The 57,671-nt window shown below is 59.4% G+C and carries 41 protein-coding genes, 1 pseudogene and 1 riboswitch (2 of these 43 cut by a window edge); of the genes and pseudogenes, 22 read left to right on the top strand and 20 right to left on the bottom strand.

Annotation, left to right across the window (positions count from 1 at the left end; translation table 11 throughout):
* Positions 1-159, bottom strand: partial view of an enoyl-CoA hydratase/isomerase family protein gene (locus tag MWH26_RS15670; RefSeq protein ID WP_247975012.1) — the 5' portion only. The gene continues 627 nt to the left of window position 1, outside the view; 159 of the gene's 786 nt are visible here — the first part of the coding sequence; the start codon lies at positions 157-159; the stop codon falls past the left edge of the window.
* A 253-nt stretch (positions 160-412) separates the two neighbouring features.
* Between MWH26_RS15670 and mscL the strand changes: the two genes are divergently transcribed.
* A complete protein-coding gene (mscL, locus tag MWH26_RS15665; protein ID WP_247975011.1) occupies positions 413-877 on the top strand; it encodes a large conductance mechanosensitive channel protein MscL in 465 nt (154 codons plus the stop codon).
* A 313-nt stretch (positions 878-1,190) separates the two neighbouring features.
* Positions 1,191-1,646: a hypothetical protein gene (locus tag MWH26_RS15660; RefSeq protein ID WP_247975010.1), complete on the top strand. Its 456-nt coding sequence runs from the start codon at positions 1,191-1,193 to the stop codon at positions 1,644-1,646.
* 750 nt (positions 1,647-2,396) lie between these two features.
* On the opposite strand, the gene infB is transcribed toward MWH26_RS15660, so the two are convergent.
* The 4 genes from infB to MWH26_RS15640 all read right to left on the bottom strand — a co-directional run bounded on the left by infB (position 2,397) and on the right by MWH26_RS15640 (position 11,149).
* Positions 2,397-5,537, bottom strand: a complete 3,141-nt coding sequence (infB, locus tag MWH26_RS15655; RefSeq protein WP_247975009.1) for a translation initiation factor IF-2 — start codon at positions 5,535-5,537, stop codon at positions 2,397-2,399.
* A gap of 126 nt (positions 5,538-5,663) precedes the next feature.
* Positions 5,664-6,956 (bottom strand): transcription termination factor NusA, encoded by a 1,293-nt coding sequence (gene nusA / locus MWH26_RS15650; RefSeq protein ID WP_188555910.1) that lies wholly within the window; start codon positions 6,954-6,956, stop codon positions 5,664-5,666.
* Between the two features lie 123 nt (positions 6,957-7,079).
* Positions 7,080-7,553 carry a ribosome maturation factor RimP gene (rimP, locus tag MWH26_RS15645; RefSeq protein WP_188555911.1) on the bottom strand — a complete coding sequence of 158 codons (474 nt, stop codon included), beginning with the start codon at positions 7,551-7,553 and terminating at the stop codon, positions 7,080-7,082.
* A gap of 116 nt (positions 7,554-7,669) precedes the next feature.
* On the bottom strand, positions 7,670-11,149 hold the full coding sequence (locus MWH26_RS15640) for a DUF7948 domain-containing protein (protein WP_247975008.1): 3,480 nt from the start codon (positions 11,147-11,149) through the stop codon (positions 7,670-7,672).
* A gap of 92 nt (positions 11,150-11,241) precedes the next feature.
* Here MWH26_RS15640 and MWH26_RS15635 point away from each other — a divergent pair, with 92 nt between their 5' ends.
* From MWH26_RS15635 to MWH26_RS15625, 3 genes are all read left to right on the top strand, one after another.
* On the top strand, positions 11,242-12,402 hold the full coding sequence (locus MWH26_RS15635) for an endonuclease/exonuclease/phosphatase family protein (protein ID WP_247975007.1): 1,161 nt from the start codon (positions 11,242-11,244) through the stop codon (positions 12,400-12,402).
* 246 nt (positions 12,403-12,648) lie between these two features.
* The gene (gene cysS, locus MWH26_RS15630; protein WP_247975006.1) at positions 12,649-14,208 is read left to right on the top strand and encodes a cysteine--tRNA ligase; all 1,560 of its coding nucleotides are present in this window, start codon (positions 12,649-12,651) and stop codon (positions 14,206-14,208) included.
* 192 nt (positions 14,209-14,400) lie between these two features.
* The gene (locus tag MWH26_RS15625) at positions 14,401-15,420 is read left to right on the top strand and encodes a M28 family peptidase (RefSeq protein WP_247975005.1); all 1,020 of its coding nucleotides are present in this window, start codon (positions 14,401-14,403) and stop codon (positions 15,418-15,420) included.
* A gap of 75 nt (positions 15,421-15,495) precedes the next feature.
* Here the strand turns inward: MWH26_RS15625 and MWH26_RS15620 are convergent, their stop codons facing one another.
* Both MWH26_RS15620 and MWH26_RS15615 read right to left on the bottom strand, forming a co-directional pair.
* A complete protein-coding gene (locus MWH26_RS15620) occupies positions 15,496-16,035 on the bottom strand; it encodes a GNAT family N-acetyltransferase (RefSeq protein WP_247975004.1) in 540 nt (179 codons plus the stop codon).
* Between the two features lie 16 nt (positions 16,036-16,051).
* On the bottom strand, positions 16,052-16,957 hold the full coding sequence (locus MWH26_RS15615; RefSeq protein WP_247975003.1) for a S66 peptidase family protein: 906 nt from the start codon (positions 16,955-16,957) through the stop codon (positions 16,052-16,054).
* A gap of 349 nt (positions 16,958-17,306) precedes the next feature.
* Here MWH26_RS15615 and MWH26_RS15610 point away from each other — a divergent pair, with 349 nt between their 5' ends.
* Positions 17,307-18,518, top strand: a complete 1,212-nt coding sequence (locus tag MWH26_RS15610) for an alpha/beta hydrolase (RefSeq protein ID WP_247975002.1) — start codon at positions 17,307-17,309, stop codon at positions 18,516-18,518.
* A 267-nt stretch (positions 18,519-18,785) separates the two neighbouring features.
* On the opposite strand, the gene MWH26_RS15605 is transcribed toward MWH26_RS15610, so the two are convergent.
* From MWH26_RS15605 to MWH26_RS15590, 4 genes are all read right to left on the bottom strand, one after another.
* Entirely contained in the window at positions 18,786-20,057 is a 1,272-nt protein-coding gene (locus MWH26_RS15605; RefSeq protein ID WP_247975001.1) for a homoserine dehydrogenase, read from the bottom strand.
* Positions 20,047-21,084: a homoserine O-acetyltransferase MetX gene (metX, locus tag MWH26_RS15600; RefSeq protein WP_247975000.1), complete on the bottom strand. Its 1,038-nt coding sequence runs from the start codon at positions 21,082-21,084 to the stop codon at positions 20,047-20,049. The genes MWH26_RS15605 and metX overlap by 11 nt, the downstream gene beginning before the upstream one ends.
* A gap of 320 nt (positions 21,085-21,404) precedes the next feature.
* A complete protein-coding gene (locus tag MWH26_RS15595) occupies positions 21,405-22,793 on the bottom strand; it encodes an O-acetylhomoserine aminocarboxypropyltransferase/cysteine synthase family protein (RefSeq protein WP_247974999.1) in 1,389 nt (462 codons plus the stop codon).
* A gap of 376 nt (positions 22,794-23,169) precedes the next feature.
* A riboswitch (SAM riboswitch) is annotated at positions 23,170-23,281 on the bottom strand.
* A gap of 362 nt (positions 23,282-23,643) precedes the next feature.
* Positions 23,644-23,946: a LysM peptidoglycan-binding domain-containing protein gene (locus tag MWH26_RS15590; protein WP_244697567.1), complete on the bottom strand. Its 303-nt coding sequence runs from the start codon at positions 23,944-23,946 to the stop codon at positions 23,644-23,646.
* A 218-nt stretch (positions 23,947-24,164) separates the two neighbouring features.
* Between MWH26_RS15590 and MWH26_RS15585 the strand changes: the two genes are divergently transcribed.
* The 3 genes from MWH26_RS15585 to MWH26_RS15575 all read left to right on the top strand — a co-directional run bounded on the left by MWH26_RS15585 (position 24,165) and on the right by MWH26_RS15575 (position 30,413).
* Positions 24,165-24,581: a lipocalin family protein gene (locus tag MWH26_RS15585; protein WP_244697565.1), complete on the top strand. Its 417-nt coding sequence runs from the start codon at positions 24,165-24,167 to the stop codon at positions 24,579-24,581.
* Between the two features lie 293 nt (positions 24,582-24,874).
* On the top strand, positions 24,875-27,733 hold the full coding sequence (locus MWH26_RS15580) for a choice-of-anchor Z repeating domain-containing protein (protein ID WP_247974998.1): 2,859 nt from the start codon (positions 24,875-24,877) through the stop codon (positions 27,731-27,733).
* 91 nt (positions 27,734-27,824) lie between these two features.
* Positions 27,825-30,413 carry an erythromycin esterase family protein gene (locus MWH26_RS15575; RefSeq protein WP_247974997.1) on the top strand — a complete coding sequence of 863 codons (2,589 nt, stop codon included), beginning with the start codon at positions 27,825-27,827 and terminating at the stop codon, positions 30,411-30,413.
* Here the strand turns inward: MWH26_RS15575 and MWH26_RS15570 are convergent.
* Positions 30,400-31,485, bottom strand: coding sequence for a lysylphosphatidylglycerol synthase transmembrane domain-containing protein (locus tag MWH26_RS15570; RefSeq protein WP_244697555.1), 1,086 nt, complete (start codon positions 31,483-31,485; stop codon positions 30,400-30,402). The two genes, MWH26_RS15575 and MWH26_RS15570, sit on opposite strands and share 14 nt — an antisense overlap.
* 250 nt (positions 31,486-31,735) lie before the next feature.
* Here MWH26_RS15570 and dxs point away from each other — a divergent pair.
* Together dxs and MWH26_RS15560 are read left to right on the top strand one after the other, a co-directional pair.
* Positions 31,736-33,678: pseudogene (gene dxs / locus MWH26_RS15565) on the top strand (1-deoxy-D-xylulose-5-phosphate synthase).
* Positions 33,679-34,041: 363 nt separating this feature from the next.
* Complete coding sequence (locus MWH26_RS15560) at positions 34,042-34,590, top strand: YceI family protein (protein WP_247974996.1); 549 nt, start codon at positions 34,042-34,044, stop codon at positions 34,588-34,590.
* Between the two features lie 70 nt (positions 34,591-34,660).
* Here MWH26_RS15560 and MWH26_RS15555 read toward each other — a convergent pair whose 3' ends face one another.
* A complete protein-coding gene (locus MWH26_RS15555) occupies positions 34,661-35,650 on the bottom strand; it encodes an SRPBCC family protein (RefSeq protein WP_247974995.1) in 990 nt (329 codons plus the stop codon).
* 92 nt (positions 35,651-35,742) lie between these two features.
* Between MWH26_RS15555 and MWH26_RS15550 the strand changes: the two genes are divergently transcribed.
* Positions 35,743-36,510, top strand: coding sequence for an alpha/beta fold hydrolase (locus MWH26_RS15550; protein ID WP_247974994.1), 768 nt, complete (start codon positions 35,743-35,745; stop codon positions 36,508-36,510).
* 85 nt (positions 36,511-36,595) lie between these two features.
* Positions 36,596-37,366, top strand: coding sequence for an alpha/beta fold hydrolase (locus MWH26_RS15545; RefSeq protein ID WP_247974993.1), 771 nt, complete (start codon positions 36,596-36,598; stop codon positions 37,364-37,366).
* Positions 37,367-37,447: 81 nt separating this feature from the next.
* Here the strand turns inward: MWH26_RS15545 and MWH26_RS15540 are convergent, their stop codons facing one another.
* Positions 37,448-38,446: an aspartate-semialdehyde dehydrogenase gene (locus tag MWH26_RS15540; RefSeq protein ID WP_247974992.1), complete on the bottom strand. Its 999-nt coding sequence runs from the start codon at positions 38,444-38,446 to the stop codon at positions 37,448-37,450.
* 115 nt (positions 38,447-38,561) lie between these two features.
* On the opposite strand from MWH26_RS15540, the gene MWH26_RS15535 reads away from it, so the two are divergent.
* The 3 genes from MWH26_RS15535 to MWH26_RS15525 all read left to right on the top strand — a co-directional run bounded on the left by MWH26_RS15535 (position 38,562) and on the right by MWH26_RS15525 (position 42,388).
* A complete protein-coding gene (locus MWH26_RS15535; RefSeq protein ID WP_247974991.1) occupies positions 38,562-41,171 on the top strand; it encodes a lamin tail domain-containing protein in 2,610 nt (869 codons plus the stop codon).
* Between the two features lie 302 nt (positions 41,172-41,473).
* On the top strand, positions 41,474-41,863 hold the full coding sequence (locus MWH26_RS15530) for an SPW repeat domain-containing protein (protein WP_247974990.1): 390 nt from the start codon (positions 41,474-41,476) through the stop codon (positions 41,861-41,863).
* Positions 41,864-42,013: 150 nt separating this feature from the next.
* Complete coding sequence (locus MWH26_RS15525; protein WP_244697538.1) at positions 42,014-42,388, top strand: SPW repeat domain-containing protein; 375 nt, start codon at positions 42,014-42,016, stop codon at positions 42,386-42,388.
* A 100-nt stretch (positions 42,389-42,488) separates the two neighbouring features.
* Here the strand turns inward: MWH26_RS15525 and MWH26_RS15520 are convergent, their stop codons facing one another.
* The 3 genes from MWH26_RS15520 to MWH26_RS15510 all read right to left on the bottom strand — a co-directional run bounded on the left by MWH26_RS15520 (position 42,489) and on the right by MWH26_RS15510 (position 47,355).
* A complete protein-coding gene (locus MWH26_RS15520) occupies positions 42,489-43,343 on the bottom strand; it encodes a transporter (RefSeq protein WP_247974989.1) in 855 nt (284 codons plus the stop codon).
* A gap of 75 nt (positions 43,344-43,418) precedes the next feature.
* Positions 43,419-45,689, bottom strand: coding sequence for a TonB-dependent receptor (locus tag MWH26_RS15515; RefSeq protein ID WP_247974988.1), 2,271 nt, complete (start codon positions 45,687-45,689; stop codon positions 43,419-43,421).
* A 289-nt stretch (positions 45,690-45,978) separates the two neighbouring features.
* Entirely contained in the window at positions 45,979-47,355 is a 1,377-nt protein-coding gene (locus MWH26_RS15510; RefSeq protein WP_247974987.1) for an Nramp family divalent metal transporter, read from the bottom strand.
* Positions 47,356-47,601: 246 nt separating this feature from the next.
* Between MWH26_RS15510 and MWH26_RS15505 the strand changes: the two genes are divergently transcribed.
* On the top strand, positions 47,602-48,639 hold the full coding sequence (locus MWH26_RS15505) for a cation diffusion facilitator family transporter (RefSeq protein ID WP_244697537.1): 1,038 nt from the start codon (positions 47,602-47,604) through the stop codon (positions 48,637-48,639).
* A 345-nt stretch (positions 48,640-48,984) separates the two neighbouring features.
* Here the strand turns inward: MWH26_RS15505 and MWH26_RS15500 are convergent, their stop codons facing one another.
* Positions 48,985-50,373 carry a PQQ-dependent sugar dehydrogenase gene (locus MWH26_RS15500; RefSeq protein ID WP_247974986.1) on the bottom strand — a complete coding sequence of 463 codons (1,389 nt, stop codon included), beginning with the start codon at positions 50,371-50,373 and terminating at the stop codon, positions 48,985-48,987.
* Between the two features lie 160 nt (positions 50,374-50,533).
* Between MWH26_RS15500 and MWH26_RS15495 the strand changes: the two genes are divergently transcribed.
* Positions 50,534-50,968, top strand: a complete 435-nt coding sequence (locus tag MWH26_RS15495; protein WP_247974985.1) for a GNAT family N-acetyltransferase — start codon at positions 50,534-50,536, stop codon at positions 50,966-50,968.
* A 146-nt stretch (positions 50,969-51,114) separates the two neighbouring features.
* A complete protein-coding gene (locus tag MWH26_RS15490; RefSeq protein ID WP_247974984.1) occupies positions 51,115-51,747 on the top strand; it encodes an HD domain-containing protein in 633 nt (210 codons plus the stop codon).
* Positions 51,748-51,760: 13 nt separating this feature from the next.
* Here the strand turns inward: MWH26_RS15490 and MWH26_RS15485 are convergent, their stop codons facing one another.
* On the bottom strand, positions 51,761-52,339 hold the full coding sequence (locus MWH26_RS15485) for a porin family protein (protein ID WP_247974983.1): 579 nt from the start codon (positions 52,337-52,339) through the stop codon (positions 51,761-51,763).
* 177 nt (positions 52,340-52,516) lie between these two features.
* Between MWH26_RS15485 and MWH26_RS15480 the strand changes: the two genes are divergently transcribed.
* Both MWH26_RS15480 and MWH26_RS15475 read left to right on the top strand, forming a co-directional pair.
* Positions 52,517-54,979: a prolyl oligopeptidase family serine peptidase gene (locus MWH26_RS15480; protein WP_247974982.1), complete on the top strand. Its 2,463-nt coding sequence runs from the start codon at positions 52,517-52,519 to the stop codon at positions 54,977-54,979.
* Between the two features lie 5 nt (positions 54,980-54,984).
* Positions 54,985-56,250 carry a hypothetical protein gene (locus tag MWH26_RS15475; protein ID WP_247974981.1) on the top strand — a complete coding sequence of 422 codons (1,266 nt, stop codon included), beginning with the start codon at positions 54,985-54,987 and terminating at the stop codon, positions 56,248-56,250.
* 147 nt (positions 56,251-56,397) lie between these two features.
* Here the strand turns inward: MWH26_RS15475 and MWH26_RS15470 are convergent, their stop codons facing one another.
* Positions 56,398-57,222: a phosphatase PAP2 family protein gene (locus MWH26_RS15470; protein WP_247974980.1), complete on the bottom strand. Its 825-nt coding sequence runs from the start codon at positions 57,220-57,222 to the stop codon at positions 56,398-56,400.
* Between the two features lie 224 nt (positions 57,223-57,446).
* Between MWH26_RS15470 and metK the strand changes: the two genes are divergently transcribed.
* Positions 57,447-57,671, top strand: the 5' end (the start) of a protein-coding gene (gene metK, locus MWH26_RS15465; protein ID WP_247974979.1) for a methionine adenosyltransferase. It continues 1,038 nt past the right edge of the window; 225 of the gene's 1,263 nt are visible here — the first part of the coding sequence; the start codon lies at positions 57,447-57,449; its stop codon lies beyond the right edge, outside the window.

Here is a 57,671-nt window from a genome sequence, read left to right as displayed (position 1 = left end):
GCCGCGCACGGCGGCATCGTCGAGGGCCTGCTGAGCTGCCGCCCGAATTTCTTCGATGGTAGCAGCATTCAGGGCATTAAGCTTGTCGGGGCGGTTAATGGTAATGATCAGGATGCCGGTTTCGGCTTCGAGGTGGTAGAGTAGGTTGGTGAAAGTCATAGTAAAAGAGGCGAGTGGGCACAATGGACGGGTAAAGATAGGATGAATTACGGCGCGGCTGGACTGCCGCATTGCCCTGCTGGCTACCTCTCGTTAGTGCTCGATACCTGGTTTCGGGCCGTGAAAACCGCAGCTACCAGGAGCCGCTGCAGGGCATGTTTACCAAAAATAACCACGTCAAAGAGTTATATAATTAAAAACATATATTTACCCCAAATGTTGCTTCTCCTTCACTTCCAAATACTTCCATTGTATGAGCTTTGTATCCGAATTCAAAGAATTCATTTCCAAGGGCAATGTCCTTGACTTGGCAGTTGGAGTTATCATCGGCGGGACCTTTGGCAATATTGTAAAGTCGCTCACAGACGACGTGCTCATGCCTTTACTATCCATTCTAACGGGCGGGCTCGATTTCAAGGACTGGTTTCTGGCCCTTGACGGCACGAGCTACAAAACGCTGGAGGAAGCCAAGAAAGTGGGGGCCGCAACCGTTAACTACGGGTTGTTCCTAAATGCTATTATCGTGTTTCTGCTGATGGCCTTTGCCATTTTCTGGTTGGTAAAAATTGCCAATCGTTTCAAACGACCCCAGCAGGTAGTAGTAGCCGACCCAGGACCAACCAAGGAGCAGCAACTTCTCATGGACATCCGAGACGCCCTGCGCAGCCGCCCAGAAGCAGGTGCCCCCGACCAAGGTGTAGGCAGCGTTGGTCGGTAGGTAGCATAGTGCCACCGAGTTGCGGCATGGGAAGTGGACTATACTAACTAGGTTTGCCTTGGTTGTGCGGGTTGCAGCCGAAAGCGTAACCCAGACTTTCCCATTTGGCTCAAGACTTGCTTTAGACTCCGCGGCCACGGTCGAAGAAATGTGTTTGCTTCGGGGGCGAAGCAGACCTAGCTAAACGGCTGATTTGTAAGTTTCAGCTTGCTTTGAACTAACTTTACCACGCACCCGTTGGGCGCAACACCAGGCTGTACTACTGCCATAGCGCAAGCAGTTATTACACCGGTTCCTTCCACCTCACTTGTCCATGAAAAAGCTGTTTTTCGCCTTTATTGTAGCCACCGTTGGGGTAGTAGCAACGCCGGCTGCCAGGGCCCAGAGTACTGCCAGCGCCACTTACTCAGGCCAGACCCAGCGGGGTAGCGAGCAGGGGTTGCGCAAAAAGCGCAAGACCTCAGCTACCGATATTGCCCGCATGCAGCAGCGCATGAGCATGAACCCCGATGAAGCCAAGCGCGACCAGCAGCTGGAGATTCTGGAGGCCCGTTCGGGCATGAGCACTGCTAATACCAGCTTCGGGCGTGCTTCGGGTCCTGCCCGGCAGTTTGAGAAAGGTGCTGGTAGCTTTACTGTGCGCAAGTTCAAGGATAACCGAGTAGGCACAGCCCGTCAGAAGCGAGGACAAACTCGGGCTGCGGGCTTCGTTGACCCCAAAGGCAAACCACTGACGCACAAGAAAAAGAAGCGCTTTCTCTTCTTTTAACATTCAAGAAGTATAAGACAAGAAAAAGCCGTGCTGTAGCTACAGCACGGCTTTTTCTTGTTTAGAGTATAGTAGCAAAACTAGTGGCGTGCCCGGGCCAGTGCCGGCCACCGGATGGAGTAGAAAGCAGAGTATACGGGTACGGTAGCTGGTCGTACCAACGTAGAGTCAGTAGGCTTCGGCAGCATAGCTGAATTACGGCCGGCGGGCGACTCAGAAAACGGCGAGGGCGCTACCCTACCAGGGGCATACGGTACCAATTGACGAGCTATCAGCAGCTGTCCGCAGCAGGTTAGCCCCGCAACTACTGTAGCAAAAAGTAAAATACGCTTCATACGAACGGATTATAACGCTAAACGAAGCCTTCCCAACAAAGACGCAAAAGCTAACCGGGTGGTTGCCAGGCTGAAAAGCCTAGCCCTGGAATTCCTACCTCTAACGGTCGATTCCTACTTTATTTTCCCTATTAACTGGTCTCTCACTCCTAATCCAAACCACTTTCTCACCTCTCAACGCCACTTTCTACCTGCTCTGCTACTCATCACCGTCTACCAAGAATAAAGGCTTAATAGCCTGTGTTTCTGTTGGTTTTGTGTATAAGTCTAATCGAAGGTAGGAAGTGAGTTCTGATTTTTAAAATCAAATAAATTTTGTGAAACTAAGAAGAGGCAGAACAGCAGTGCTCCTTATACAGAAAAAGCCCCAACCTACGCAGGCTGGGGCTTTTTCTGTATACGTAAAACGTCTTCTTTACAGGGTACGCTTCACTTCTTTTTCTTCGAATCCTTCAATGTTGTCTCCTTCGCGGAGGTCATTGTAGCCTTTCAGCGAGATACCGCACTCGTACCCCTGGCGTACTTCCGACACATCGTCTTTGTAGCGCTTGAGGTCTTGGATTTCGCCCGAGTACACCACGATACCGTCGCGGACCAGCCGCACTTTGGTTTTGCGGGTAAAGGTGCCGTCCGTTACCATACAGCCGGCAATAGTGCCCACCTTGGTAATGTTGAACACCTGACGAACTTCGGCGTTGGCTACTACCACCTCCTGCACCGTTGGGGCCAGCATGCCTTCCATGGCATCCTTCACCTCATTGATGGCATTGTAGATAATAGAGTAGAGGCGGATGTCAATCTGCTCCTGCTCAGCCAGCTTACGCGCGCTCTGCGAAGGACGCACCTGGAAGCCAATGATGATGGCGTCGGAGGCCGAAGCCAGCAGTACGTCGGACTCGGAAATGGCACCCACGCCCTTGCTAAGGATGTTCACCGCTACTTCCGGCGTACTCAGCTTGAGCAGGGAGTCGGCCAGTGCTTCCACCGAGCCGTCCACGTCGCCTTTCACCAGCACGTTGAGTTCCTTGAACGAGCCAATTGCCAGACGACGACCGATTTCATCCAGGGTAATGTGCTTCTTGGTGCGCATGGTCTGCTCGCGGGTCAGCTGCTGACGCTGGGTAGCCAGTTCCCGGGCTTCACGCTCGGTTTCCATCACCTGAATCTTGTCACCAGCCTGTGGAGCACCCGTTAGGCCAAGCACCTGAACCGGGGTAGCCGGGCCCGCCTGCTTCATCTTCTTGCCGCGGTGGTCCGTCATGGCCTTTACGCGGCCGTAGTGCGGGCCAGCCAGCACAATGTCGCCTACGTTCATGGTACCGGTTTGTACCAGAATGGTCGTTACGTAACCACGTCCTTTGTCAAGAGAGGCTTCGATAACGGTGCCAATAGCGTTGCGGTCCGGGTTGGCGGTCAACTCCAGAATTTCGGCTTCCAGCAGCACCTTTTCCAGCAGATCATCAATGCCAAGGCCTGTTTTAGCCGATACTTCCTGGGACTGGTATTTGCCACCCCATTCTTCTACCAGCACGTTGATGGCCGACAGTTCTTCCCGCACTTTGTCGGGGTTAGCACCGGGCTTGTCAATCTTGTTCAGCGCAATAACAATCGGTACGCCGGCTGCTTGTGCGTGGTTGATGGCTTCCTTGGTCTGGGGCATCACCGAGTCGTCGGCCGCTACCACAATAATGGCAATGTCCGTCACCTTGGCACCCCGGGCACGCATGGCGGTAAACGCTTCGTGACCCGGCGTATCCAGGAAGGTCACCCGCTTGCCCGACTTGGTCATTACGTCGTAGGCACCGATGTGCTGGGTGATACCGCCCGCTTCGCCTTTGGCTACGCTGGCGTTCCGGATGTAGTCAAGCAAGGAGGTCTTACCGTGGTCAACGTGACCCATGATGGTCACAATAGGGGCCCGCGGCTGCAAGTCTTCCGGTGCGTCTTCAATGTCAATAGTCGTTTCTTCTTCCTCGGCGCTCAGGAATTCTACGTCGTAGCCAAATTCATCCGCAATAACGGTAATGGCTTCGGCGTCGAGGCGCTGGTTAATGGAAACGAACATGCCCATGTTCAGGCACACCTTAATTACTTCATTCACCGACACGTCCATGAATGACGCTAGGTCGTTAGCCGAAATAAACTCGGTTACTTTCAGCGTCTTGGCGTCCAGTTCGTTTTGAGCGCGCAGGGCCTCACGGTCCTCCGCCGCCATGTTCCGCTTATCGCGGCGGTACTTGGCGCGGTTCTGCTGCTGACCACCACGGCCGCCGCTGAGCTTGGCCAGCGTGGCCTTGATCTGTTCCTGAATCTGCTTGTCGTTTTGCTCGGGCGTAAGCGCCGGCGCCGGCTGACGGGTGTTGCTACCCTGACCGCCGGGACGATTACCGCCACCTTGCTGACCAGGACGGGCGTTGCCACCCTGACCACCGGGGCGGTTGCCGCCACCTTGTTGGCCGGGGCCTCCACCAGGGCGGTTACCACCCTGCTGACCGGGGCCACTTGGGGTAGTTTGCTGACCAGGAGCACCAGGGCCTCCCATCGGGATGCGCTGACGTTTCTTCTTGTCGGGACTGATACCGCTCTTGCGCACGTCCGAGGACGCCACAGGACGGGCTCCACGACCACCGCCACCGCGCCGGGAAGAATCTAGGGGTAACTCAATTTTACCGAGAACGGTCAGGCCTTTCAGCTGATCCGCTTTAGCAACGATAGTACCTTCCTCTGTAGCTGCGGCGTCTGGAGCAGCTGGTTGAGCTGCGGCCGCGGCCGGAGTAGCGGGAGTTGTTGCCGGAGCGGGTTGAGGGGCCTCGGGAGCTTTAGGAGCTGGAGCAGCCGCTACAGGAGCAGCCGGTTGGGCTATGGGTGCGGCTGGCTGCGGAGTGGGCTTGGGTGCCTCTGCTACCGGAGCAGCCGGCGCTGGCTTTACCTCCGGCTGAGGCGCAGTTACCGGTGCCTCAGCAGGTTGAGGAGCCTCGGGCGCTTTAGGGGCCGGAACGGCCGCTGCGGGAGCCGGCTCCGGGCCTGGGGCCGGAGTAGGCTGCGCCGCTGGGGCAACTGGGGCGGCTGGCCGGGGCGGCACGGGCCGGCCCTTGGCATCAAGCTCAATTTTACCCAGCACTTTTAGGCCCGGGACTCGGCTTGCCTCCGGAGCGGAGGCAGCTGCTGGCGGCGGAGTGGGGGTAGCGGGTTTGGGAACCTCGGCTGCCGGAGCGGGCTGGGGCGCTGGGGCGGCCGGCTTGGGAGCCGGCGCAGCGGGGGCAGGGGCTGGTTTGGGGGCGGCAGCTTCCGCCGCACGCGCCTGGGCCGCCGAAGCTGCCGCGGCGTCTAGCTCCGTCTGGCGCTTGGCCTGGCTGAGCTTTGCGGCCTCCATCTTATCCTGCGCCGACGACTCAAATGCCTTTTCGAGCAGGGATACCTGCTCCGACGATAGCTTGGTCGTAGGTTTGTTTTCGATGATGTGCCCTTTTCCCGCCAGAAAATCTACAATCGTAGAAAGTCCAACGTTCAGGTCTTTGGCCGCCTGATTCAGCCGTTTGGTTGCTGCTTCCGCCATTCTATGCTCGCGAACGATACTCTTATTCAGTTGCAAAGGTACTATATTAAATCTTGCCGGGCGGGGTCAAAATCAAACCACCCGGCTTGATTATTTAACCCCCTTGCCGTACCGGCCGCCGCGCACTCATTGCGCGCCGCCGGAATTTTGTGCTTCTTCCTCCTGGCTGTCGCTTTCGTTGTCCTCGAACTCGTTGCGGATGACGCGGAAGAGTTCCTCCACGGTTTCCTCTTCCAGCTCCGTCCGACGAACGATGTCTTCCTTGCTGACGGCCAGTACGGCGCGGCCGGTATCGAGGCCGATTTTCTTCAGCTCATCGAGAATCCAGCCTTCAATCTCATCCTGGAACTCGTCCAGGGCGATGTCTTCTTCAAAATCACCGGCATCGCGGAACACGTCGATTTCCATGCCCACCAGCCGGGAGGCCAGCTTGATGTTGGCGCCGCCGCGGCCAATGGCCAGAGATACCTGGTCTGGCTTTAAGAACACCGAAACCCGCCCAGTTTGTTCGTTAATTTTCATCGACGTTAACTTCGCCGGCGACAGGGCCCGGGCAATGTATAGCTCCAGGTTGTCGGTGTAGTTGATGATGTCGATGTTTTCGTTTTCCAGCTCCCGCACGACGGCGTGGATGCGGGAACCCTTCATGCCCACGCAAGCGCCCACGGGGTCAATCCGGTCGTCGTAGCTTTCTACGGCTACTTTGGCCCGCTCGCCCGGCTCGCGCACAATGTTCTTGATGGTGATCAGGCCATCGAAGATTTCGGGCACTTCCTGCTCCATCAGGCGCTCCAGGAAAGCCGGCGCGGCCCGCGAGAGGATGATTTTGGGCGTGCCGTTCAGCACGTCCACGCGGTGTACCACGGCCCGGATGGTGTCGCCCTTGCGGTAGCGGTCCTTCGGGATTTGCTCGCCCTTGGGCAGCACCAGCTCGTTTTCGTCCTTGTCCAGGATGAGGGCTTCGCGGCCCCACACCTGGTACACCTCGCCTACCACTACCTCGCCCACCTGATCTTTGTAGGCCTGGTACAGGTTGTCGCGCTCCAAGTCCTTTACGCGCTGAATCAGCGTCTGGCGGGCCATGAGCACGGCGCGGCGGCCGAAGTCTTCCAGCTTGATTTCCTCGGCTACCGATTCGCCTACCTCATAGTCGGGCTCGATCTTCTGGGCCTCGGCCAGCGGAATTTTGTCCAGGTCCCAGATATCCTCGGAGTTATCGTCCACGATTTCGCGGTTCCGATAAATCTCCAGGTCGCCCTTGTCCACGTTCAGGATGACGTCGAAGTTCGAGTCATCGTCGTACTTCTTGCGAATCATCGTGCGGAACACTTCCTCCAGGATGCTCATCATCGTGGGACGGTCGATGTTCTTCGACCGGGCGAATTCGGCAAACGATTCAATCAGGACGTTGCTGTTCATTTTTATTTGCTTTTAGCTACTAGCTGTTAGCTGTTAGCGTGAGCTCAACAGACGACAACAGCTAAAAGGTGAATATTCAGCCTGAAAGCTAACGGCGAGTAGCCATCAGCTAACAGTTTGTTACTATTTAAAGGAGATAACCACTTTCGCTTCCTGAATGCTGGCGAACGGCACCAAGGCGGCGGGGAGGGTTTTCTTTTTGCTTTTCTCTTTCACTACCTCCGCCAGCTGAATGCCTTCGGCTTCCACGGCTTCGAGGGTGCCGGTTTTCTCGGTGCCGTCGGTGAGCTTGAGGCTGAGGCTGCGGCCCACGTGGCGGGTGTACTGGCGGGCGTCGCGCAGGGGCTGGTCGGCGCCGGGCGAGGTTACTTCCAGGGTGTAGCTGGCGTCTTCGCCGTACTCCTCATCTACGCGGCGGGCAAGGCGGCGGCTGATCTGGGCGCACTCATCAATGCCCACGCCCTGCTCCCCGTCGAGGGTGACGGTCACTTTGGGGCGAATGGCATCCGAGACGGTCAGGTCCACCACGAACAGGCTCCCGTCGGTGGGCAGGCTGTCCTGCAGCATCTCCGACAGGCGGGCACGGTCAAGTTTCATAGGCGAGGCACCGGGTGATAAAAGAAAGAGGGGACTGTCCGTCCCCTCTGTCGTGTTGTAGTTTGCAGGTGCAAAGATAATACAATTTCAAGCTGAAAACAAGGCCTATCTGCTCCTTAGCGCTGAACCGTAACCCAGCCTTTTACGCTCCGGCCGTCGGCGTCTTTCAGGTGGTAGTAATAAGTGCCGTCGGGTAGGTTATCGGCGCGCCAATCGTTGCGGTAGTTGTCGGTTTCGTAGAGCTTGGTGCCCCAGCGGCTGAATACCCGCAAGGTGGCCGGGCGGCAGCTAAAGCGCGGGATAAACGTCTCGTTCTTAGTGTCGTGGTTGGGGGTGATGATGTTAGGGACGAATACGTCGCCGACGATGACCGGAACGAAGCTGGTTTCCACGGTGCAGTTGGCGTAGCGGGCCGTGAGCTTGACGGTGTAAGTGCCAGCCGCCGTGTACAGATGGCTGGGTTTCTCCTCCCGGCTGATGGGGCTACCGTCGCCAAAATCCCACTCGTAGCTGCCGCCGGTTAGCACCGGCTCGAAAGTACACGTAAAGGGCGCCAGACCGGTGTACTGCGGAAAGTTGGTGCACTCCGGTACGCTCAGCGGGAAGTTGACGGTAGGCGAGGGAGCCAGCACTACCTGCCGGGTAGCTGAGGCCGCGCAGCCATTCTCCGTTACGGTGTAGCGCAACGTGAAGATGCCACCGCGCAGCTTGGTATCGGGCGGGGTAAAGCGGCCGTCGGGCGTGACGCCGGGGCCGCTCCAAGTGCCGCCCGCGGGGGTAGCGCCCGTCAGGGTCAGCGTCTGGGTTTCGTAGGCACACAGGGTGAGGTTGGGGCCGGCCGTAGGAGTTGGCAGCGGGTTTACCGTTATTACCCGGCTGGCCGTGCCGCAACCCAGGGAGTCAGAGTAGGAATAAGTGAGAGTGTGGGTGCCAGCGCCCGCCTGCTGCGGGTTAAATACGTTGCCGGCCAAGCCTCTGGTGGAACTCCAGGTGCCCCCGGCAGGGGTAGCCTGCAGGGTAACGGCGGCCCCATCGGCGCACAGCGCAGGTACCGGCGCAATGGCAACAGTCTGGTTCGGCGTTACAATCATGCGCAGGGGGCGGGTGCTTTGGCAGACGCCCGTGGTTGTGACGGTATACTGTAGTACGTTGCGCCCCACCAGAGCTGCCGTGGGCTGAAACTGGTAGGAGCCGTTCGGTAACCGCGTCACGCCGGGGCCGGTCCAGGTGCCGCCGGCTGGCTGCCCGCCCAGTGTTACCGGGCCATTGTTCACGCAGACGTACTGGGTAGGGCCGGGGTCAGCTACGGTAATGCCGAAGTCTATTTTGAAAGCTGCGTTGTTGCAGTTGGTGCTACCGTTTACAGTGGAAAAATAACTGGCGCTGGGCGGTACCGGAAAGCCTTGGGTGCTCCGGCAGCTGGCACACACGGCCTGGTACACCATGCCGCGCTTGTCGAAGCGGGAAGTACCGCCATCCACATGCTCGCCGGAGCCCCCGGTTTCGCCGTAAAACGTGGCGTACTCAATCGTGCGCAAACCTGCCCCGAACTGCACCAGATAGAAGTCGGAGCCATCGGAGGTGCGTTGGATGGCATTGGCCGTTACGGGCAGCTGAGCCATGTAAGAAATGCCGAAGCTGCGGTTGGTGTTACCGCCCCAGCCGCACACGTACACTCGCTCACAGTCATCAACCAGGAACGCCGTAGGCGACAGATCGTGCGCCAGCGGGCGGCCGCTGCCAAAGGCCGTGGAGTAGAGGCCGGTTCTTAGGTCGGGGGTGAGTTTCTGAATAAACTGTTGCCCCCCGGCCACGCCGTACAGGCCACTGGTGAGTGGGTACTGGCCCTGGGTTTGCCCTAGCACGTACACGTTATTACTACCGTCTAGCTGCACGAAATAGGCCAGGTCGTTGGCGCTGGTGCCCAGCAGGGTAGCTGCCTGCAAGGTATTGGCGGTAGTCGGAAAACGGGCCACGAAACCGTTGGTGCCGCCCGGATTGGCGGTCAGAAAGGCGCCGGTGGTGGTCGGAAAATCGGTGCTGGTACTGCTGCCGGCCACGTATACCCGCTGATCGGTGCTGAGCTGGATGGAGCAGGCAGTTTCAACGGCTGAGCCGCCCAGCAGTGTGCTCCAGAGAACGGTGCTTAAGTTGGCGCTGAGCTTGGCAACGACGGCATCTGCGGCGCCTTGACGGGTACTCTGGCCACCGCTGGTTGCCGGAAAGTCGGCGCTTTGCGTGGTAGAAGCCAGGTACACGTTGTTGGCCCCGTCCGTGATGATGTCGCCCCGGAAGGCGTCGCCGTAATTGTTAACGATGCCTGGGTTAAGCGTTAACCCATCGTTGCCACTGCCGCCGAGGTAGGTAGAGGCTACCAGCGCATTGCCCTGGGAATTCAGAATAGAGATAACCAAATCAGAGCCATTGGCATAGCGCGTGACGCCATTAACGCCGCTGCTCAACGGATCAACGGCAACGCCCCCATTGAAGCTACGGTCGTAGGCGGTCTGCGAAACGGGGTAGGTGAGGGAACTGGTGCTGCCCAGAATCACTAGTTGGTCGCTGCCATTCACTACTAGGCTGTGCGGCGCATCGGCCGCTTCTCCGCCTAAATAAGTGGCGTATAAGCGGGCCGCGCTACCCTTTACCGTAGTGTTGTACTTGATGATGGCCATGTCCATGGCGGCCGAAAACGACTGGTCGAAGGCGCCCAGGGAGGTAGGGAAGCCAGGCCCAAATGCCACGCCGCCGGAGTACATGTTGCCTTGCGCATCGTAAGTAGCCGTGAAGCCCCAGTTATCGGCTTTGGAGCCGGTGTAAGACGAGAAAACCACCGTTGGGTCAATGACCAGCGGCTTGCGCGCGTCATAAGCACCCAGGCGGAAGCCCACCACGCCGTTCTGTAGCTCGTAGTGGCAGCTTATCAGGTGGCGCTGGCCGTCGGGGCCTTCCTGCCAGGCCTGCGGCGCCTGTTCTACTACCTCGCCCACGGAGGTATGAATGCGCAGCACGCCTTCGGTCAGCTCAACTCGCTCCGGGCCCTGGTAGCGCAGGCGAATACGGCTCGGCTTGGCTCCGGGCGCCACCATAAAGTCGTATTCCAGGTGCTGATTGGCATTCTCGTAGAGTCGGACTCCAATGCCAGGATACACGTTGGTGTAAGTTGCTTCCCGAAACCCAGGCACCTGGCTGGCCCAGTGGCTCGGGTCGTTGCCGAGGTAGTAGTTGCGCACCTCGCCGGTCGGCTGGCCACCCTGAATAGTAGCGTGGCTGTTACCGCCCTCAAATGTAACGGAGTAGGCATGGCTGCGCAGCCGGGTTGCGGTAGCCTCGGGGGTATGCTCATGGGCAGCCCGGAGGGCGGCCGCGTCGGCAAGGGTGTAGGTAAAGCCCGTGGCGGTTAGGAATAGCCGGCCGGCCGGCAGCTCGGCCATGTAGCGGGCCCGAGCATCCCACTGCCCGCGGTTTTCCACAAACTCCAGACTGGGCTCCGGCACCGGCGAAGCAAACCGGGCCTGCGGGCCGGGAGGAACGGCCGCCTGAACAGCGTGAAGGAAAGCTAATAAGAAGATAATGAGGGTAGTAAATTTGGTCATTGGCAGGAAGTAATCAGGGAAGGAAAGGTACGCAAAGCCGCGCCAAAACCATGCCGCGCCGAGTAGCGCCAGCTTGGGCGGAACTCCTACCTTTGCCCCTGATCCTGTTGTTTGGAAAAAGGTTGCCCGTGCGTCGTTCGTTTGCCTTTGCGTGTACCGTGTTGCTGATGTTGTGGGTGCTGGCAGCCATTGCCTGCGCCCAGGTTCCGGCCTACACCTTCTGGCCGGCCATCTTTGGGGCCCTCACGCTACCCGTAGCCCTGGCGTTTAATCTGCTGGCGGGCCTGTACTGGCTGCTGCGGCGTTGGCCGGTGGCCCTGCTGCCGTTGGGGCTGGCGGTGCTTACCTGGCCTCATTTTCAGCGCGGGCTGGCAGTGCATCCGTTCCGGGTAGCTCCGGCGGCCGCCGCCCAAACCGGCCAGGTAGTGAAGGTGCTGTCGGCCAACGTGCGCATTTTCAACGTGTACCCCCAGCTACGCGACGCCGGCCTAAAGTCCTCCCGGGAAATGGTGCGCTGGGTGGCCGAAAACCCCGCCGATATTCTGTGCCTGCAGGAATTCTACAATGAGCCCGTGGGTACCCGCTCCCGCGACGGTAACGTGTTCCGCACCGTCGATATAATCGGGCGACAAGCCGGGCGGCAGGTGTTTCTCTCCAAAACCTTGACCAATAGCGCCGGCGCCGAGTTCGGCATGGCCATTTTTAGCCGCTTCCCTATTGTTAATAAAGGCACCATCAGCTTCGGCAAACTGACCCAGAACCACGCCATGTGGGCCGACGTCCGGTTGCCTTCTCACGACACGATTCGGGTGTACAGCTTCCATCTGCAGAGCATGAGCATGGAAGAAAAAGACATTGTAGACAGCTACTCCAGCAAGGCCGGCCTCAAGCAAAAAGGACTGGGGCTGCTGCGGCGCTTTAAGCGCGGGGCCGTGGCCCGGCACTGGCAAGTAGACACGCTGGTGCGCCGCTTCGAGCGGTGCCGCTACCCCATGCTGCTCTGCGCCGACCTCAACGACGTGCCCTATAGCTACAGCTACGACCAGCTGGCTGACCATTTCCAGAACGCCTGGGCCAGCTTGGGCAACGGCGTCGGCAGCACCTACAACGGTCGCCTACCCTTCGTGCGCATCGACAATCAGTTTGCCAGCCCGCAGTGGATTGTGGACGACTACTGGGTGCACTACGAAATTCCGTATTCCGACCATTTCCCTAGTACCGCTACCTACCGCCTCGCCGGGAAGCAACCATAGTCAAGAGTTTTATACCAGAAACAGGTCAGTATAAACTACCCAGGGAACTTTATAAACTACCGAGCCGGCACTTTGTACTGTTTGAGCGGCTGTTTGTGCTTAGTTGCGGAAATATTGGGGCTGAAAGCAGCTATTTAATGCGGTTAGCTGTTAGTATGGGCCACCATCAGACGGAGCCTAAGCATACGGGTTACAAAATCTGCGCAATCCTCTTACTCTGCAAAATCTGCGGTTACTTTTGCACTCATGCAGCCACCCCTCTCGCTCTACAACACGCTTACCCGCCGCAAAGCCCCGTTTCAGCCCTTGCACGCACCTTTTGTGGGTGTGTATCTCTGCGGACCAACCGTTTATAGTGAGGCCCACGTAGGCAACGCCCGCGGCCCGGTGGTGTTCGATGTGCTGACGCGCTACCTGCGCTACCTGGGCTACACCGTGCGCTACGTGCGCAACATCACCGATGTAGGCCACCTGGAAGGCGACGCCGACGAGGGCGAGGACAAAATCAGCAAGCGGGCCCGCGCCCAGCAGCTGGAGCCCATGCAAGTGGCCGAGCAGTACACCAACCTTTACCAGGGCCACATGGAGGCCTTGGGCTGCTTGCCGCCCGACATCACGCCCCGGGCCAGTGGCCACATCATCGAGCAAATTGAGATGATTCAGCAGATCATCAACAATGGTTTTGGCTACGAGGTCAACGGCTCGGTGTACTTTGATGTGCCGGCTTATAACGCCGCCGGCCGCGGCTACGGCAAGCTCTCGAACCGGGTGGTAGAGGAGCTGCTGGCTGGCTCCCGCGACAACCTCGCCGGCCAGGACGAAAAGCGCAGCCCCCTAGATTTTGCCCTGTGGAAGCGGGCCGATGAGCGCCACCTCATGCGCTGGCCCTCGCCCTTCGGGGAGGCGCCCGGCGAGGGTTTCCCGGGCTGGCATCTGGAGTGCTCGGCCATGAGCCGCAAGTACCTCGGCGCCGAGTTCGATATTCACGGCGGCGGGCTGGACTTGATGTTCCCCCACCACGAGTGCGAAATTGCCCAGAGCCAGGCCTGCAACCACCCTACCAACGAGGCCCAGGTGTGGATGCACAACAACATGATTACGGTGAACGGGGCCAAAATGAGCAAGTCGCTGGGCAACTTCATTACCATCAGCCAGCTGTTTGAAGGCACCAACAATACGCTTACTCAGGCCTACTCGCCCATGACGGTGCGCTTCTTCCTGCTCCAGGCCCACTACCGCAGCACCGTTGATATTACCGACGAGGGGTTGCAGGCGGCCCGCAAGGGCTACCGCAAGCTCATGAACGGCCTGCGCCTGCTGGAAAAGCTGGTGCTGCCCGCAGGCACCGCACCAGCCACCGACACCGCTGCGGCCGACGCCGAGCTAGGCAAGCTCACTCAGGACTGCTTCGCCGGCCTCAACGACGACCTAAACACGGCCCGCACCATTGCCAGCCTGTTCAACCTGCTACGCAAGCTCAACGGGTACGCCGCCAACCTGCCTACCCTGGCGCAGGTGGGCAATGAAGCGCTAACTGCCGCCGTTACTACCTTCCGGACGCTGGTGCAAGATGTGCTGGGCCTGCGGGACGAGCCCCGCGCCAACGTAGAGGACCTGCTGGGCCTGACCCTAAATTTCTACGCCAACGCCAAGCAAAGCGCCGCCAAAGCCCGCGAGGAAGGCAACGCCGACGAAGCCACCAAGCACTACGGCGAAATTGACCGGATCCGCACGGCCCTCAAAGACCAGGGCATTGTGGTAAAGGATACGAAAGCCGGCGTCGATTGGGCGTATAGCGAAGAGTAAACCGACCCGGTTGAACGTCAGGCAGAAGCGCCGCCGAAGCATCTCGCTCGAATCGTTAGGTAGTAACGCCAACGTCAGTCGAGCAGGATTCCTCGCGGGGCCCGGAATGGCGGCTACCATCACAACATCGGCACGCGAGATGCTTCGGCGGCGCCTCTGCCTGACGTTCTTTCTACTTTGTACTTGTTGTATATGAACCTTCTCTCTCGTCTTGCGCCGGCTTCGCTGGTGGCCCTGCTGCTGCTCACCGCCTGTCCGGCCAAAAAGGACACTGCCGAAACCGAAAACAACGCGGCCAGCCAGCCCGCGCTACCCCAGGCCCCGGCTTTCAACCCCGACTCGGCCTACGCTTACACGGCCAAGCAGGTAGCCTTCGGGCCGCGCGTGCCTAATACCAAAGCCCACGTGCAAACCGGGGACTGGATAATTGGGCAGTTCAAGGCGGCGGGCCTATCAGTAAAAGAGCAGCCGTTTGAGGCCATGGCCTTTGATGGGAAGATGCTGAAGTCGCGCAACATCATTGCTCAGTACATGCCCCAGGCCCCGCGCCGCATTGCCATTTTCACCCACTGGGATACCCGCCCCTTCGCCGACAAAGACAAGGAGCAGAAAAATGCGCCTCTCGATGGGGCTTCCGACGGGGCCAGTGGGGTAGGTATTGCCCTAGAAATGGCCCGCGTATTGTCCCAGCAAAAGGATGCCGCCGCGCCCGGCGTCGGGGTCGATTTTATCTTGTTTGACTCCGAGGACTACGGCTACGATGGTAGCACCCAGGGCGAGAAAAAGAACCTGCTACCTCCGGGCCAGGAAAGCTGGTGCCTGGGCTCCCAGCACTGGGCCAAGAACATGGTGCCCACCAACTACAAGCCCAACTACGGCATACTGCTGGACATGGTGGGTGCCAAAAACGGCCGCTTCAGCCGCGAGGACCTCAGCCGCCAACAGGCCCGCGACGTGGTGGATAAAGTTTGGAATACAGCCGCCCAGCTCGGCTACTCCGACTACTTCTTATTCAGCGACAGTCCGGGCATCACCGACGACCATGTATTCACCAATCAGGCCGGCGTGCGCACCATCGACATCATCGATTTCCTGCCCAACGGGGAGTTTCAGCCCTACCACCACACCACCCAGGACAACATGAGCATCATTGACAAGCGGACGCTCAAGGCCGTGGGCCAAACCCTGCTGACGACCATTTACGCCGAGTAAGAAGCCCGTCTGAATTTCCTGGAAAGCCCTGGCAACATAGTTCGTCAGGGCTTTTTTATGAAGGTCGATTACGTTCTAAACTAAACCTGTTCTAGTAAGCAGCTTGTAGTATACCACGGTAGCGTGCAGCTCCCCATCGGCGCCGCGGGCGAAGGCCGGAATGGCGCCGGCCGCTACGTAGCCCAGCCCATGATACAGTAGTTCCGACCCCGCGCCTTGCAGCGTGTCCAGTACCAGTGTGGTGCGGTGCTGCTGGCGGGCCAGTTCTTCCACGGCCTGCATGAGCTGGCGGCCGATGCCCCGCCGCTGGGCCCAGGTAGGAACCAGCAGCTTGGCTACCTCGGCGCGGTGCGTGGCATTGGCCTTGGTGGCCAGGTGCAGCTGCACCGTACCAACCAGCTCGCCATTCTCCTCTTCCGCAGCCAGCAGCAGAACCCTGCCCGACGACAGCGCAACCCCGATTTCCTGCCAATACTCGCGGGCTTCCTCAGCTGCTAAGGGTGGCAGGAACCCCACGGAAGCGCCCGAATCAACGGCATCCTGGAGCAGCGCAACTAAGCCGTTGAGGTAGGAGGGAAACTCAGCAACTTCTAGAGGTCGGATGTTGATAGGCATGATGGGTAATGGTGGGTTACACGTATTCCAGTCGGGCGCCGGCGGCCTCCACGGTCAGGCGGGCGGTGCGGCCGCAGATGAGAGCCATGTTCTGGGGCTCGTGGCCGACTGGAAAGCCGTGCGCAATAGGAAAGCCGTACTTGCCGGCGTAGTGCTGAATGATTTCGTTGGGCGTCTGGCCGTAGGGCACGGCGTTATCCTGGGGGTTGGTGAAGTGGCCCACCAGCAGGCCGGCCAGGTTCTGGAGCTTGCCCGTGCGGTCCAGGTGCACCAGCATTCGGTCGATGGAATACAAGTACTCGTCAATATCCTCCAGGAACAGAATGCGGCCCGCAGTGGGGCAGTCGGAGGCGGTGCCGGTCAGGGTTTGCAACATGCTCAGGTTGCCGCCTACCAGCTCGCCGGTGGCCGTGCCGAGCTGATTGAGCGGGTGGGCCGGGATGGTATAGCGCGTTTCCTCCCCAAACAGCGCCCGGCGCAAACTTTCCACCGATTCCTGCCCGCCTTCCTGATGGAAAAAAATGGGCATTACCCCATGAATGCTCTGGTGCCCGAGCTTTAGTAGGTGGCAATTAAGCGTCGTAATGTCAGAGAAGCCGGCCACCCATTTCGGGTCATGGGCGAAGCGGGAAAAATCGAGACCATCAATGATGCGCGGGGTGCCGTAGCCGCCCCGGGCGCACAGAATAGCCCGGATGCTGGGGTCGTCGAGTTGCTGCTGAAAATCCTGGCGGCGTACTTCATCCTCGCCCCCAAATTGGTGGTGGCTCACGTTGGTGCTAGCCCCCAACACTACCCGCAGCCCCCAGCTTTCGAGGGTAGCAACCGCCGCCGCCAGCTCCTCATGGGACGCTTTGCGGGCAGGACAAACAATAGCAACCTGGTCGCCGGGGCGAAGTGGAGCGGGAGCGGTAGTAGGCATAGAAGTCGGAAGGTCAGTAGCCGCAAACCTAAGCAAACGGGCCGTAGCGCGAAACGGGAGCTGCGCTCTGCCGTGCGGTTTAGGCCACCTACAGCGGTTTTCAAGTTAGTGCATGGGTAGCGCGGCCGGACCCCTCCCCCGGCCCCTCCCCAGTAGGGAGGGGGCCCAGACGAAGAGCTAGTGGCTAACAACTAACAGCTTCATTAGAACGCACCCCTCCCTATTGGGAGGGGATGGGGGAGGGGTCCACCTACCTGCCAAACGGCTATAAAAACGCAACCTCAACGTGAGGCACCCAGGGTGGGCGAGGTATCTTTGCAGTGGCTTGCGCCGGACGCGGCCCCTGTGTATGCGCTTTTACTTTCTTCTAATTCTCCTGCTGAGTATCGGCTGGCCCGCAGCCCTGCGCGCCCAAATAGCTCCCGATACCACCCACGGCCGCTACCACCGGCCCGTGTTTCGGCAGGTGACGGTACGCCGCAACGTGGAGTTTGCCCAAGTCACTACCCTGCTGGGCATGTCGCAAACCTTATACATGGACGTGTATGAGCCCACCGGCGACACCGTGCGCCGCCGGCCCCTGGTGGTGCTGGCCCACGAGGGTGGCTTCCTGACCGGCACCCGCGACGACGCCGTGATGACGGCCTTGTGCAACCGGCTGGCCCGGTTGGGCTACGTGGCCGCTACCATTGATTACCGGCTGTATTTCTTTCCGTTTGACACCGTGGGCATCGGGCGGGCCGCCATTCGGGCTACTCAGGATATGCGCGCGGCGGTACGGTTTTTTCGGCACGATGCGGCTACTGCGAAGAAGTTTCGGGTGCATCCGGGCTACGTGTTTGTGGGTGGTTCCTCGGCCGGCGGCTTTATGGCTCTGCAAGCGGGCTACCTCAACAAAGCCGCCGAAGTACCGGCCTACCTCGATTTGAAAGCCTTGGGCGGACTGGAAGGCAGCGGCGGCCACGCCGGTTACAGCAGTCGGCCCCGCGGGGTAATTAACCTGTGCGGTGCCCTGGCCCGCGCTACCTGGCTCGAAGCGGGGGATGTACCCCTGTGCAGCGTCCACGGCACCCGCGACGGGCTGGTACCGTATGGGCGCGGCACGGTCGGCTCGGCGCTGCCGCCCCAACTGGTGTACGGCAGCGGGGCGTTACGCCTGCGGGCCAACGCGGTGGGGGTGCCCAACGTGCTGCGTCGGCTGCGCGGGGCGGGCCACGTGCCGTACTCGTTCGAGCCGACGTATATCGATTCGGCCTTTTTTGCCATGCGCGACTTTCTGCGGCCCTTGCTGGGGGTAGGAGCGCCCGGGCCGTTGCTGGCAGCCGCCCTGAATCCGCGCCGGGCGGCGCAGGTTACGGCCCTGCTGCTGCCGCGGCGCATCGGACTACAAGGCCTGCCGACCCCCGATGAAATAACCTGGCGGCCCGATTTGCTGAAATCCACGCCCGACTCAACCCAGCGTCCTGCCGAGCCAGCCCTGCCGTTGCCCGCCGCTGATGCCGCACCTACCCCCACGCCTCCCGCGCCACCACAAGGCAGCACCCCGAAGTCAGAGCGGTAAATAAGTAGGAGAAGCAGGCCCCGATCGAAGCTTAATAACCACTTGTCATTTCGAGCGGGAGCGAGGAACCTGAGTTCACCATGCAACGGCTTACCCCAGATTCCTCGCTGCTCTCGGAATGACAAGCATAAGATTGTAGAGACGCAATATTTTGCGTCTTGGTGCTAGACCGGTTGGCGATGAAAAGCCCCGCATAAACAACATCAAAACGACGAGACGCTAGGTGTCGCGTCTCTTCAGCGCGCTACGTCAGCGAGAGGCTGCGGCTTAGGCTGAAACTTCCTCGGCCAGTTCTGTGCCGACGCTGATGGGACGGAGGCGGCCGGTGCGGACGATGAAGGCGCCGTACTTGCGCAGGGTGTCGCGGTGGCGAATCAGGTTTTCTAGGGCCACGTAGCCCACTACGTATTCGTCCTCGTCAGCTTCTTCCGAAATTTCGCTGAAATCGAGCAAGTCGATGATGCGGTCCTCGTCGGTGCGCAGGTAGATTTCCACTTCCAGGTCGGAGGCGTAGGTAGGGGCCGCGGCGGCTTTGGCGTACTGGTAGGCAAAGCCCTGGCGCAAGGCAGCCAAATCGGCGAGGACGGCCGAGCCGGTGGGGTGCCCGCCCGCGCCGCGTCCGCGCAGGAACTGCTCACCAGCAAAATCGGCCTCAATGACCACGCCGTTAAACTCCTGATCCACGGTGTAGAGTGGCGACTCGGGGCCGATGAGTTGGGGCGTTACGAGCACCGTTACGCGCCCGTCGGGTAGGCGCTGCAGGCCGGCCACTACCTTAATTTTCTGGCTCTGACTGGCGGCAAACGCAACATCCACCGCGCTGATTCCTTCGATGCCGAGGTTGAGCACCTGCTCTGGCTGCAGAAAAGCCCCATAGGCGTGGGCGGCCAGCAGCACGGCCTTGGAGCGCGGATCGAACGCGCCCATGTCGAGGGTAGGGTCGGTTTCGGCAAAGCCCAGGGCCTGCGCTTCGGCCAGGGCCGGGGAGTAGTCGGAGCCGTCCTCGCCCATGCGCGTAAGCACGTAGTTGGAGGAGCCGTTGAGAATGCCCGTGAGGCGGCGCAGCGGCTCGGTGCTGAAGTACGCATCCAGGGTCCGGATAACCGGAATGCTGCCGCACACGGCGGCCTCATATAATAAGGTGCCCTGGCCTTCGCGCTGCAACCGGATGAGCTCAGGCAGGTGGCGGGCCAGCATAGCTTTGTTGGCCGTGACTACCCGGCGGCCCCGGCGCAAGGCCTCGGCTACCAGCTCAAAAGCTGCGTCGGCATCGTCAATTACCTCCACCAGCACGTCCAGGGTATCGTCTGTTAGCACCGCTTGCACGTCGTACTCAAACCGATCGGAGGGTAGGGGCCGCACCTTGCCGGGCGTTTTCACCACAATGCGGGCAATGCTAAAACCGGCCTCAGGCTGCTGATTCAGTATATCGAAAAGGCCCTGGCCCACGCATCCAAACCCAATGAGGCCTACTCGCCAAGGCTGGGTGGTAGAAGCAAGGGAAGCAGCAGAGGCGGAGAAGGCAGCGTTAGTGGACATAGCTCTGGACGTAGAATCGTTCGAGGAATTGGGTAATCTGGGCGGTTTCGATCAGGAAGCCGTCGTGACCGAAGTGCGAATCCATTTCGGCGTACATAGCGCCCCGGATGTGGCGGGCCAGCAACTGCTGCTCCTGGGGCGGAAACAGCACGTCGGAGGAAATGCCTACCACCAGCGTGCGGGCCCGGATGCGGCCCAGTGCCGCCGCTACGCCGCCGCGTCGGCGCCCCACGTTGTGGCTGTCCATAGCCCGCGACAGGGTCACGTAGCTGTAGGCATTAAAGCGGGCCACCAGCTTGTCGCCTTGGTAGCGCTGGTAGGAGCTGGCCAAGTAGTCGTCGAGCTTGCTCTCGTCGGAGTCCGTTTGGGTACGGTCGTAGGCATCGGGGCTGCGGTAGCTGAGCAGGGCCACGGCGCGGGCCGCGCGTAGGCCCGCCGCGCCACCCGCGGGGGTAGCCGTTTCGTAAGTAGGGTCGGCGAAAATGGCCAGGCGCTGGGCTTCATTGAAGGCAATGCCCCAAGCCGAATGTCGGGCGCTGGTAGCCAACAGCACCAGGTTCTCGAATAGCTCGGGCCGCTGTACGGCCCACTCCACCGCCTGCTGCCCCCCTAGCGAACCGCCAATTAGGGTGTGCACCGACGTCAGGGCCAAATGTTCCCGCAAGGCCTCGTGCGCAGCCACCATATCCCGAATAGTCAGGAGCGGGAAGTGCTGGTAGGCTGGTTGCTCCGTTAGCGGGTCCGGGGTAAGTGGGCCGGTAGTGCCGTAGCAGGAGCCCAGCACGTTGGCACACACAATAAACCAGTCGGCCGGATCGAAGTGACAACCCGCGCCAAACAAACCGGGCCACCAGCTTAGCACATCGGCATTGGCCGTGAGGGCGTGACACACCCACACCACATTGTCGCGGGCCGCGTTGAGGCGGCCGTAGGTATGGTAGGTAACCTCCACCCGGGGTAGGGTAGCGCCGCTTTCCAGCCGCAGGGGCCGGGGCAGGCGGAACAGGTGTGGCTCTTCGGAAGACATGGAATAAGGAGCGCGGGTCGGAGGAAAGCGAAGTCGGAAGCTGCTTCGCGGGTAGTTGCTAGGGGCGCGCCAGGGCAACGAGGAGCGTTTAACCATGCGCGAAAGGAAACTTCGCGCGGCATTCGGGTTCATGCTAGTATATCCTAGCCCGCAGGCGGAGCCGATTTTGCCCGGCTCCGCCCCGGCCAGGTGCGGGCGGCGTATGTTCCGATGGTTCCTCTCTCACAAAAAACGTCGGCGCCGGCCCGCTTACCGCATGGCTGGAAGCTGCTGCCCGGCGGCTCTCTCACCTGCCGCCGGACATCAACCCCTCTCAAGTGCTAGACTTCCAGCGTAGCGGCGTGTTCGAGTTCTGGCTCCGGCAGCAGCGTGCTACCGGCCACATCAGCGGGCTGAGCGGCTACATTGCGCACCGCGTCAAAGGCCTGGGCCAGGTCGGCCCGGATATCATCAAAATGCTCAATGCCCACCGAGAGACGCAGGAGGGTAGGCGTCACGCCGGCGGCGCGCTGCTCCTCTTCGGAAAGCTGCTGGTGGGTAGTAGCCGAGGGCTGAATGATGAGCGTTTTGGCGTCGCCCACGTTGGCTAGGTGGCTGACCAGCTTTAGGTTATCAATAAACTGCGTAGCCGTTTCCTTAGAGCCTTTGATGGCGAAGGTGAGCACCCCGCCGTAGCCGCGCTTCAGGTATTTCTGGGCCAGGGCGTGGTAGGGGCTGCTCTTGAGGCCGGGGTAGTTCACGGCTTCTACCTGCGGGTGTTGCTCCAGCCAGGTAGCCACGCGCAGGGCGTTTTCCACGGTGCGGTCTACGCGCAAGCTCAGCGTTTCCAGGCCCTGAATCAGCTGCCAGGCATTGAATGGGCTTTGGGAAGGACCGAAGTCGCGCAGGCCTTCCACCCGGGCCCGAATGATAAAGGCAATGTTGCCAAACGGCCCGCCTTTTCCGAATACATCATTGAACACCAGCCCGTGGTAGCCCTCGGAAGGCTCCGTGAACTGCGGAAACTTGCCGTTGCCGAAGTCATATGTACCGCCGTCCACAATCACGCCGCCAATGCTGGTACCGTGGCCGCCAATCCACTTCGTCGCCGATTCTACCACAATGTGGGCGCCGTGCTCCAGGGGCCGAAACAGGTAGCCGCCCGCACCAAACGTATTGTCCACGATGAGGGGCAGATCGTGCTTGTCGGCAATGGCGGCAATGCGCTCAAAGTCCGGGATGCTAAAGCTCGGATTGCCAATGGTTTCCAGGTAGATGGCCTTGGTATTCTCGTTTATCAGGGCCTCAAACTTCTCCGGCTGGTCGCCGTCGGCGAAGCGCACCTCAATGCCCAAGCGCTTAAACGCTACCTTAAACTGGTTGTAAGTGCCGCCGTACAAGTGCGTGGTGCTCACGAAGTTGTCGCCGGCCTGCAGAATGTTGTTGAGGGCAATGAACTGCGCCGCCTGCCCCGAGGAAACCGCCAGGGCTGCCACTCCGCCTTCCAGGGCCGCCACACGCTGCTCAAACACGTCGGTGGTGGGGTTCATCAGGCGGGTGTAGATGTTGCCGAACTCCTTCAGCGCAAAGAGGTTGGCGCCGTGCTCGGCATTCTTGAACACGTAGCTGGTGGTCTGGTAGAGCGGTACGGCGCGGGAACCAGTTACGGGGTCGGGCTGCTGGCCGGCGTGGAGTTGGAGGGTCTCGAAGTGGAGGTTCTGCGTGGACATGGCAAGGCTGGGTTAAAGACCGTTTGGACAGGAAATGAGGGAGCGAAAACGCGAAGAGAAAGCCACGACGAGGCGCAGCGGGGGCCGCACCGGAACCAGCCAGAAAATGCTTCTGAAGCTGAATGGGATGCAGGCGGGCCTCGGGTGCCACTGTGGGTCACCGCAGAATCAGGCCAAGAAAGAGGAAGGGGTTAGCTAGCCGGGAGTAGGGCTAGCAACAGCAACAACACGTGCTACAGCAGCGCATTCGCATTCGCCGGGAAGCTGGAGCAGCTACCGAAACACAGAAACCCCACGACCTAGTAGGGCGCAACAAAGCGACCAAGGCAGCGGGGTAGGAAGGGGCGAAAGCGAGGATGTTTTCCATGGTACTCCTGAGTTATATGCCCCGCCAGCTAAGCTGATCGGGCAGGAATTGGCACCTTTCGCGCGGTCGAAGGTTGCCAGCGGGTCAGGGAGCCTGTTCTCTCGCCGCTTCTGTATAAATCTTATGAAAACTACCCCGCCGCGAGCGGGGGAGTACCGAGTTGGTATTGCAAAGGTATAGCAGCGGTTTTGATATATGCAATAGGGTAGCAAAATTTTTTACCGCGGTGGCTGACTACAGCCCTTAGAAGGTGCTAAAGCCAATACGATGATTCAAGCCGCTGATTTTCAAACGCAATGTATCCGTTGCTCTATCTCATAGAGCTAGTTGCAAGAACTATAGCTCCCTACGTTGCCGGAAAAATCTGGCATACGACTGTCCGTTACCGCAAACATACTCGTACGAAAAAGCATGGGTAGGCCACAAAAAAAGCCACTCGTTTACGAGTGGCTTTTTAGGATAATTCCTAGATATAGCCTAGGCTTAAATCTTAGGTAAAGTCAACACCTGGCCTACCTCAATGTGGTCGGGATTGGCGCCGATGGTTGCCTTATTGGCATCGTATATCTGATGCCACTTGGAGGCGTCACCGTAGTGGTTCTTGGCAATTTTAGAAAGCGAATCGCCGCTTACTACCGTGTATTTGTCGGCCTGGGCAGCTGCCGGCTGGGCAGCGGGCTGGTTAGCGTTGCCGAAGAAATCGGTGGCGCCGCCAGCGGCAGGTTTAGGAGCAGGAGCAACGGGTTTTTTTTCGCCGTCGTTGGAAAGGAAATCAAACAGTCCCATAGTGGTAAATGCAAGTAAATGTGGAAGAAACGACCGACTTGCAGGGCAGGAAAAGGGCGTCGGTTTTGGCTCTTACGCCAAGGCCAACAATAAGTTGTATCCGGCGCATGCGCATAATTCTAGGCTGAACATCTTGCGGAATTGCCCCGTAAGAGGCGCAATACCAAGTGTCCTGCTTGGTGGTGTTTCTCCCTCATTTTAACTTATCTCCCTGCCCCATGAAAACTAATTCCGCTCCCTTGCGCTACCTGGCTAGCCTGCTCATGTTACTGGTACTTTTCACTGCTTCCTGCGGCAGCAAAGAAGGCAAAGTAGAAGGCGTGAACATGCTGTATGGCACCGAAAGCAAAGTTTGGAAAACCGATAAAGAACTGAGCGCCAGCGGCGACAAAGTAAAGCAGACGGATGCTCAGGAGGATGAGCGCATCACCTTCTTTGCCAACAAGCAGTATAACATGACCTCTCCTGCTGGTGCCGTAAATGGCAAGTATGAGTTTGACCAGGCCGGTAAGAAAATCACTATGACGCCTGATGGAGCTGCCCAGAGCAATACCTTCGATGTAGTAACGCTCACCGACGACAAGCTCACGCTCCGTAGCCCCGAGGGCGCTGAGCTGCGCCTTGAAAAAGAATAAGCGCTGGTAGCTTTTCGCTTCGCAACAAAAAAGCCTCTCTGTATCCAACGGAGAGGCTTTTTTATGACCATTCGGTACTGGCAGTATGCTGAGGCTGGCCGCTTTTTCGGTGTGCTCTTATGGGCAGCTCTCGGATGAATTACTATCGGGTGCCTTGTAACTTATATTCTTATATATCTTTGGTTAAACTTTAAAAAAGTAACAGAAATATTAATCAGTCAACAGATACAATTATGGTGTTTATGGCCGTCGCGAAGCGTGTTCATCTGTTTCTTATCTGCGCTGTTCTGCTGATGTTGCCTTTGCTGACTCAGGGTCAGACAACCAGTACCCTTGTCAGCTTCGACTTTAACTCGGGTACTCGGTATGACGCGCTTACGCCCGTTACGGCGGCGGGCGTTACGGCAGCGGCCTCTTCAACGGAGGCGTTTGCTACTAGCCCGGGTACGGCTACGGGTGCCGGCGCCTTTACGGCCGCTCCGAGCGGCCCGGCGTTGTCGATGGCAAATTCCACGGGCTCCAATAACAGGTACTTCCAGTTTGCGCTGGGCGGTAGTAACTTAAGCAGCTATTACGGTTACAAGCTGTACCTACAGCCCTACCGTTCCAGCACCGGCGCTACTACCATTACGGTGGCCTACAGCACCGACGGCGGCACTAACTTCACGAACTTTCCTACCACGCTGGCCGTGCCGGAACTGGCTTTTGCGGAACGGACACTCGATTTGTCTGGGGTAAGCGACCTGGACTACAAACACACGCTGGTGCTGCGGCTGCTGGTAAGCGGGGCCACCTCCGGCAGCGGCACCTTTCGCCTCGACAACTTCCAGGTGCAAGCTACCTCCGCCCTGAACCCCACGCCAGTTCTGACGAGCCTCAGTCCCGCTAGCATTGCGGCGGGCAGCAATGGCTTCACCCTGGTTGTTACCGGTAGCGGCTTTATTAACGGAAGCACCATCCGCTTTAATGGCGTTGAGCGGCCTACTACCTTGCACAGCGCCACCCAACTGACGGCCGCTATTCCCGCCTCCGACGTGGAGGTAGCCGGCACTTACCCCGTAACGGTGATTAGTCCGGGTCCGGGCGGCGGCACCTCCGCGAGCAGCAATTTTGTCGTTACGCCCGTAGTCCGCTGGGATGGGGGCGCCGGCACAAATAGTTGGTTTGACCGGGCTAACTGGGATGCTGATGCGGTGCCCACCACCAACGATGAAGTGCTACTGGACCACAACAAGGTTGCGGGCCGCTACACCGTGGTGCTTGATGCCGGCGGGGCCGTAGCCCCGGCTACCACGCCTACCGCTGAAGTTCGCTCCCTGACTATAAACCCGGCCACCGGCGACTCTATTCTGCTGGAAATATCAGCCCTGAATACTAGCACCGTGCCCCTACGCCTGACTCGTAACAGCGCTGCTGAAACTGCCTTGGCCATTTACAACAAGGGCGTTGTAACGAATACCAGTGACAGAGGCGGAATTGATATTCCGGGCGATAATCCGAATTTCTACCTCTACAATGGCGGCACCTACCGCCACTACACCGACCGGCCGCATGTAGGCCTGCTGGAAAACCTGGCCGCCGTGGCGGGCACGGAAGCCGGAACCTGGGAGTTTCGGCCCAAAACTCAGCCCAGTAACACAGCTTCCATTGCGGGCCGGACCTACCCCAACCTCGTTTTCCGGAACCGAATTGGGCAGGCTTTTACCAACTTCACTGGCAGTGGAGCTAACCCCCTGACCGTACGCGGCAACCTAATCATCGGTCCGGGCGCGGTGTTGACTGCCTCTACCACGAGCGAAGTGCGCGTGGCCGGCGACATAGTAGTGCAGGGTGCTTTTCGCTTTGCTCCCCAAACCACCGGGACCAGTACCGTCCGGATGGTGCTAAACGGGAGTCGGCCGCAACGCATTAGCGGGGTAGCCTGGGGCGCAGTGCCCAGCGGCACGCCAACGGGCACGTATCTGGCCGCCGATGTACCCCTGCAACTCAACAACACCAGCTCCGAGGGCGTGACGCTGGCTACCCCCGTTACGGTAAACAACGTGCTGCAACTCACGGCCGGCCGGCTGCAAACGGATGCGGTAAACCTGCTGACGCTACTTAATAATCCCACCAGCGGCTCTGATAACAGCTTTGTAAATGGCCCCGTGGCTCGTCCGGCTAGTGGTGCCGTTACCCTAACCTTCCCGCTGGGGCGCATTGCTGCCCAGGGTGCCGCCTACCGGCCTTTAACCTTAAACATCAACAGTCTGAGTCGGGCCACTACGTTTACGGCCACCCAAACCGAGGGCGGCTTTGCCACGAAAGACCTAACCGGCGACCTGCGCCGCCTGAATGCTACCCGCTACTTCGCGGTAACCCCCGCGCCCGCCCTCACCAGCGCCGATAACTTCGCGGGTACCATTACCCTGAGCTTTGGGCCCGATGACCAAGTAACGGACCCTACCGCCAGCACGCTGGTCGTAGCCAAGAACGACGGTAATGGCTGGGTAAACATTGGGCGGAGCGGCAATACGGGCGGCCCCAGCAACGGCACAGCGGTAACCGGCACTCTGACTTCAGGGCCATTCACTTCCTTCAGCTTGTTCACGCTAGCCAGTACCAACGCGGATGCTACCTCTAACCCGTTGCCCGTAACCCTGCTGCACTTCCGGGCCGAGCATCGGCGGGAAAGTGTGCGCCTGGCCTGGACTACTGCCACCGAGCTGAACAATGCCCGCTTTGAAATTCAGCGCAGCCTTGCTGGGCGGGAGTTTGTTACGGTAGCCAGCTTGCCAGGGCAGGGCAGCAGCGCCGCTTTGCACACCTACACCTGGCTTGATGCCGCCCCGCCCGCCGGTCCGTTGTACTACCGCCTGCGGCAGGTAGATACTGATGGCACTAGTAATATTTCTCCGGTAGTCGTCGTGACTCCTGGTGCCGGCGGGGTGCTTACCACATATCCTAACCCGGTTTCAGGGCATGTAAATTTTCAGGCTCCCGCTTCTAGCCTGCGCTACCGCATTGTGAACTTGCTGGGGCAAACTTTAACCCAGGGCCAGACGGTAGCCGGGGTGAACAGTGTGCCGGTACAGCTGCTGCTGCCAGGCGTGTACTACCTGCTGCTCGACACAGCTGCGGGTACCGAAAGCAGCAAATTTTACAAGGAGTAAGCAGCCGGCGGGAGCTCTATAGAAAATACCAGATATAGCTGAGCGTTATGTGTAAGTTTGACCAGTATTCTCAAGCGTTATACGTCGTTCTATGCTTATTTCTTTCCGCTGGTTAGCGGCCCTGGGGTTGTATGTTTCGCTGATAACGCAAGCTTGGGCGCAGTCAGGTCCGGCGGTACTACCTTCCGGATTACGCGCCTACCCCGTTCGCACCGTTAGCTCCACCGACACTGCTTTTCAGGACCTGGAGTTTCTGCGGCAGGAAATTGGCGGGGCGCGGGTAGTAATGCTCGGGGAGCCCACTCACGGTGAGGGCAACGTAACGGAAGCTAAAATTCGACTGATTCGCTTCCTGCAGCAGCGCCTGGGCTTCACTACGGTAGCTTTTGAAAGCGGCTTTTACGAGTTGGACAAGGCCCAGCGCCAGCTAGCGGCCGGCACCTCAGCGCGGGAGGCCCTGGAAAACAGCATATTTCCCGTCTGGATGGGGACCCAGGAATTTCAGGCGCTGCTGCCCTTAGTGGGCCGGGGCCGTCTGCGGGTGGCGGGCTTCGATGGGCAATTTAGCGGAGAGTATCAGGAAGAAATGCTAGAGGAGCTGGAAACGCTGCTCAAGCCCGAAAAAGGCGCCGATGGCATTGCCTACGACTACCTCGAGGAGTGCCTCAGTACCATGGGCGAAATCTTTACCTTCCCGCCCAGCCATCAGATAGCCATTTTCGATCTGCATGTGGGGAAGGCCCGCCGCCTGCTGGAAAAGGTAGCCGCTGGCCCAAGCGCTCAGCGCCGCGAGCGGGCCATGTTCTGGCTGCAGAACCTGCGCAGCATCCAAGCTATGGCGCATACCTATGCTACCCACGACCCGGGAGCCAAAACCGAAGCCGAATTCAGCGCCGCCGACAGCAACCCCCGCGACGCCCAGATGGCCGATAACTTGCTGTGGTATTTGCGCCAGCACCCGCAGGAAAAGGTTATCTGCTGGGGCGCACTACCCCATTTGGCCAACAAAGTCGAGGTTCTGGATAATGTCGAGTTGAAAGGCTACCGCCCCATGGGCCGAATGGTAAAAGCGGCTCTGGGCCCCGATGCCATGTATGTGCTCGGGACGGTAAGCGGGGGCGGCGTGTATGGGTTTGGACCCTGGGGAAAGCACACGCCAGTACCTACTCCGGCTCCCGGAAGTCTGGAAGCAGAGCTGCTGGCCCAGGGCCAGGAATACAGCTTTGTAAGTCTAAAGCATGATGCTCCCGGCCGCGAATTCACTACCTACGCTTTTGAGTATCAGCCCGTAGCTGGGCGGTGGAGCGAAGTAGTGGATGGCTTTCTGTACCTGAAAACAGTAACTCCGCCGCACGGAGTTGCACCCGTCGCTCTCGAGGCTACCCCAGCGGAAGCGCCGGTTCCCGTTGCCGAAATGGCCTCAGCGCAGCCCCAACGCCTGAATCCCGCCGCCCGCCCCGCGGCGAAAGTGGGCGCGGCCCTGACGATGCGCGGCACCGTGCTAGACCGCAAAACAGGAGCGGCCGTGCCCTTCGCGACAGTGGCTTTGCCGGGCCGCGGCACCGGCACCATCGCCGATGACCAGGGGCGTTTTACCCTCCCTGCCCGGCGGCACGAAACGGTGCAGGTAAGCAGCGTCGGCTACGAGTCGGTGACGGTAGCGGCGGAAACGGCTACTGTCACCGTGCGGTTGGTGCCCTCCGCCTACGCGCTAGGCGCGGTACGGGTCAGCGGAGAGTCTTTGAATCCGCGCAAGATTATGAAGAAAGTGTTGGCGGCCATTCCAACTAACTACGAGCAAGCCGACTACCACGCCCAGACCTACACCCACCGCCGCGTCAGCAATTTCGATACCCTGAGCCATGAGGTAGAATACGTGAGCCAGATTTTCGAGCCGGCCGGCCACCGCCACTATGCCGGCGGCTTCCTGATGCTGGAAGTGCGGCAGCAGCAACGCATTCAGGAGGCGCACCAGCTGGCTAGCTCAAAGCAGCCACTAGGACATTTTGGGTGGTCTGATGGGGGCCAAGGGTTTTTTTCTTCTACCACTGATCCGGTGCGCATTTCACCCCTGTTTAAAAGCAGCACGGTAGGCAAGTTTATTCTGCAGCTGGATACTGTGGAGCAGCGCGGCACTGAAACCGTGTATGTCATTCGCTTTGCCGCCAAGCGGGCTACCCACCGCACCACCGGCACCTACCTGCAGGCGGGGTACTCTGGCAAAATTTACGTGCGGCAGCAGGACTACGCCGTAGTGCGCTACGAGGCCATCTGGCAGGGTGATACGGTAAAGCAGAACGCTGTTGCCCACAAATACTACGGCCGCAACAACCAAATTGCCCACCTCTACAACCGAGTATATGCCGATGAGCGGACCTCACACGTAGCCACCTACCAGCAGGCTGCGAACGGCCGCTATTACGTAGCTAGTAGCGTGGCGCAAAGCCTCACGAGTGGTCGGGTGCTGGGCAAAAAGCCGTTTTACTCGCAAAAATCTTGTGAGGTGTACTTCACCGCAGTAGCTCCTGGCGCGGCGCCCGATGTGGCGAATGACCCGGCGCTTGCCGACAAAGAAATCGACCAGCTGGAACGGGCAGAATACCACCCGGCCTTCTGGCAAACCTACCAGCGCCCAGCTCCGGCCGGCTCCGCGCCCGCGTTGCTGCCTACGAAGCCATAACCTCGGCCGCCTTGCGTTTGCCGAAGATGCGGGTAATCCAGCGGGGTAGGAAAATAGCGCCCAGCACTAGGTAGAGGTAGTAGGTAAGGATGCGGTACAGCAGCACCATGAAATTCGTCATGGTGGGCGTGCCAATAAACTTGCCGAAGAAGGTAGGGAAGGCACCCTCGGCAATGCCCGCGCCGCCGGGCGTAATGGCAATCAGCAGGATAACTTTGTAGGTAAGGTTGCGCCCAAAAATCAGCCAGAACTCCGGCCAGGTAATGTCAATGAAAGCCGCAATCAGGCAACCGATAACCAGGTAGCGGGCCGTCCAGACGAAGGCCGTGCTGAGGGCCGCCCGCAGCCAGTAGCCCCAGCCGTTGCCCCGCAACTGGGCCGAAGCCAGTACCAGTTCGTTGCCCATTTTGTAGGCCTTATTGCGAAACCGGCGCAGTCCGCGCAGTGAAAACAGCCGCACCAGCAGCCGCTTCACCGACTGCGGATTGATGAAAATGGCGTATAGCATCAGCAGGGCGTACACCGTCACGAACACGTAGCTGGCAATAAAGCCGATGCGAAGCGTAGCCACCAAACCACCCTGCAAAGCCTCATGCGGGTACAGCGCATCGCCCCCAATCAGGACCACCAAAGGCACGGCCAGCACATAGTATAAGTTGTCGAGCATGGCTGTAGCCATAATATAGGCCACTGATTTGCCCAGCGGAATGCCCTCCTTGTGCAGCAACACCGGCGCTACCGCCGTGCCGCCCACTGCCGAGGGCAGCACACACGAGGAAAACTCCCAGATCATGATGACATCCAGGGCCGCACGCCAACTCAGCACTTTCTCGGTGAGGTAGCGGATGCGGTACACGTAGCCGGCGTCGCGGGCCACTAGTATTACCAGCATGAGCAGTAGCCAGGCGGGCTTGGCGTTGGCCAGCGGGGCCAGGTCGCCGGGTTGGTAGCTGCGCCAGAACATAAAGCCTACCACGCTTAACCCAATCAGCACCGGCAGAATAATGCGCGAGGGGCGGAGCTTATCCAGCAGCTGCTGTTCCTCGTTCTGCGGTTCGGTGAGTTGGGGCATGAGGCTAGGGTGGGATGGGTAAACAAAGGTAGGAGTTGCCCGCGGCCGAGGCGTTAAAGCCCGTTTAATCTGGCCGTCAACCCCAAACAATCGGAATTGCTATAACGTTGTTACGGTCCGGCTGCCAACCGACAGGCGGGAAAAATCGTACCTTCGCCTGTTGTACGCAGCGAGCGGCCCAGGGTGTTTTAACCTTCCGTATTCCACTCCTGTTGCCTAGCTATCTATCTTCTCTTTTGCCCCTGCTCTCATGCTAGTTGAACCCGGTGAACTGCTCGCGGAAATAAATTCGCCCGACGACCTCAAGAAGCTCAGCCCGGACCAACTGGTTCAGGTTAGCCAGGAACTGCGGCAGTTCATCATCGATTCGGTTTCCATTTACGGCGGACACTTCGGGGCTTCGCTGGGGTAGTAGAGCTGACGGTGGCCCTGCACTACGTCTTCAATACGCCCCACGACCAGCTGGTGTGGGACGTGGGACACCAGGCCTACGGCCACAAAATCCTCACCGGCCGCCGCGACCGGTTCCCAACCAACCGCCGCTACAAGGGCATGTCGGGCTTTCCGAAGCGCAGCGAAAGTGAGTACGACGCCTTCGGGGTAGGGCACAGCTCCACTAGCATCGGGGCGGCCCTGGGCATGGCCGTGGCTTCTGACTATAAGAAGGAGTTTGATCGTCAGCACATTGCCGTGATTGGCGACGGGGCCATGACGGCCGGCATGGCCTTCGAGGCTCTGAACCACGCCGGCGTGGAGAAGTCCAACCTGCTAGTTATCCTCAACGACAACTGCATGAGCATCGACCCTAACGTAGGCGCGCTCAAGGAATACCTCACCGATATTACGACCTCCCGCACCTACAACAAAGTGCGCGACGAGCTGTGGAATGTGCTGGGCAAACTCAGCAAGTTCGGCCCCAACCCCCAGCAGATTGCCCGCAAGGTGGAGTCGGCCATGAAGGCGACTTTACTCAAGCAAAGCAACCTGTTCGAGGCCCTGAACTTCCGTTATTTCGGCCCCGTGGATGGCCACGATGTGCAGCACCTTGCCACCATCCTCAACGACCTGAAGAGCATTCCCGGTCCGAAAATCCTGCACTGCGTAACGGTGAAGGGCAAAGGCTATGCCCTGGCCGAAAAGGACCAGACCCTGTGGCACGCGCCCGGCCTGTTCGATAAGGTGACAGGTGAAATTCACAAGAAAACCTACGAGAAGCCCCAGCCGCCCAAGTACCAGGACGTGTTTGGTGAAACCATCGTGGAGCTAGCCGAGCAAAACGACAAGATTATGGGCGTGACGCCGGCCATGCCCTCGGGCTGCTCGCTGAACATCATGATGAAGCAGATGCCCGACCGCGCCTTCGACGTGGGCATTGCTGAGCAGCACGCCGTGACCTTCTCGGCTGGCCTAGCCACCCAGGGCCTGGTACCGTTCTGCAACATCTACTCCTCCTTCATGCAGCGCGCCTACGACCAGGTGCTGCACGACGTGGCCTTGCAGAACCTGCACGTAGTCTTTTGCCTCGACCGCGCCGGTTTTGCCGGCGCCGATGGTCCTACTCACCACGGCTGCTACGACCTGGCCTACATGCGCTGCATCCCCAACATGGTGGTTTCCGCGCCCATGAACGAGGAGGAGCTGCGCAACCTCATGTACACTGCCACCCTGCCCGAAAACGCGGGTCCGTTCAGCATCCGCTACCCCCGCGGCGAAGGCGTAATGCCGGAGTGGCGCAAGCCCCTGAAGAAGCTCGCCATTGGTACCGGCCGGGTGGTGCGCGAGGGGGAAGGCGTGGCGGTGCTCAGCATCGGCCACATCGGCAACTACGCCGTGAAGGCTACCCAGCAGCTCGCCGCCGAAGGCCTCAACCCCGGTCACTACGACATGCGCTTCTGCAAGCCTCTGGATGAGGAAATGCTCCACCGCATTGCCCGCCAGTATCAGGCCATTGTAACCGTAGAAGATGGCTGCCTGCAAGGCGGCTTCGGCGCCGCCGTGCTGGAGTTCCTCGCCGACCACGGTTACGCCCTCCCCGTACGCCGCCTCGGCATCCCAGACCGCATCGTGGAGCACGGCACCCAGGACGAACTCTATAAAGAGTGTGGCTTCGACGCCGACGGTATTGCCACCGCCATGCGCGAAATGGCCGGCAAAGTAGCCACTCAAGCTTCGGTAGAAACGGTGCTGCTGTAAACCGATATTAACAGAACAGAAAAGTCCCGCTGGATTCGTCCGGCGGGGCTTTTTGTGCTCCAAATTGTGAACACTAAGAGTTCCTATACAAAACGTCATGCAGAGGCGCAGCCAAAGCACCGCGCGTGAGGTTGTTCTGCTACCTCAATGATTCGAGTGAGAGGCTTATACTGTGCCTCCGCATGGCTTTCTGCTTTGTGTCTAGTCGATGGGCAGCTTGAGTATGTCCAGCCTGAATATGAAAACAAAAATATTTATTCGTGTATGTACATCAATTAAATAAATGTCTCTACATTTGTCCCGGATTCAGCGGCACACACGCTCACGAGTCTTTTAGTGTAACTAACTGCAACGCTTATTACCATGGCTACTACCACTTGGGCAATTGACCCGACTCACTCCGAAGTACAGTTCAAAATCAAGCACCTCGTTATTTCCACGGTCACCGGCTCGTTCAAGAAGTTCGAAGGCCAAGCCGTAACCGAAAACGACAGCTTCGAGAATGCACAGATCAGCTTCGCCCTGGACGTGAACAGCATCGACACCAACCAGGAGCAGCGCGATGAGCACCTGCGCAATAACGACTTCTTTGACGCCGCTACTTATCCTCAAATCACCTTTACCTCAACTTCGCTGACCAAAACCGGCGACGACGAGTACAAGCTGACGGGTAATATGACCATCAAGGACGTAACCAAGCCCGTAACCCTCGACGTGGAATTTGGGGGCGTGGCTACCGACTTTTACGGCAACGAAAAGGCCGGTTTTGAAATCAGCGGCAAAATCAACCGCAAGGAATTTGGCCTGACTTTCCACGCTGTAACTGAAGCCGGCTCCATCGTCCTCGGCGACGATGTGAAGCTCTCGGCCAGCGTGCAGCTGGTAAAGCAAGCCCAGGAAGTAGTAGCCTAAGCAGCGTTTAGCGCCACCTACTGCAATAAAGAAAAGAGCCAGCCGCCCATATGGGCAGCTGGCTCTTTTGCTATGAAAGCGGAGTGACGGCCTGCGTTTCGCAACGCTGCCGGATAACCGTAAGGATGCGGCGCTGAATCTCGCTCATCACAAAGTCAGTCCAGAGGCCGGCGTAGGGGTTGAGGCGGGTACTCAGGCGCTGCTGGCTGTAGAGGATGAGGCGAGTACGGCCGGGGCCGGCGGGTTCTAGCTCGTAGGTGCCGCGCAGCACATCGAAGAAGCGCCCGCCTACGGTTACGTGCTCATCAAAGGTAGTGGGCGGAATGGTGGCCGTGTTGGGCACAATGCTGAACGAGAGCTGCCGCTGAGGCTCCCATACATCCACAGTTTCGATGAACTCAACGCCTCGCTCGAAGGTAGCCCGCCGCACCCCGCCTATGCCCTCGTGGCTGAGGGTAGCCTCCACGGGCCGCGGAAATCCAATATTATCCACTAGGCTGGTACCTAAATCCTGGGCCTGAATGGGCGGCACTCGAATAATATGCTGCCAGACTACGGCCGTAGAAGCTTGAATAACAATGGTATTGGTCACGCGGCGGTAGTCGTCGGGGGTAGTGAACAAGCTCTCCGCTGGGGCTAGCAGAAACGGCAGCAAGGCAAAACCGGCCACCACGTAGGTATTTTGGTCGTTGGAGCGGCCTTTGGTCAGAGTGGTATAAAGGAAGGCTCCCAGCCACGAGGTCAGCAGGAAGAGTGGCGAGATAAGCAGCCCGCAAATCATGCCTTCCAACTGAAACAGCAGCGCCGTAGTCAGAAATAGCATTACAGTTACAATCGGACCCACTACCAGACGCCAGGTTTTGGTAGCTGTGGCTGGGGTGAAGTGAGCTGTAGCGGCGCCCAGCGCCATCGGGATTAGCAGCAGAAAGCAGAGCATCAGCAGTCCGCCGGCATTATGGAACAAGTTGCTGGCAAATACAAACCGGCCTAGTAGGGCAACGAGCAGGTCGGCGGCGGCGGCAATGACATAGTGCAGATACTGACGTTGGATAATGGCCATAGTGGGTAGGGGAGGAGCTGAACGAACCGGGCAAAAGTGCGTAATTGTGCCCGTTCAATCTGCATAGCCGCTTGTGTAGCGGTGCTTTTCTTATGTCATCCTCCCAACCTACTATCCTGTTCCTGCACGGCTTCGCTGAAAGTCGGGAGGTCTGGACTGAATTCACCCGCGAATTTCCGGAAGGTTACCGCCTGCTAACCCTCAACCTGCTCGGGCACGGCACCAACGTGCACGACATCCGCGACTACAGCATGGAGGCCCAGGCTCGCTACGTAGCCGAGCAGTTGCGGCAGAAAAACGTGGAGCGGGCCCTACTCGTGTGCCACAGCATGGGCGGCTACGTGGCCCTGGCCTTCGCTGAGCGCTACCCCGACATGGTGGCCGGGCTGGTGCTGTTCCACTCCACGGCTCTACCCGACTCGGAAGAGAAAAAGGCCAACCGGGATAAGAACAAGGACTTTGTGCGCCGCCACGGAGTTGAGAAGTTCATGGAGTCCTTTATCCGGCCCTTATTTGCGCCGGCCAACCGGGAGCAGATGCTGGAGCAGCGCGAGTTTCTGGAAGATATTGGCCGTGCCATTCCGGAGGCTACCGTACTCGGCGCTCTGGAAGCCATGAAAAACCGCCCCGACCGTACCAAAGTGCTGCAGGAAGCTCGTTTCCCGGTGCTGTTTATTGCGGGAAAGGAGGATGTAGCCGTGCCCACCGAAAGCCTGCTGCCCCAACTGGCCCTGCCGGCCCAGAGCCACGCCCTGCTGCTCAGCAACGTGGGCCACCTAGGCTACTTCGAGGAGCCAGAGCTGACGCGCCGCGCCGTGGTGGACTTCGCCGGGGTAGTGTTTCATGCCGAAGGGAAATAGCTCGACTTTAACGAGGCTCGGAGTTGATACGTACAAAAAGCAGGGTCGCTCCACAACGGGGTGGCTCTTTTTTTACCTATACGCTATGAGTAATTCCCTGCCTACCCTGGTGTTTCTGCACGGCTTTCTGGAAAGCAACGAAATCTGGGACGACTTTCTGCGCGACTTTCCTACCCGTTACCGCACCCTGCAACCCAACCTGCCCGGCTACGGCCCGGACCCCCAAGTCAGCTCTGATTACTCCTTTGAAGCCGCCGCCGACTACGTGCAGACCCAGCTGAAAGCGGAAGGTGTTCATCAGGTTTTGTTGGTCGGCCACAGCATGGGCGGCTACGTGGCCTTGGCGTTTGCCGAGAAGTATCCGGCCCAGGTGGCTGGCCTCTGCCTGTTCCATTCCTCTGCTCTGCCAGATTTGGAAGAAGATCAGGAGCGGCGCCAGCGCAACCGCAAGTTTTTGGAAGAGCACGGGGTAGCGGCCTTCACGGAGGAGTTTCTGAAGCCTCAGTTCTCTGCTGCTCACCGCGAGTCTATGGAGCACCACGTGGAAATGCTGCAGCGCATTGGCGCGGCCGTGCCCCTAGAAACGGCCCTGGGAAGCATGGAGGCCATGGCCCGCCGCCCCGACCGGCGCCCGGTGCTGGAAAAGGCTACCTACCCAGTTCTTTTCATTGCCGGCAAAGACGATAAAGCGGTTCCCCTGGAAAAGACCCACGAAGAAAGCCTGCTCCCCGACCACAGCACGGTTCTATGGCTGGCAAATGTCGGGCACGTAGGCTTTCTGGAGCGGCCCACTGACACGCGCAAGGCCATCGAAGGCTTCGCGGAGCTGGTGTTTGGCAAGCAGGTGCCGCACTAAATCCTTTCAATAAAAACAACCCAGCGCCGGTGCTAGAGCAGCATCGGCGCTGGGTTGTTTTTATTGAAAGAAGTATGTTACCTACGCTTGCAGCAAGCCCATCTGCAGCATCTTCTCGGCAATTTGCACGGCGTTGGTGGCGGCGCCTTTACGGAGGTTGTCGGCTACCACCCACATGTTGAGGGTACGGGGCTGGGTTTCGTCGCGGCGGAGGCGGCCGACTAGCACGGCGTCTTTGCCGTGGACGTCTTTGGGCATGGGGTAGCGGTTGTTTTTCACGTCGTCCACTACTTCCACACCTTCGGTTTCGCGCAGGATGCGCCGCACATCCTCCAGCTCAAATTCCCGCTCAAATTCCACGTTTACGGCCTCGGAGTGGCCGCCAACTACCGGAATGCGCACGGTGGTAGCCGTGACCCGGATGTTCTCGTCGCCCATGATTTTCTTGGTTTCCTTCACCATCTTCATTTCCTCCTTGGTGTAGCCGTTGTCCTCGAACACGTCGATGTGGGGCAGCACGTTCAGGTCGATGGGGTAGGGGTAGGCGGGGTTGCTGGCGGCTTGGCCGGCGCGCTCCTGCATGAGCTGGTCCACGGCCTTTTTGCCGGTACCGGTTACGCTCTGGTAGGTACTGACCACAATGCGCTGCACTTTGTAGGTTTCGTGCAACTTGTTCAGGGCCACTACCATCTGAATGGTGGAGCAGTTGGGGTTAGCAATAATTTTATCGTCGGCGGTAATTTCTTTGGCGTTGATTTCCGGTACCACCAGTTTCTTGGTGGGGTCCATGCGCCAGGCCGAGGAGTTGTCGATAACCACGGTGCCAACCTCAGCGAAGCGCGGCGCCTGCTCCTTGGAGATAGAGCCGCCGGCCGAGAAGATGGCAACGGCCGGGCGAGCGGCAATGGCGTCGTCCATGCTCACCACTTTGTATTTCTGACCCCGAAATTCAATTTCCTGGCCCACCGATTTCTCGGAGGCTACGGGCAGAAGTTCAGTGACCGGGAAGTTGCGCTCGGCCAGTACTTTCAGCATTTCGCCCCCGACCAGGCCGGTGGCACCTACTACGGCTACTTTCATGGATTCTATGTGTTTGTCGCCGGCAAAGGTACATCACGAAATGTGGTTATATTTCACCCCCTATTATTCCCGCCCCACTGGCGGCGGCTACCTTACGTATTGCTGCTTATTCTTCGTGAAAAAAGTACTATTCCTAGCGCTGTTCCTGAGCGCTGTTTCGGCCCGCGCTCAACTCACGGACACCTTCGCCGACGCCAACTTCACCCAAAACCCCGTCTGGACCGGCGACGCGGCCGCTTTCCAAATCAACTCCGCCCAGCAGCTGCAAACCAATGGCCCGGCCGTTACCGGCACCGAAATTCAGTTGGTGACGCCTTGCGCCGCTACCACCGGCACTACCTGGGAGTTCTGGGCCAACCTCAAGCTGGCTACCAGCGGCGGCAACTACGCCGATGTGTGGCTCATGGCCGACCAAGCCGATCTGAAAGCCAGCGGCACCAAGGGCTACTTCGTCCGCCTGGGCGGTACCGCCGATGAAGTGTCGCTCTTCCGCCAGGATGCCACGGGTAGTCCGGTGTACGTGGTGAACGGCCAAGATGGCACCCTCAGCTCCACCACCAACAACCTCGTGCGGGTGCGCGTCACGCGCACTACCCAGCATGTCTGGACCCTGGAGCGGGACCTAGCCGGCGGCACGGCCTACGTGCGCGAGGGCACGGCCACCGATGCCATCCACCAGCGCAGTGCCTATTTCGGAGTGTATGCTACGTATTCGCAGGCCAACAGCAGAGCCTTCACCTTCGATGACTTCCGGGTAACGGATGCCACGGCGCCCCTGCTCACGCGGGCCACCGTTACGGCTGCCCGCCAACTTGATATTACCTTTAATGAAGCCGTAGCTGCCTCGCAGGTAGCGGCCAGCTACCGGTTACTGGGGAGCGGGACCCCGGTCGTAACGGCTGCTACCCGGGATGCTGCCGACCCAACGCTCGTGCACCTGACGCTGGCCGCCGATGTACCGCTGGGCGCCCATACGGTGGAGGTGCGGGGCGTGGCAGATGCCTTCGGTAACGTAGCCGCTGGCCCGCTAACGGCTACGTTCCAGAACAACGGTTTTGCCGTGGCGCCTACCGTGAACCAGGTGCTCATCACGGAAATCATGGCCGATGAAACGCCGGTAGTCGGGTTGCCGGCCTCGGAGTTTGTGGAAGTGCATAACGCCTCGGTTACGGCGGTGCTGGATTTGGCCGGAGTGCGCCTGCTGAAACCGGGAAGTACCAGCGCGGCCGTGTTTCCGGCCGGCGCTACCCTGCTGCCGGGCGAGTACGCCGTAGTGTGTGGCAGCACCCGCGCCGCCCAGTTTGCCAGCTACGGCAAGGTATTCGGGCTAACGAACTTTCCCAGCCTATCCAACGCCGCCGACCAGCTGGTACTACGTGGTAAGGATGGGCGCACGCTGTTCGAGGTGAGCTACACCGACGCCTGGTACCAAGATGCCCGCAAGAAGGAGGGCGGCTGGACCTTGGAAATGCTGGACCCCGGCAACCCCTGCGCGGGGGCGCCAAACTGGCGAGCCAGCACCGATGCCACCGGCGGTACGCCCGGCCGGACTAACTCCATCCGCGCTACCAACCCCGACCGCACCCCGCCGGTCCTGCTCCGCGCCGTGGCCCTGAGCCCCACTACGGTGCGGCTCTACTTCGCCGAAAAGCTGGACAGCACCGCCGCGGCCGTACCGACGCACTACACGCTTACCCCCACGGCTCCCATTACCCGCGCCGCCCCCGCTACCCCCGATTTTCGAACGGTAGACCTAACGCTGGCTACCCCGCTGACGCCGAATCAGCCCCTGACCGTAACTGTGCAGCAAGCCTTGGATTGCGTGGGCAACGCCAGCGGCCCAGCTACCTCGGCCACCTTTGCCCTGCCCGCTGCTCCCTCGCCCGGCGACGTAGTCATCAACGAAATTCTGTTTAACCCGCGGGTGGGTGGGGTTGATTTCGTGGAAGTGCTCAACCGCTCCAGTAAGTACCTGAACGTGCAGGGCTGGCAGCTCGGTAGTGTGGAAGTAACTGGTGGCACCATCCGGTCCGAGCCGATCAGCAGCGGGCCGCTGCTGCTACCTCCCGGTGGCTTGCTGGCCTTTACAACCCGCCCCGATATTGTCCAGAATCAGTATCCCGCCAGCGCTAATGCGACAAATCTGGTGGCGGTACCAGCCCTGCCGACTTTCCCTGATGATGCCGGCACCGTGGTAGTGCTGGACGCCCAGACGCAGGTGCTGGACCAGTACGCCTACTCCGAAAAGCAGCACCTAAAGCTCCTGGACCAAACAGATGGCGTATCATTAGAGCGGATTCGGGCTGCCGGGCCGAGCGAGGCGCGCAACTTTCATTCCGCGGCTAGCAGCGTGGGCTATGCCACTCCGGGCCGTGCCAACTCCCAGCAGCAAACCGAGCCGGAAGGGGCGGGGCTGCTCACGGTGGCCCCCGAGCTGTTCACTCCCGACGAAGACGGTCAGCAAGACTTCACTACCCTTACCTACCAACTGGAAGAACCGGGCTACGCCGGCTCCGTGACCATTTATGATGCCCAGGGCCGGCTGGCCCGCCAACTGGTGCGCAATGAAACGCTGCCAACGCGCGGCTTCTGGCAGTGGGACGGCCTGACGGATCGGGGCCAGAAGGCAACCGTGGGCTACTATGTGTTGCTCGTGGAACTGTTTACCCCCAGCGGCACCAAGCGGGAGTTCCGCAAAACGGTAGTGGTAGGCGCCCGGCTGTGAGGCCCGCCCGCTAGTTTTCGGTGCTGCTTACCGTACTTGATAATGATGCCCGTACGGAGTTTTTAGGTTGTAAGCGCCGTTTAGACCAAGAACGCCTGCTTCAAGTGGACTTTTAGGGGTTTGCCTGGGGAGGGGTAATGCTAGGGCTGTCGACACCGCAGGGCAAGTAGTGAAAACCAGTAAAGCTCAACAATATTGTATTGTTTTGAGGTGATATTATATATTTTTTATTGCTCAACAATATCCTTTTAAAAAACAGGCGCGTAAGAATCAGCAGTTATTCACATTAACTGCCTCATTACATGAAAGTAATATCGCCTCGCATGCACGGCATGCTCGACTACGGTACCATTGCTTTGTTTGCCCTGGCTCCCACGCTTTTTGACTTTGATGGCCCCTACGCCACGGCTTGCTACGTACTAGCCGCCGGCTACCTGCTCATCACGCTGATGACTGACTTCCCGCTGGGCGTCATGCGCATGATTCCGTTTCCGATGCACGGCGGGCTAGAGTTGGTAAGTGGCCTAGCTTTACTGGCGGCTCCGTTCATCTTCGGCTTTCACGACGACAACATCCTTGCCCGTAACTTCTTCATGGTCATGGGGGTAGTATTCCTGGGTTCCTGGATGCTTACTGACTGGCGCGCCGATACCCACACGCAAACGCATAAAAACGTTATGCCCCAGCACTAAGCTGCTGCGGTACTACACCTGAGAGCCCGACAGTGTAGTGCTGTCGGGCTTTTTTGTCAAGAACTGCCCGAATGCCTCGCAGGCTAACCCGGCCTGTCTGCGTGTTTAGGCTCCGATTTACTGTTCACTCACCAACCTGTTGTCTTTCCCATGAAGATTCTGTCGCCTACTGCTCATGGCTTCATTGATGTCGCCTTCATTACGGTGCTGGCCATGGCGCCCATTATGTTTGATCTGGAACCGGCCGTTGATACTGCGTGCTTTGTACTGGCCGGGGGCTACCTGCTCATCACCCTACTCACCGACTTTAAGCTCGGTATACTCCGAGTAATTCCCTTCCCGGTGCACGGCTGGCTTGATTTGCTGACCGGCCTGGCCTTGCTGGCAGCTCCTTTCCTGTTCCACTTTGAAAGCGGCAGCGCCGAGCGAAACCTATCGTGGATGCTGGGAGTGGTTTCGGTTGTTACGTGGTTTATCACCGACTGGAAAGGCCAGACCCGCAGCATGATGACGGACCGAGGCTAACCAACCTGCCAGCGTCCACTCGCCAAACAGCCCGCTGCTTCAAGCTGAAGTAGTGGGCTGTTTGGCTTCTATATATTATATCTAGTAAAGCGCGCTTTATCTAGCGCCGTAGCGTTAGGCCCAGGAAAAACTCCCAGTAGGTTTCGCGGGTGAGGGGGAGGCCCGCGCCTAAATCAAGCTGGCAATTCTCGCTGAGTGTGAACTCCGGGCCCACGTTGAGGGTAGTGCGCCACAGCGCTTGGCGAGTGTCCCAATTGCTCATTAGCTCGGCGTATACACCCAGCACTTTGTTCAGGTCGTGGTTGACGGTGGCCGCGGGCATGAAGGATATAAAGTGCTGCCCCGCGTCCCGGTCATGCTCCCAGTTGCCGCGCATCTGCACCGACAACTCCGACGTTTCGGCCAGCTTGTACGTGAACGGAACCGACACGCCCGCTTCCCAGCCCCCATTCCCAACGTTGCCGCCAGTGGGCACGCGCACAAACGTAGCCACTGCCAGCGCCCCCCGCGACTCTCCGTCGTCGCCGAAGATGTTGCGCTTTGCGCGCAGCGTCAGGTCGCCGAAACCCCGGTTGCGCTCCGGCGCTGCGTTTTCCTGGGGCCACTCTTTCTCAATGGTATACGATTCTACCACTAACTGCAGATCAGTCTGCTCTGAAATGCCGAGCTTGAGTACCGCCTGGTTGAACAGCAACTCCCGCCGACGAACGCCCTGTTCCCGGCCGTTGCGTACCCGGAATAGGTTGGCTTCTACCTGAAAATGGCCGGGGTCAATGGTAAAAGCACTTTCCGTGATGCCGGGGCGGTCGGGGTGGAGCTTGCGCAGCTGGGCGCGGGGGGTAGGTTGAAACAGCGTGTAGCGCGGCTTCGCTGCCGAGTCGGGGGCTTGGGCCGCGGCCGTACCAGCGGCACCCGCCAGCGCGCCCGCCAGGAATAGAACGGGAAGAAATTTCATGAGGGGAGAAGTAGCGTATGCCGCTCCGTACGCAAAAACTACGCGCCCGATCATGCAGCCCCAGCAACTGCCCAACTACAAGGCGTAGCGCACCCCCAGAAATAGCCGCCGGCCCTGAATAGGAGCGTAGTTGTAGCTGGTGTCAAAGGTGTACCCCTGGGGATTATCGACGCCCACGTTCTTATCGAAGGGGTCAAAAGGCCGCAGCAGGGCGTAACGGGGCAGGAAGTTGAAGATGTTCTTGAGGCCCCCGTACAGCTCCAGTCCTTCCCGGAGCTTGCGCGTCGCCTGCACGTTCTGGAGGGCAAACCAGGGCGAGCGGCCGGGCCGGAAATCGTTCGGGAAAATAGGCAGCGCCATCGGGCTGCTTACCTGGCCGGTGTAGTCGAGGGAGAGGTTCAGCTTTTCCAGCGCGTAGCTCACGGCCCAGGTGCCGGAAAAAGGCGGCGAGTGAAACTGCGCCAAGCGGCGCTGCGGACCGCCCTCCGCCGGCTGCTCCCGCCGAAACACGTCCAGCAGGGTTACGCCCACCATTACCTTCAGGGGCCGGGCCAGGGCTACGTCGGTGTTCAGCGTGAAGCCTCGGCTGACGGCATAGCCGTTGAGGTTGCGGTAAATGATTTGGTTGGGGTCGGTGTCGTAGTCGGGGCTGATTTTGTTGGTGAAGTAGGTGTAAAATACACTGGCATCGAGGGTGACGGTAGCGCCGCTGTTGAGCTGTAGGAAGCGGTTGTAGTTCACGTTCACGTTCCAGCTTCGCTCGGGCTTGAGGGCCTCGGGCACTACTACCTGCCGGGCTCCGGTGAGGGCGGCGTGGTCTTCGGTGAACAGGTTGACTACTCGGTAGCCGTTGCCCAAGCCCACGCGCCACACCTGGCTGCCATCGGGCCGGCCCCACTTGTAGTTCAGGCGCGGACTCAGGATGCTGCCGTGGCGGGAGTTGTAATCGTAACGGAGGCCCATGAGCAGGGTAGCATCGGGCGTGAGGCGCCACTCGTCCTGCGCAAACAGGCCGGGCAGCTGTACTAGGTCGGGGGCGTTGCGCGGGGTGTCGTTGGGGCCAGTGGTAGCGGTGGCGGGCGTGTTGTCGTCGTACCAGGTGGTGCGGTAGGTAGCGCCCGTGAGTAGGTTGTGGCGGATGCTTAACTCCTTGGCCCAGGTCAGCTGCCCGAAGCCCACCCGCTGCAGGGCCCGGTACAGGGTAGTGCCGTAGGCCGAGTTCTGGCGGTGCTGGTTGAAGGTGCCGCTGAGCATGAGCCGCTGCCCGCGCACCGGCAGTTGGTACTGGCCCAGCAACTCGTAACGGCTCGTGTACACGCTTTCCCCGTAGATGCTGTCCTGGCCGCGGTGCTCCGGGCTCCAGTTCAATTGGCCCCCAAACCGGTCTTCGTAGTAATAGCGGCCGGCCAGGTTGGCTACCCGCTGCTCGGGCCGGGCCCAGGTCCACTTGTTGAATACCGACACGCGCTGCTGGGTAGGCACGTCGGTAAAGCCGTCGTCGTTCACGTCGCGGCGCTGGTTGTAGTGGTAGAGGTTGGTACTGAGCAGGGTAGAGGCCGCCCCAATTTTGCGCGCGACGCCCAGGTCTAGATTCACGTCGCGGTGAGAAGTGCCAAACAGGTCGGCGGAAAAGCGCGGGGCCTTTGCCGGATTTTTGGTGATGACGTTGATTAGGCCGCCTACCGCTTCGGAGCCGTAGAGCGTGGAAGCCGGGCCTTTCACTACCTCCACCCGCTCAATCAGGCTGCTCGGAATGCCGCTCAGCCCGTACACCGTGCTCAGGGAGCTGACCAGCGGCATGCCGTCAATCAGCACCATGGTATAAGGCCCTTCCAGGCCGTTGATGTGGATGTCGCCAGTACCGCAGACGTTGCAGTTAAGCTGGGGCCGCACCCCGTTAATCATAGCCAGATTCTCGAACAAGCACACCGCCGGATTCTTCCGAAACAGCTTGGGCGAGTACAGCTCCACCGCCACTGGCGACTCGCTTCGTATCACCTCGTTCAGCGTTCCACTCACTACCACATCACCGAGGGCGTTGGCACTGGGGTTCAAACTCGGGTTAAGGGTAGTGGTTTGGCCCGCCGCTACGCTCACGTTGCGTTCCGTAGGTAGCAACCCTACCGCGCTGCTTACCAGCTTGTGGCTACCCGCGGGCACCTTTGTTAGCACGTAGTTGCCGTGCTCATCGGCGGTAGTACCCAGGGTAGTGCCCTTCAGCCCGATACTGGCAAACGGCACTTCCTTGCCCTCTGACCGCACCACGCCCCGTACCGAACCCGTGGATTGAGCCTGAACAGCCAAGTTGCTGACAAACACGAATAAGCAAAGTAGGATATGCTTCATTTAGCAGCGGCTTTACAAATTATTTAGATAAGCCTAAATCTGGTGGGCTGAAAAAAGCGCGGCAGTGCGCGCTGTCAGAGTTTAGACTCGTTTTCCTGTTTGAAAAAGGACGGGCTGCAGGTAGTTTCTAGTTGCCTCACCCCTAGCCCCTCTCCAGGGGAGAGGGACTAGTTTTTAGCTTTCTAAAAGCTAGAAAGCGGTAGAGCAGATAATAGAACGGTTTCTAGAGCTAGTCCCCCTCTCCTTCGAAGAGGGGCTAGGGGTGAGGCAACTACACCCCACGCTATTCCTACCCAAAAAACGTTTCGTACAGTAAGTACACGTTCAAGGCGATGATAATGGCCGACACCACCCAGGCCAGCACTTGCACCCAGATCTTGTTCACGAATACGCCCATTTTGGCTTTGCTGCTCGTGAACATGACTAGCGGCACTACCGCGAAGCTTAGCTGCAATGAGAGGATTACTTGGCTGAGCACCAGCAGCTCACCGGTGCCTTTCTCTCCGTACAGCAAGGTCACGATGAAGGCTGGTACCACGGCAATGCCGCGGGTAATTAGGCGACGCAGCCAGGGTTTGAGCCGTATGTTCAGGAAGCCCTCCATCACAATTTGCCCGGCTAGGGTGCCTGTGAGCGTCGAGTTTTGGCCCGAGGCCAGCAGCGCCACCGCAAACACAATGGAGGCGGCACCGGCTCCCAGCACCGGGGCCAGCAGGGCATGGGCCTGGTTGATATCGGCTACCTCGTGGTGGCCATTTTTGTGGAAGGCCGCGGCGGCCGTCACTAGAATGGCCGCATTCACGAAGAAAGCCAGGAACAGGGCCACCGTGCTGTCGATGGTAGCAAACTTGATGGCCATGCGCTTGCCGCCTTCGGTCTGCTCAATCTGGCGGGTTTGCACGATGCTAGAGTGCAGGTACAGGTTGTGGGGCATCACGGTGGCGCCCAGAATACCGATGGCCACGTACAGCATGCCCGGCGTGGTAACCACCTCCGGCCGCGGCACCAGCCCGCCCAGAATGCCAAACCAATCGGGGTTCGACACGATGATTTCGTAGAGGAAGCAGCCAAAAATCAGCACAATCAGGCCAGCCACGATGCTTTCCAGTACCCGGAAGCCCTTGTTCTGAAACAGCAGCACCACCATTACATCTAGGATAGTCAGCACTACCCCCCACGTGAGGGGAATTTTGAACAGCAGGTTCAGGGCAATGGCCGAGCCGATAACTTCCGCCAAGTCGCAGGCTGCAATGGCTATTTCGCAGAGAAACCACAGCACCATGGCCGTCGGCTTTGAGAAATGGTCGCGGCAGGCCTGGGCCAAGTCGCGGCCCGTCACGATGCCCAACTTGGCGGCCAAGTGCTGAAGTAGCATGGCAAACAGGTTAGAAATCAGAATGACGGAAAGCAACGTATAGCCAAACCGGGAGCCGCCCGCAATATCCGTCGCCCAGTTGCCGGGGTCCATGTAGCCCACGGCCACCATGAGCCCCGGGCCCCAGAAAGCCAGCAGCTTACGCCAAAAGGAAGCACTCTGCGCGGGTACCCGAATGGAGGCGTACACCTCCTGCAAAGAGGGCGCCGTGCGGGCCTTGCGCCACCCGGCTTCCGGCGGCGTGAGGGGCGGAGTTTGCGTATCGGGAGTAGAAGGTAAGACTGAGGGCATAGAGTGGGGCGATACGTCCGGCGAAGCGCCTGAAGGACTGGTAGTCACAAAGAAAGCTAAATTTAGAGTAGCCTAAATTTCTTTTTAAGACAGTCTACTTACTGCGTTTGTTTCAAAAAGTTGTCGTTACTGCGAGAAGCCAGGATTTTCCCGGAATTTTGCGCCCCCTTTTCTTGTCTTTGCTTGCCTGTACCGGAACCTGATTGGTCGGCCCCGCCGATAGCTCTGCTTCCTCACCGCACCCTCATGGCCCGCCGACTTCCTGCTCGCTCCCTGTTCTCGCTTCCTCTTAAAACGCGCTTTGCCCTGCTTTCGTTGGTGGTGAGTGTGGTGCTGGTGGCCATTAAGTTTTACGCTTGGCTGCTAACCCGCTCCCAGGCCGTGCTGACGGATGCGCTGGAGTCAATTATCAACGTGGTTGCCAGTGGGTTTGCGCTCTACAGCATCTATCTGGCTGGCTTGCCCAAGGACGAAAATCACCCCTACGGCCACGGCAAAATCGAGTATCTATCGGTAGGTTTTGAGGGCGGATTGATCTGGATGGCGGGGGTGTATATTTTCTACACCGCACTGCAAGCCCTGCTGCATCCGCACGCCCTGGCCCGGCCCGACTGGGGCATGGCCCTGCTGGCGTTTACGGCCCTGGTGAACCTGGGTACCGGCTATTTGCTGATTCAGGCGGGCCGCAAGCACCACTCGCCTACCCTCGTCGGCGACGGGCAACATCTGTATCTGGATGCCGTCAGCACGTTTGTTTCGTGCGCCGCGCTGCTGCTGGTGGTGTTTACCGGCAACGTACTGTTCGACTCCGCCGCGGCCTTGGTGCTGGGCGTATTCATTGTAGTAAATGGCTACCGCATGGTGCGCCGGTCGGTATCGGGGCTGATGGATGAAACGGATAGCGCTACCGTGCAGCACGTGGTAGCGGAGTTGCAGGAGCACCGCCAGCCGGCCTGGATTGACGTGCATAACCTGCGCGTGGTGCGCTACGGGGCTAACCTGCACATCGACTGCCACGTGACCATGCCTTACTACTTTAGCCTGGAGCAAACCCACGCCGAAGTGCACAACATTGAGGTGCTGGTGGATCAGGAGTTTGAAGTGCAGGTGGAAATGTTTGTGCACGCCGACCCCTGCACCTTCGCCGCTTGCTCCCACTGCCACATGCCCGACTGCCCCGTGCGGCAGCATCCCTTCACCCAGGAAATACCCTGGACCCTGGCCAACGTAGTGAAAAACGAGCGGCACCAGCTCATAGAAGAGCCTCAGGAGCAGAATGGATAAGGCTGCTACAGAACAACCCATAGTGTACAACTGCAAGTGCGTAGCGAGTACAACACACAGTAGACTGTGCACATATCAATATAATAGCACGTCATGCTGAGAGCAGCGAAGCATCTCTACCGCTTCGTTGCTGACGTCATAACTTAGCCAGAGGTAGAGACGCTTCGACTGCAGCTACGCCTTCGCTCAGCATGACACTCTTTTTGTGTTGGATTTAGATGTAGCCCTTCACAAACATCGTCCATCCACTCTATTTGTCATCCTGCGCTGCGCTTAGGATGACAGACGGGTTTAACTCGTTTAGTCGACAATCATTACTCACCATTTCACCGTCTCACCACCTCACTACTCTATTACTAACCGCTGCGTACCTGCTGCCGTTTTTACGGAGTATAAGCCTGGCTGTAAACCGTGCAGGGATAGGGAGAGGCTGGACTGGCCGGCGGCAAACTGAGCGGTGCGTACTGCTCGGCCAAGCGCATCGTGGATGTGGACCGTGGCGGCAGTAGTAGCAGGGTTCGGGAGTTGGAGCGTAACGGTGCGGCTGGCGGGGTTGGGCCAGAGGCGAAGCTGGCTGCTGCGGCTGGCAGTGGTAGCCGTGGGTACAAACGCCCGGTTTTCCAGCACCAGAATCTGGTCGTCGGAGGTGCCCGGCGTGGCTCGGCCGTCGCGGTTACTAGTGCCCACGTACACCCGCCCCGCGGGCGAGACGCAAATGGCCCGCAGCCGCCCGAAGGAAGTCAGGGTGAACGCGCCGGTACCGGCTGTCGTGCCGGCCGCATCCAGTGGAATCTGGGTGAGCTTGTTGCCGCGTAGCGTGGCGGCCAGCAGGCTATTGCGCCAGCCCGGAATGGCGGGGTGGTCGTAGTAGGTAAGGCCGGCCACGCCCACGGTAGGAGCCCAGGTGAAGATAGGCTGTCGCACATTGTTGGCCGTGCAGAAAGCCTGCTCCGCCGCCAGGTTGCAGAGCCCTTCCACCGTGGGCCAGCCGTAGTTGGCATTCGCTTCAATGATGTTGACTTCATCTTCGGCATTTTCGCCGTGCTCAGAGCTGTAAATACGGCCATTGGAGGCCCGCACCAACCCTTGCGGGTTGCGGTGCCCGAACGAGTAACTGCGGTTGCCGGCCACTGGGTTGTCGGTCGGAATGGTGCCGTCCAGGTTTAGGCGCAGGATTTTACCGTTGGGGGAGCTGCGGTTCTGGGCCGAAGGGCGGTCCTGGGCGTCGCCGGTGGTCATGAGCAGGGTCCGGTCGGGTAAGATAAGCAGGCGGGAGCCGCTGTGCGTACTCACGGCCGGAATGTCGCCGAGCAGCACCACGGGGCTACCTAGCGTACCGTTGGCGTACGTAAGGCGCACTAGCTTCTCTTTGTAGCCAGTATCGTTGTAGTTATAGACCACGTACACGTAAGGCGACGTGGTAAAATCGGGGTGCAGGACCATACCCAACAGACCGCCTTCCGAGGAAGTCGCCACATCGGGCAACGTAATAAGCGGCGTTACCTGACCCGAGTTTGGGTCGACGCGGCTGATGCGGCCGCCGCGCTCCGTCATCCAGATAAAATTATCGGTCCCCCACACCAGCTCCCAGGGCACCTGCAGGCCCGTCGTCAGGGCCGAAACCGTAACCGTGGTAGCGCCCACCGGAAACGTAGTCAGGGCAGGAGCCGTTTGGGCCCTAGCTCCCGTGCCAAGCAAAAGGCTACCCAAGATAAGCGAGTTCAGGTGTTTCATAGCCAGTGAGTTAAAGGGTTAATTAAATCCAATAAGCTAACGAAATGGAGCAGCTTTTGGATGAGGGACACTGGTAGTTTTGTGGGAACCACCGTTCTTGGCAAGCATCCCCACCGGGTTAACTTCTCACTACTGCCGCTTACCCTCAACTTTTGGCCCCATGTACACCATCAGCACCGATCCGGCCCTTCTAGACATACCACTGATTCACCGTTACTTAGCCGAAAGTTCCTACTGGGCCACCAACATTCCGCGCGAAACGGTGGAGCGGGCCATTGCTAATTCGCTCTGCTTCGGCGCGTACGCTCCGGATGGGGCCCAGGTAGCCTTTGCTCGCGTCATCACCGACCGGGCTACCTTCGCCTGGCTCTGCGACGTATTCGTGCTGCCCGAGCAGCAGGGTCAGGGCATTGGCAAGCAGCTGATGCAGCAGGTATGGAGCCACCCCGACCTGTGCAACGTGCGCCGGCAGATGCTAGCAACCCTGGATGCCCACGGCTTGTACGAGCAGTTCGGTTTTCAGCCCCTGGCAAACCCGGAGCGCTACATGGAAGTGCGCCGCCCAAACCCCTACGGTGCCCCCACGGCTAACTAAACCAGCGCCGCCCGCCATCAGAAGAAGGATTCCTGCTGTTTCGTTTACGCACCGCCAATGGGTCGTTACTAGCTAGGTATCGGTCGGCTTTATTTTCTACCTGGTAGCGCCGAATTTCTCTCTTCAATCCGCGTTAGTTGCCACGTATGAATACTACCCTAGCTGCCCGCTGGCACCGCCTCACTACCCCTTTGCTGCCTGACGAAGCCCGGCGCATGGCTGCATTTCAGCAGCTGGAAAGCGCCTACACCGCCTCCGACAGGCATTACCACGCATTACCCCATGTGCGCGCCCTGCTCGATGCCGTGGATCAGCACGCTGGTGTAGTGCAGGATATGCCGGTGGTGCAGCTAGCCATCTGGTTTCACGACGCAGTATACAACCCCCTGCGCGCCGATAACGAGGCTCGGAGCGCCGACTTGGCCCTGGAGTTCCTGCAGCGCACTACCCTATCAGCGGAGCGCCGTCAGCGCGTGGCTTTTCTGATTGAGCGCACCAAAGACCACACCCAGCCCCAACCCGCCGCCGACTCCGACCTGCTGCTTTTCCTGGATGCCGACCTGCAAATCCTCGGCGCCCCCGAGGCCGACTACTGGCAGTACGCCCGCCAAGTGCGCCAGGAGTACCGCCTCGTTCCCGACTTCATGTACCGCCGCGGCCGCCGCAAGGTGCTGGAAAAGCTGCTCTCAGCTGCTACCCTCTACCACACGCCCGCCTTCCGGGAACGGCTCGACGCCCAGGCCCGGCGGAATTTGGCGCATGAGCTACGAACACTATAAGCCTGTACTACTGCTATTTATCACCCAACAGGTAGCTCGCCTGCGCTTGAAACACGGTATTGCGTGGGCCTAGGGAGTAGAGGCGCGTGAGGTCATGGGTGTAACGTAGCGTGAGCCCTAGGCCCATGGGTAGTTGGTACCCAACGCCAGCCGCACCACCTGCCGCTACCCGGTTGGAGCCGCGCACACTAGTGGAGGTGCCAGTGGAAGTTTCGTAGCGAGCGGCAGCTAGAAAGCTGACTTGCGGGCCAAGCTCAAAGAACAGACCATCGACGTTAATTTTTACCAGCACCGGCACATCTAGGTAGTGCAAACGGGAGGCAAAGGTGCCATTGATATAGGTACTTTGTGAGCCCTTGGCTGAATATAGGAGTTCTGGTTGTACCAGCAAAAAACCGTCGGAGGACAGCGGCAGTTGGGCAAACACGCCCGCTACCGGTCCGAACCGGCGCGTTGGGCCTTCGTAGCCGGGCGAGGTGACGCTACTATAGTTGACGCCCGCTTTTAGCCCCAAACGCACACCTTGGGCCTGGGTTAGCAGTGGCCAGCTGCTAAGCAGCAGCGCGGGACAGAGTAGAAGGAGCTTCTTCATTGAAAAAGTAAAAACGCGGACCTCTCCCACTAGAATTTAGCGAGACGGCGGCATGAAAAGTCGGCCTTATCGAAGTAGATGAGCAGTTAAAAGTAGAGTTGATTGGAGCAGCTAGCAACACTTGGTGGCTAATCGTGTCTGTAAGCCAATCTCTCACTTTGAATTGTAGCTTTGTTGATGCACAAACTACGCCTATTGGGGCTGCTGCTGGTTGTTGCGGCCCCGGCCTTGGCCCAGACTCCCGCTCCGTCTACCGCCGGGCTCGCCCCACTGACCGTCGAGAAAATCATGCGCGACCCGGCCCAGTGGCTGGGCAACTCGCCAAGTAATATCTCCTGGGCCGAGGATGGCAAAACCATCTACTTTAATTGGAACCCCGAAAAAGCCCGCCGCGACTCGCTCTACCGGCTGCCGCTGGCGGGTGGTGCCCCGCGCAAGGTGAGTTTGCGGGAGCAGCAGGCCCTGCCTACCACCAACGGAGAGTACGACCAGCGCTACACCCGCAAAGTGTACGAACGGGAGGGCGACATATACTTGCTCGACCTGAAAACGCAGCGGGTACGGCGCGTAACCAACACGGCGGAGCGGGAAACCGACCCGCAGTTTGCCCTGCTGGGTCGCGTCATCAGCTACACCCGGGCTGGCAACCTGTTTACCTGGGACCCGGCCACCGGCGAAACCACCCAGCGCACGGACTTCCGCCGCGGCAACCGGCCTACCCCGGGCGAGCCGACTGATAAGTCGGAGAAGTTCCTACGGGCCCAGCAGTTGGCGTTGTTTGAGGTACTGCGCGGCAAAGATCAGGACGCCAAGGCCCGGCAGCGCCAGCAAAAGGCCCTGGCCAAGCTGCGGCCCAAGGCCATTTGGCTAGGCCAGCAAACGGTGCAAAACCTGCGCCTGGCCCCCGATGGCCGCTACGTTACCTATACTCTGGTACAAGAGCCAGCTGCTGAAAAAGTGGCCCTGGTGCCCAACTTCGTCACGGCCTCGGGCTTCACCGAAGACATCAGCACCCGCACCAAAGTAGGCGCGGCCCAAACCGCCTACCAGCTGGGCCTGTACGATATCGGGCGGGATACTACGTTTGTGCTCGGCTATAAGGAATTACAGGGCCTGGACGAACAGCCCGCCTACCGCAAAGAGTACCAGCTGCAAGCCAAAGCGCCTACCCCCGCCGACACAGCCAAGGCTACCGCGAAAAAGGACAAGCCCGCCACCGAAGTGCGCCGCGTTATCCCGTTCGGGCCTTTCTGGTCCGATAACGGGCAGCACGCCTTCCTCGTCATCCGCAGCACCGATAACAAAGACCGGTGGATTGTGGCCCTGGACCCGGCCACGCAAAAAATCCGCCTCCTGGACCGTCAGCACGATGACGCTTGGATTAACGGCCCCGGCATCGGTTACGACGAGGGCAATGTGGGCTGGCTGCCCGGTAACCGCCGCATCTGGTTCCAGAGCGAGGAATCCGGCTTCAGCCACTTGTACACCGCCGACATTACTTCGAGCCAGAAGAAAGCCCTGACCAGTGGCCGTTGGGAAGTGCAGAAGGCCCAGCTCAGCCGCGACCGGAAAACCTGGTACCTGACGGCCAACAAAACCCACCCCGGCGAACAGCACTTTTTCCGCATGCCCCTGGAAGGCGGCGCGCTGACGCAAATTACTACCCGCTCGGGGGCCAATGAAGTTACGTTGTCGCCCGACGAGAAGACGCTGGCTGTGCGCTACAGCGCTTCCAACAAGCCCTGGGAGCTATTTCTGATGGACAACAAGCCCGGTGCTAAGATGCGCCAGCTTACCCACAGCACCACCCCTGAGTTTGAGAGCTACCCCTGGCGCGCCCCCGAAGTTATCAGCTACAAAGCCCGCGACGGGGCCGATGTGTACGCCCGCCTTTACCGCCCGGCCAATGCCGTGGCCCAGGGTCCGGCCGTGATATTTGTGCACGGGGCCGGCTACCTCCAGAACGCCCACAAGTGGTGGAGCACCTACTTCCGCGAATACATGTTTCATAACCTGCTGGCCGACAGGGGCTACACGGTGCTCGACATCGACTACCGCGGCTCCGCCGGCTACGGCCGCGACGTGCGCACGGGCATCTACCGCTACATGGGTGGCAAAGACCTCACCGACCAAGTAGACGGCGCCAAGCTGCTTACCGACAAGTACGGCGTCAGCCCCCAGCGCATTGGCATTTACGGCGGCTCCTACGGCGGCTTCATCACCCTGATGGCCATGTTCACCCAGCCCGACGTATTCCAGGCCGGCGCGGCCCTGCGCTCCGTCACGGACTGGGCCCACTACAACCACGGCTACACCGACAACATCCTCAACGAGCCTTACAACGACTCCCTGGCCTACGCCCGGTCTTCGCCCATCAACTACGCCGCCGGCCTGAAAGGACACCTGCTCATGTGCCACGGCATGGTCGATACCAACGTGCACTTCCAGGATATTGTCCGCTTGTCGCAGCGCCTGATCGAACTGAAAAAGGACAATTGGGAGCTGGCCGTGTACCCCGTCGAGGACCACGGCTTCGTGGAGCCCAGCTCCTGGACCGACGAATACAAGCGCATTCTCAAGCTGTTCGAAACCAATCTGAACCCAAGTAACTCGGTCCCCAAAACCACCAGCGGGCAGTAGCGGCAATGACAACGTCATTGCGGCGGCTGCTCCGGCGGGCCGCCTACTGTACAGGGCTGATTCTGCTGGCTACCGTATCGTTTCTGTTCTCGCCGGCGCCCCGAACCGAGGCCGAGTACTGCGGCACTTACCTGCACCTGACCTCCTTTGCCGGCTTCACGGCCAACTGCGACGGGTTTGTGTACATGGAAGACGCCCGACACCCGGCGCACTTGCTGGAGCCCCGGGAAGTTCGGCAGTCCCGGCCGTTGTTCATTCTGGTGGGTGCTGCCGTGGGCTACCCGTGTACGTGGCTGGTGGAGGCCTTGACTGCTAGCGGGTTACTGCCGAAGCAAGTAATACAGCGCCTACCGCCCAAGTACCAACCTTTGCTGGGGTTCTACATCGGCTACGTGCTGCTCAACTATGCAGTCTTGCTAGCGAGCATGTTGCTGTTTGCCCACCTGTACTACCGCCTAACGAATGGGCAGGGTAGCCGGCTGCTGCTGGGAGCCTTGCTGGTGTTCTTCGCCTCCAATCAGGTTACCAAGGCCTTTTTCTGGACGGTGCACCAACAGATGTTCACGTTTCTGGTGCCGCTGTTCTGCGCGTGGCTACTCTTGCAATCAACCCGGCCCAACCTGGAACGTTCCCGCCGAGTAGCGGCCTGGGCCTTTCTAACGGGCCTGCTGGCGTTGGTGTACGGTAGCTTTGTGCTGGTGCTGCCGTGTCTGCTCTGCGGCTTTTGGCAGCAAAACCGCCCCCTGCGTCCAGCTCGTTTGTTGGGTAATTGGCTGGGAATAGCGCTATTATTCCTGTTGCCTACCTTACTCTGGATCGGGCTGCTGCAGTTGCTTGGCGTAACGTATTACAACCACGAGGCCGAGGCCTATCACCAACTGGTCTGGCTGCTGGATGCCTTCCGCCTGCCTTGGCCTGAATTTGTGTCTCAGGTAGCCGAGAACGGGTACCGGTTCCTGGAGACATTGCCTGCCGTAGGGTTCTTTGCCGGGCTAGTGCTGGGGTTGCTAGGCTTGTGGCGATACTATAAGTGGCCAATTAGGCGGCAAGCGTTGTTTGCGGTGGTTGGGTTGCTGGCGCTGTTTACCAGCTTCTTTGCAGTGCTGGGCTACTACCAGCCACGGCTCACATTTATTCTGGTGCCGTTGCTCCTGTGCTTGTGGGTAATTCTGCTACCGCCCCAGCCACCACGGTGGTCAGTCTGGGTACTCATGGGCGTGGCGCTGGGCTGGCACGTGTGGCAAGTCGTGTCCTACGGTCCGTTTTCCTGAGGAGTAGTACTACTAGTTTATACATCCACCGCGCCCTGTTAAACACCAACGGGTGCGGTGGATGTATAGGAAGACGAGAACCCCGCGTAGAATAGCAAGCGCAGGTCGGCAGGATTAAGGAGCTGCTTGCCCGCTACATAGTAGCTGTTACAGTTGCCGCGTCAGCAACAAACCGCCGTAGGCGTGGCCGTTGCTGTTGAGCCCCTGAATGGGAACCACGCTCATCCGGCCGCCGCTGCTTTTGTGCAGCTGGGGCACCAGAATGCCCGCTCCCGCTCCCACAGCGTAGCCCAGGAGGTTGTCGGAGAGGAAGTGCTTGCCGGCTTTTAGCCGCAGGTAGCCAACGGCTGCCGGTACGGCCGCTGCGCCCGCCCACACAAACGGCCGAGCCGGAGAGTCGGGGTGAAAGTCATGGAATACTTTGGCAGCGAAGAAGGTAGCGGAGGCCGTAGCGGCCGTGTGACCGGCGAAAAACGAGTTGGTGGAGTTACGGCTGGTGCGGTCCGAAAGGTCGAGCCCCGCGTTATAGGCCAAGGGCCGGCTGCGCTCCACCAGTCCCGTCGCCATCGTGAACAAGGCGCCGGTGGTAGCCATGGTCTGGATATATAAGCCCCCAATCTGCCCAAACTTTTGGCGCACATCCCCATCGGCTACCATGAGCAAGGGCGCGGCGGCAAAGGAGGCGTAAAACGGATAGTCGCTGATGCGCTTGGCCGTGGCGCTGGAGTTGCCGGCGGCAAAGCGGTCGAAGCGGTTCACGTCGCGGCGGTCCAGGGCCAGGGCTTCGGCGTCGGTCAGCCCGTCCTTGCTTTTGGCCAGACTCAGGCCCAACGCATTCACCCCGAGCAGGCCCACAGTCACGGGAGCATCTACCCCGAAGCGGGTGTGGTAGGGCGAGGACGCCCGCTGAGCATGGGCGCTCGAAGTCAGAAACGTAAAAAGTATTAGCGTAAGAAGCCAAAGGTGGTGCATAAGAAACAAGTCAGAGGTGGAGAGAATATGTCCCTAAACGCAACGTCACCGGTTGAGTTAACCTCAAGCGTAAAAGGCCGGGCGGCTTGTTAGTCCCCGCTCTATTTGGAAGTTCACCCGCTCAGCCACGTAGAAAACTTGTAGCTTTGCAGCCCTTGTCCGGCAGTACAGCCCGGCTTGGGCAGGGGCTGCCGGCCCCTTGCGTACTCCTACCTTACAAGCTGATGCCCTACCTGTTCACCTCCGAATCTGTTTCGGAAGGCCACCCTGATAAAGTAGCCGACCAGATTTCTGACGCCATCCTCGACGAATATCTGCGGCAGGACCCGACCGCCAAAGTGGCCTGCGAAACCCTGGTTACCACCGACTTCGCTCTGGTGGCCGGTGAAATTAAGTCGACGGCCCACGTAGAAGCGGAGCCTATTATTCGGGAGGTGATTCGCCGCATT

Source organism: Hymenobacter sublimis, from assembly GCF_023101345.1.
Taxonomy (GTDB): domain Bacteria; phylum Bacteroidota; class Bacteroidia; order Cytophagales; family Hymenobacteraceae; genus Hymenobacter; species Hymenobacter sublimis.
The sequence above is the reverse complement of the archived record's forward strand: the minus strand, read 5'-3'. Positions and strand labels throughout refer to the sequence as shown.

Coding starts and splice junctions, on each gene's coding strand:
- MWH26_RS15550 (WP_247974994.1), top strand. CDS start 35,743: ATGTCATCCTCCCAACCTACTATCCTGTTCCTGCACGGCTTCGCTGAA.
- MWH26_RS15480 (WP_247974982.1), top strand. CDS start 52,517: ATGCACAAACTACGCCTATTGGGGCTGCTGCTGGTTGTTGCGGCCCCG.
- MWH26_RS15490 (WP_247974984.1), top strand. CDS start 51,115: ATGAATACTACCCTAGCTGCCCGCTGGCACCGCCTCACTACCCCTTTG.
- mscL (WP_247975011.1), top strand. CDS start 413: ATGAGCTTTGTATCCGAATTCAAAGAATTCATTTCCAAGGGCAATGTC.
- MWH26_RS15620 (WP_247975004.1), bottom strand. CDS start 16,035: ATGCCTATCAACATCCGACCTCTAGAAGTTGCTGAGTTTCCCTCCTAC.
- MWH26_RS15555 (WP_247974995.1), bottom strand. CDS start 35,650: ATGGCCATTATCCAACGTCAGTATCTGCACTATGTCATTGCCGCCGCC.
- MWH26_RS15505 (WP_244697537.1), top strand. CDS start 47,602: ATGGCCCGCCGACTTCCTGCTCGCTCCCTGTTCTCGCTTCCTCTTAAA.
- MWH26_RS15570 (WP_244697555.1), bottom strand. CDS start 31,485: ATGCCCCAACTCACCGAACCGCAGAACGAGGAACAGCAGCTGCTGGAT.
- MWH26_RS15625 (WP_247975005.1), top strand. CDS start 14,401: ATGAACCTTCTCTCTCGTCTTGCGCCGGCTTCGCTGGTGGCCCTGCTG.
- MWH26_RS15605 (WP_247975001.1), bottom strand. CDS start 20,057: ATGTCCACTAACGCTGCCTTCTCCGCCTCTGCTGCTTCCCTTGCTTCT.
- MWH26_RS15470 (WP_247974980.1), bottom strand. CDS start 57,222: ATGCACCACCTTTGGCTTCTTACGCTAATACTTTTTACGTTTCTGACT.
- MWH26_RS15525 (WP_244697538.1), top strand. CDS start 42,014: ATGAAGATTCTGTCGCCTACTGCTCATGGCTTCATTGATGTCGCCTTC.
- MWH26_RS15585 (WP_244697565.1), top strand. CDS start 24,165: ATGAAAACTAATTCCGCTCCCTTGCGCTACCTGGCTAGCCTGCTCATG.
- infB (WP_247975009.1), bottom strand. CDS start 5,537: ATGGCGGAAGCAGCAACCAAACGGCTGAATCAGGCGGCCAAAGACCTG.
- MWH26_RS15590 (WP_244697567.1), bottom strand. CDS start 23,946: ATGGGACTGTTTGATTTCCTTTCCAACGACGGCGAAAAAAAACCCGTT.
- MWH26_RS15545 (WP_247974993.1), top strand. CDS start 36,596: ATGAGTAATTCCCTGCCTACCCTGGTGTTTCTGCACGGCTTTCTGGAA.
- MWH26_RS15510 (WP_247974987.1), bottom strand. CDS start 47,355: ATGCCCTCAGTCTTACCTTCTACTCCCGATACGCAAACTCCGCCCCTC.
- MWH26_RS15640 (WP_247975008.1), bottom strand. CDS start 11,149: ATGACCAAATTTACTACCCTCATTATCTTCTTATTAGCTTTCCTTCAC.
- MWH26_RS15595 (WP_247974999.1), bottom strand. CDS start 22,793: ATGTCCACGCAGAACCTCCACTTCGAGACCCTCCAACTCCACGCCGGC.
- cysS (WP_247975006.1), top strand. CDS start 12,649: ATGCAGCCACCCCTCTCGCTCTACAACACGCTTACCCGCCGCAAAGCC.
- MWH26_RS15485 (WP_247974983.1), bottom strand. CDS start 52,339: ATGAAGAAGCTCCTTCTACTCTGTCCCGCGCTGCTGCTTAGCAGCTGG.
- MWH26_RS15530 (WP_247974990.1), top strand. CDS start 41,474: ATGAAAGTAATATCGCCTCGCATGCACGGCATGCTCGACTACGGTACC.
- MWH26_RS15520 (WP_247974989.1), bottom strand. CDS start 43,343: ATGAAATTTCTTCCCGTTCTATTCCTGGCGGGCGCGCTGGCGGGTGCC.
- MWH26_RS15495 (WP_247974985.1), top strand. CDS start 50,534: ATGTACACCATCAGCACCGATCCGGCCCTTCTAGACATACCACTGATT.
- rimP (WP_188555911.1), bottom strand. CDS start 7,553: ATGAAACTTGACCGTGCCCGCCTGTCGGAGATGCTGCAGGACAGCCTG.
- MWH26_RS15540 (WP_247974992.1), bottom strand. CDS start 38,446: ATGAAAGTAGCCGTAGTAGGTGCCACCGGCCTGGTCGGGGGCGAAATG.
- MWH26_RS15610 (WP_247975002.1), top strand. CDS start 17,307: ATGCGCTTTTACTTTCTTCTAATTCTCCTGCTGAGTATCGGCTGGCCC.
- MWH26_RS15660 (WP_247975010.1), top strand. CDS start 1,191: ATGAAAAAGCTGTTTTTCGCCTTTATTGTAGCCACCGTTGGGGTAGTA.
- MWH26_RS15500 (WP_247974986.1), bottom strand. CDS start 50,373: ATGAAACACCTGAACTCGCTTATCTTGGGTAGCCTTTTGCTTGGCACG.
- MWH26_RS15580 (WP_247974998.1), top strand. CDS start 24,875: ATGTTGCCTTTGCTGACTCAGGGTCAGACAACCAGTACCCTTGTCAGC.
- MWH26_RS15475 (WP_247974981.1), top strand. CDS start 54,985: ATGACAACGTCATTGCGGCGGCTGCTCCGGCGGGCCGCCTACTGTACA.
- MWH26_RS15515 (WP_247974988.1), bottom strand. CDS start 45,689: ATGAAGCATATCCTACTTTGCTTATTCGTGTTTGTCAGCAACTTGGCT.
- nusA (WP_188555910.1), bottom strand. CDS start 6,956: ATGAACAGCAACGTCCTGATTGAATCGTTTGCCGAATTCGCCCGGTCG.
- MWH26_RS15615 (WP_247975003.1), bottom strand. CDS start 16,957: ATGCCTACTACCGCTCCCGCTCCACTTCGCCCCGGCGACCAGGTTGCT.
- MWH26_RS15560 (WP_247974996.1), top strand. CDS start 34,042: ATGGCTACTACCACTTGGGCAATTGACCCGACTCACTCCGAAGTACAG.
- MWH26_RS15575 (WP_247974997.1), top strand. CDS start 27,825: ATGCTTATTTCTTTCCGCTGGTTAGCGGCCCTGGGGTTGTATGTTTCG.
- metX (WP_247975000.1), bottom strand. CDS start 21,084: ATGTCTTCCGAAGAGCCACACCTGTTCCGCCTGCCCCGGCCCCTGCGG.